Annotated in this window: 49 protein-coding genes and 1 pseudogene (1 of these 50 running past the window's edge); 21 read left to right on the forward strand and 29 right to left on the reverse strand. The window is 53.8% G+C overall.

Translation table 11 applies throughout. The annotated features are described in order from the left end of the window. Together PAT9B_RS26330 and PAT9B_RS26335 are read right to left on the reverse strand one after the other, a co-directional pair. On the reverse strand, positions 1-590 hold the 5' end (the start) of the coding sequence (locus tag PAT9B_RS26330) for a HAMP domain-containing sensor histidine kinase (protein WP_013512329.1). The gene continues 685 nt to the left of window position 1, outside the view; only the first 590 of its 1,275 coding nucleotides appear in the window; the start codon lies at positions 588-590; the stop codon falls past the left edge of the window. A gap of 4 nt (positions 591-594) precedes the next feature. Next, positions 595-1,296 (reverse strand): response regulator, encoded by a 702-nt coding sequence (locus tag PAT9B_RS26335; RefSeq protein ID WP_013512330.1) that lies wholly within the window; start codon positions 1,294-1,296, stop codon positions 595-597. 464 nt (positions 1,297-1,760) lie between these two features. Here PAT9B_RS26335 and PAT9B_RS26340 point away from each other — a divergent pair, with 464 nt between their 5' ends. Next, positions 1,761-2,228, forward strand: a complete 468-nt coding sequence (locus tag PAT9B_RS26340) for a YbaK/EbsC family protein (protein ID WP_013512331.1) — start codon at positions 1,761-1,763, stop codon at positions 2,226-2,228. A 7-nt stretch (positions 2,229-2,235) separates the two neighbouring features. Here PAT9B_RS26340 and PAT9B_RS26345 read toward each other — a convergent pair whose 3' ends face one another. After that, the gene (locus PAT9B_RS26345; protein WP_013512332.1) at positions 2,236-2,997 is read right to left on the reverse strand and encodes a hypothetical protein; all 762 of its coding nucleotides are present in this window, start codon (positions 2,995-2,997) and stop codon (positions 2,236-2,238) included. 240 nt (positions 2,998-3,237) lie between these two features. On the opposite strand from PAT9B_RS26345, the pseudogene PAT9B_RS26350 reads away from it, so the two are divergent. Next, positions 3,238-3,375 (forward strand): annotated as a pseudogene (locus tag PAT9B_RS26350) (LysR family transcriptional regulator); the annotation flags it as partial. 175 nt (positions 3,376-3,550) lie between these two features. Continuing rightward, positions 3,551-3,790, forward strand: coding sequence for a hypothetical protein (locus PAT9B_RS29525; protein ID WP_150105889.1), 240 nt, complete (start codon positions 3,551-3,553; stop codon positions 3,788-3,790). Positions 3,791-3,812: 22 nt separating this feature from the next. Here PAT9B_RS29525 and PAT9B_RS26360 read toward each other — a convergent pair whose 3' ends face one another. Both PAT9B_RS26360 and PAT9B_RS26365 read right to left on the reverse strand, forming a co-directional pair. Beyond that, positions 3,813-4,712, reverse strand: a complete 900-nt coding sequence (locus PAT9B_RS26360) for a hypothetical protein (RefSeq protein WP_041526238.1) — start codon at positions 4,710-4,712, stop codon at positions 3,813-3,815. 259 nt (positions 4,713-4,971) lie between these two features. Continuing rightward, complete coding sequence (locus PAT9B_RS26365) at positions 4,972-6,117, reverse strand: phytanoyl-CoA dioxygenase family protein (RefSeq protein ID WP_041526270.1); 1,146 nt, start codon at positions 6,115-6,117, stop codon at positions 4,972-4,974. 153 nt (positions 6,118-6,270) lie between these two features. Between PAT9B_RS26365 and PAT9B_RS26370 the strand changes: the two genes are divergently transcribed. Beyond that, on the forward strand, positions 6,271-7,287 hold the full coding sequence (locus PAT9B_RS26370) for a substrate-binding domain-containing protein (RefSeq protein ID WP_013512336.1): 1,017 nt from the start codon (positions 6,271-6,273) through the stop codon (positions 7,285-7,287). A gap of 467 nt (positions 7,288-7,754) precedes the next feature. Continuing rightward, positions 7,755-8,744 carry an inositol 2-dehydrogenase gene (iolG, locus tag PAT9B_RS26375; RefSeq protein ID WP_013512337.1) on the forward strand — a complete coding sequence of 330 codons (990 nt, stop codon included), beginning with the start codon at positions 7,755-7,757 and terminating at the stop codon, positions 8,742-8,744. A 40-nt stretch (positions 8,745-8,784) separates the two neighbouring features. On the opposite strand, the gene PAT9B_RS30505 is transcribed toward iolG, so the two are convergent. The 8 genes from PAT9B_RS30505 to PAT9B_RS26415 form a co-directional block, all read right to left on the reverse strand. After that, a complete protein-coding gene (locus PAT9B_RS30505) occupies positions 8,785-9,354 on the reverse strand; it encodes a hypothetical protein (RefSeq protein WP_013512338.1) in 570 nt (189 codons plus the stop codon). An 18-nt stretch (positions 9,355-9,372) separates the two neighbouring features. After that, positions 9,373-10,542: a Gfo/Idh/MocA family protein gene (locus tag PAT9B_RS26385; protein ID WP_013512339.1), complete on the reverse strand. Its 1,170-nt coding sequence runs from the start codon at positions 10,540-10,542 to the stop codon at positions 9,373-9,375. A gap of 10 nt (positions 10,543-10,552) precedes the next feature. Continuing rightward, positions 10,553-11,605: a sugar phosphate isomerase/epimerase gene (locus PAT9B_RS26390; RefSeq protein ID WP_013512340.1), complete on the reverse strand. Its 1,053-nt coding sequence runs from the start codon at positions 11,603-11,605 to the stop codon at positions 10,553-10,555. 69 nt (positions 11,606-11,674) lie between these two features. Next, positions 11,675-12,601 (reverse strand): substrate-binding domain-containing protein, encoded by a 927-nt coding sequence (locus tag PAT9B_RS26395; protein ID WP_013512341.1) that lies wholly within the window; start codon positions 12,599-12,601, stop codon positions 11,675-11,677. A 224-nt stretch (positions 12,602-12,825) separates the two neighbouring features. Beyond that, complete coding sequence (locus PAT9B_RS26400) at positions 12,826-13,941, reverse strand: Gfo/Idh/MocA family protein (protein WP_013512342.1); 1,116 nt, start codon at positions 13,939-13,941, stop codon at positions 12,826-12,828. A gap of 21 nt (positions 13,942-13,962) precedes the next feature. Then, a complete protein-coding gene (locus PAT9B_RS26405) occupies positions 13,963-14,955 on the reverse strand; it encodes a hydroxyacid dehydrogenase (RefSeq protein WP_013512343.1) in 993 nt (330 codons plus the stop codon). 1 nt (position 14,956) lies between these two features. After that, entirely contained in the window at positions 14,957-15,775 is an 819-nt protein-coding gene (locus PAT9B_RS26410; RefSeq protein WP_013512344.1) for an HpcH/HpaI aldolase/citrate lyase family protein, read from the reverse strand. Positions 15,776-15,784: 9 nt separating this feature from the next. Continuing rightward, positions 15,785-17,218, reverse strand: a complete 1,434-nt coding sequence (locus tag PAT9B_RS26415; RefSeq protein ID WP_013512345.1) for an NAD-dependent succinate-semialdehyde dehydrogenase — start codon at positions 17,216-17,218, stop codon at positions 15,785-15,787. 407 nt (positions 17,219-17,625) lie between these two features. Here PAT9B_RS26415 and PAT9B_RS26420 point away from each other — a divergent pair, with 407 nt between their 5' ends. From PAT9B_RS26420 to PAT9B_RS26440, 5 genes are all read left to right on the forward strand, one after another. Then, a complete protein-coding gene (locus PAT9B_RS26420; RefSeq protein WP_013512346.1) occupies positions 17,626-18,564 on the forward strand; it encodes a MurR/RpiR family transcriptional regulator in 939 nt (312 codons plus the stop codon). A gap of 153 nt (positions 18,565-18,717) precedes the next feature. Beyond that, positions 18,718-20,562 carry a 3D-(3,5/4)-trihydroxycyclohexane-1,2-dione acylhydrolase (decyclizing) gene (iolD, locus tag PAT9B_RS26425; protein ID WP_013512347.1) on the forward strand — a complete coding sequence of 615 codons (1,845 nt, stop codon included), beginning with the start codon at positions 18,718-18,720 and terminating at the stop codon, positions 20,560-20,562. 16 nt (positions 20,563-20,578) lie between these two features. Further along, complete coding sequence (gene iolE / locus PAT9B_RS26430) at positions 20,579-21,490, forward strand: myo-inosose-2 dehydratase (RefSeq protein WP_013512348.1); 912 nt, start codon at positions 20,579-20,581, stop codon at positions 21,488-21,490. After that, positions 21,490-22,299 (forward strand): SDR family oxidoreductase, encoded by an 810-nt coding sequence (locus PAT9B_RS26435; RefSeq protein ID WP_013512349.1) that lies wholly within the window; start codon positions 21,490-21,492, stop codon positions 22,297-22,299. Before iolE ends, PAT9B_RS26435 begins: the two co-directional genes overlap by 1 nt. Positions 22,300-22,374: 75 nt before the next feature. Beyond that, entirely contained in the window at positions 22,375-22,731 is a 357-nt protein-coding gene (locus PAT9B_RS26440; protein ID WP_013512350.1) for a hypothetical protein, read from the forward strand. Here PAT9B_RS26440 and PAT9B_RS26445 read toward each other — a convergent pair. The 9 genes from PAT9B_RS26445 to PAT9B_RS26485 all read right to left on the reverse strand — a co-directional run bounded on the left by PAT9B_RS26445 (position 22,704) and on the right by PAT9B_RS26485 (position 32,356). Then, entirely contained in the window at positions 22,704-23,402 is a 699-nt protein-coding gene (locus PAT9B_RS26445) for an ABC transporter permease subunit (RefSeq protein WP_013512351.1), read from the reverse strand. The two genes, PAT9B_RS26440 and PAT9B_RS26445, sit on opposite strands and share 28 nt — an antisense overlap. Continuing rightward, complete coding sequence (locus tag PAT9B_RS26450; RefSeq protein WP_013512352.1) at positions 23,399-24,142, reverse strand: ABC transporter permease subunit; 744 nt, start codon at positions 24,140-24,142, stop codon at positions 23,399-23,401. Before PAT9B_RS26450 ends, PAT9B_RS26445 begins: the two co-directional genes overlap by 4 nt. Beyond that, positions 24,139-24,954, reverse strand: coding sequence for an amino acid ABC transporter ATP-binding protein (locus PAT9B_RS26455; RefSeq protein ID WP_013512353.1), 816 nt, complete (start codon positions 24,952-24,954; stop codon positions 24,139-24,141). Before PAT9B_RS26455 ends, PAT9B_RS26450 begins: the two co-directional genes overlap by 4 nt. Before the next feature lie 6 nt (positions 24,955-24,960). After that, positions 24,961-25,788 (reverse strand): ABC transporter substrate-binding protein, encoded by an 828-nt coding sequence (locus PAT9B_RS26460; protein WP_013512354.1) that lies wholly within the window; start codon positions 25,786-25,788, stop codon positions 24,961-24,963. A 144-nt stretch (positions 25,789-25,932) separates the two neighbouring features. Next, positions 25,933-27,336, reverse strand: coding sequence for an LLM class flavin-dependent oxidoreductase (locus PAT9B_RS26465; RefSeq protein ID WP_013512355.1), 1,404 nt, complete (start codon positions 27,334-27,336; stop codon positions 25,933-25,935). Further along, positions 27,314-28,954 (reverse strand): ABC transporter ATP-binding protein, encoded by a 1,641-nt coding sequence (locus tag PAT9B_RS26470; RefSeq protein ID WP_013512356.1) that lies wholly within the window; start codon positions 28,952-28,954, stop codon positions 27,314-27,316. Before PAT9B_RS26470 ends, PAT9B_RS26465 begins: the two co-directional genes overlap by 23 nt. Further along, entirely contained in the window at positions 28,951-29,814 is an 864-nt protein-coding gene (locus tag PAT9B_RS26475; RefSeq protein WP_013512357.1) for an ABC transporter permease, read from the reverse strand. The genes PAT9B_RS26470 and PAT9B_RS26475 overlap by 4 nt, the downstream gene beginning before the upstream one ends. After that, complete coding sequence (locus tag PAT9B_RS26480) at positions 29,811-30,791, reverse strand: ABC transporter permease (RefSeq protein WP_013512358.1); 981 nt, start codon at positions 30,789-30,791, stop codon at positions 29,811-29,813. The genes PAT9B_RS26475 and PAT9B_RS26480 overlap by 4 nt, the downstream gene beginning before the upstream one ends. Then, entirely contained in the window at positions 30,788-32,356 is a 1,569-nt protein-coding gene (locus PAT9B_RS26485) for an ABC transporter substrate-binding protein (RefSeq protein WP_223300533.1), read from the reverse strand. The genes PAT9B_RS26480 and PAT9B_RS26485 overlap by 4 nt, the downstream gene beginning before the upstream one ends. A 926-nt stretch (positions 32,357-33,282) precedes the next feature. Here PAT9B_RS26485 and PAT9B_RS26490 point away from each other — a divergent pair. The 6 genes from PAT9B_RS26490 to PAT9B_RS26515 all read left to right on the forward strand — a co-directional run bounded on the left by PAT9B_RS26490 (position 33,283) and on the right by PAT9B_RS26515 (position 40,167). After that, a complete protein-coding gene (locus tag PAT9B_RS26490) occupies positions 33,283-34,890 on the forward strand; it encodes an ABC transporter substrate-binding protein (protein ID WP_369700796.1) in 1,608 nt (535 codons plus the stop codon). A 52-nt stretch (positions 34,891-34,942) separates the two neighbouring features. Further along, positions 34,943-35,902, forward strand: coding sequence for an ABC transporter permease (locus PAT9B_RS26495; protein ID WP_013512361.1), 960 nt, complete (start codon positions 34,943-34,945; stop codon positions 35,900-35,902). Next, positions 35,902-36,849, forward strand: coding sequence for an oligopeptide ABC transporter permease (opp4C, locus tag PAT9B_RS26500; protein ID WP_013512362.1), 948 nt, complete (start codon positions 35,902-35,904; stop codon positions 36,847-36,849). Before PAT9B_RS26495 ends, opp4C begins: the two co-directional genes overlap by 1 nt. Next, complete coding sequence (locus PAT9B_RS26505) at positions 36,846-37,829, forward strand: ABC transporter ATP-binding protein (protein WP_013512363.1); 984 nt, start codon at positions 36,846-36,848, stop codon at positions 37,827-37,829. The genes opp4C and PAT9B_RS26505 overlap by 4 nt, the downstream gene beginning before the upstream one ends. After that, positions 37,826-38,791: an ABC transporter ATP-binding protein gene (locus PAT9B_RS26510; protein ID WP_013512364.1), complete on the forward strand. Its 966-nt coding sequence runs from the start codon at positions 37,826-37,828 to the stop codon at positions 38,789-38,791. The genes PAT9B_RS26505 and PAT9B_RS26510 overlap by 4 nt, the downstream gene beginning before the upstream one ends. A gap of 395 nt (positions 38,792-39,186) precedes the next feature. Next, the gene (locus tag PAT9B_RS26515) at positions 39,187-40,167 is read left to right on the forward strand and encodes a VOC family protein (protein WP_013512365.1); all 981 of its coding nucleotides are present in this window, start codon (positions 39,187-39,189) and stop codon (positions 40,165-40,167) included. Between the two features lie 76 nt (positions 40,168-40,243). On the opposite strand, the gene PAT9B_RS26520 is transcribed toward PAT9B_RS26515, so the two are convergent. Genes PAT9B_RS26520 through PAT9B_RS26540 form a run of 5 tightly spaced genes read right to left on the reverse strand, consistent with a single transcriptional unit; the run spans position 40,244 to position 46,700 of the window. Further along, positions 40,244-41,623: an NtaA/DmoA family FMN-dependent monooxygenase gene (locus PAT9B_RS26520; protein WP_013512366.1), complete on the reverse strand. Its 1,380-nt coding sequence runs from the start codon at positions 41,621-41,623 to the stop codon at positions 40,244-40,246. Positions 41,624-41,642: 19 nt separating this feature from the next. Then, the gene (locus PAT9B_RS26525) at positions 41,643-43,277 is read right to left on the reverse strand and encodes an ABC transporter ATP-binding protein (protein ID WP_013512367.1); all 1,635 of its coding nucleotides are present in this window, start codon (positions 43,275-43,277) and stop codon (positions 41,643-41,645) included. Beyond that, a complete protein-coding gene (locus tag PAT9B_RS26530) occupies positions 43,277-44,146 on the reverse strand; it encodes an ABC transporter permease (RefSeq protein ID WP_013512368.1) in 870 nt (289 codons plus the stop codon). Before PAT9B_RS26530 ends, PAT9B_RS26525 begins: the two co-directional genes overlap by 1 nt. Then, positions 44,143-45,141 carry an ABC transporter permease gene (locus PAT9B_RS26535; RefSeq protein WP_013512369.1) on the reverse strand — a complete coding sequence of 333 codons (999 nt, stop codon included), beginning with the start codon at positions 45,139-45,141 and terminating at the stop codon, positions 44,143-44,145. Before PAT9B_RS26535 ends, PAT9B_RS26530 begins: the two co-directional genes overlap by 4 nt. Then, positions 45,138-46,700, reverse strand: a complete 1,563-nt coding sequence (locus PAT9B_RS26540) for an ABC transporter substrate-binding protein (protein ID WP_223300530.1) — start codon at positions 46,698-46,700, stop codon at positions 45,138-45,140. The genes PAT9B_RS26535 and PAT9B_RS26540 overlap by 4 nt, the downstream gene beginning before the upstream one ends. A 310-nt stretch (positions 46,701-47,010) precedes the next feature. On the opposite strand from PAT9B_RS26540, the gene PAT9B_RS26545 reads away from it, so the two are divergent. After that, positions 47,011-48,252 carry an acyl-CoA dehydrogenase family protein gene (locus PAT9B_RS26545; RefSeq protein ID WP_013512371.1) on the forward strand — a complete coding sequence of 414 codons (1,242 nt, stop codon included), beginning with the start codon at positions 47,011-47,013 and terminating at the stop codon, positions 48,250-48,252. 78 nt (positions 48,253-48,330) lie between these two features. Here the strand turns inward: PAT9B_RS26545 and PAT9B_RS26550 are convergent, their stop codons facing one another. Together PAT9B_RS26550 and PAT9B_RS26555 are read right to left on the reverse strand one after the other, a co-directional pair. Then, the gene (locus tag PAT9B_RS26550) at positions 48,331-48,735 is read right to left on the reverse strand and encodes a hypothetical protein (RefSeq protein WP_223300526.1); all 405 of its coding nucleotides are present in this window, start codon (positions 48,733-48,735) and stop codon (positions 48,331-48,333) included. A gap of 99 nt (positions 48,736-48,834) precedes the next feature. Further along, positions 48,835-49,989 (reverse strand): MFS transporter, encoded by a 1,155-nt coding sequence (locus tag PAT9B_RS26555; protein WP_013512373.1) that lies wholly within the window; start codon positions 49,987-49,989, stop codon positions 48,835-48,837. A 233-nt stretch (positions 49,990-50,222) separates the two neighbouring features. Between PAT9B_RS26555 and PAT9B_RS26560 the strand changes: the two genes are divergently transcribed. From PAT9B_RS26560 to PAT9B_RS26575, 4 genes are all read left to right on the forward strand, one after another. After that, on the forward strand, positions 50,223-50,975 hold the full coding sequence (locus PAT9B_RS26560; RefSeq protein WP_013512374.1) for an IclR family transcriptional regulator: 753 nt from the start codon (positions 50,223-50,225) through the stop codon (positions 50,973-50,975). Between the two features lie 79 nt (positions 50,976-51,054). Next, positions 51,055-51,744 carry a hypothetical protein gene (locus PAT9B_RS26565; protein WP_013512375.1) on the forward strand — a complete coding sequence of 230 codons (690 nt, stop codon included), beginning with the start codon at positions 51,055-51,057 and terminating at the stop codon, positions 51,742-51,744. Positions 51,745-51,981: 237 nt separating this feature from the next. After that, entirely contained in the window at positions 51,982-53,214 is a 1,233-nt protein-coding gene (locus PAT9B_RS26570) for an autotransporter strand-loop-strand O-heptosyltransferase (RefSeq protein WP_013512376.1), read from the forward strand. 60 nt (positions 53,215-53,274) lie between these two features. Further along, complete coding sequence (locus tag PAT9B_RS26575) at positions 53,275-57,504, forward strand: AIDA repeat-containing protein (protein WP_013512377.1); 4,230 nt, start codon at positions 53,275-53,277, stop codon at positions 57,502-57,504. The last annotated feature ends 167 nt before the right edge of the window (positions 57,505-57,671 follow it).

Below are 57,671 nucleotides of genomic sequence, written 5' to 3' on the forward strand. Positions count from 1 at the left end.
ACTTCATCGCTTCCCGTGACCGGTACACGTTCGGCCAGATTGCCCCTCCCCAATGCTTCAACACTTTGTTGCAGGGATTCCAGCCGTGCAGTCAGTCGGCGAATCACCGGAAAAGCCATCAGCGCTACTGCGCCAGCCAATGCCAGCAGCATAATGATAAATGTCCAGGGGCGCTCCAGCCGGTCAGTGCTGAACTGAATGACCAGCAGCCGCTTGTCCTGGAGTTGCCATACAAAACGTGTTCCATACCAGTCATCAAAGTAGCCCCCAGCCCTGACCTGTTTGGGCAAGGGGATTTCTGGCGATAAAGGCCGGCTCAACAGCCTCCCTTGCGCATCAAATAGCGCGAAGCGCGCATGGGTGCGTTGCATCCAGTCATCTATCGCGTCAGATTGTGCACTTTTCATCGCCGATGCGGGTGGCAGGTTTTGTTCCACCAGTTCGCTGAAGGTGGCAAAGGCACTGACATGGCGGTTGTTATCGTCACTCCATAACCACAAAACAATGGTGCAAAGCACCACCAGTACGATGGCGCTTAACACGGCGAAAAAAATCTGCAAATGCATGGGAAAATCGGAGATGCGTTTCATCGGGTTAGCGTCCCGGTAACGCAGAAAATACGTAACCCACTCCGCGTACTGTGATTATGCGTTTAGGTGCGCGCGGATCGTCCTCAATCAACTGGCGGATTCGCCCAATATGCACATCAATCGCCCGGTCAAAATTGTCATAGCTTTCCCCGCGCACCGTCTGCCATATTTGCTCGCGGTTCAAAACGCGTCCGGCCTGACGCGCCAGCGAAACCAGCACATCAAATTGCAAAGAAGTGAGCATACAGGGTTGTTGTCGCAGTGTGACGGTACGTGCTGCGGTATCGATCTCCAGTTCGCCCGACTGGATCACGCTGACGTCATCACGGCGAGAGCCGGGCCGCAGACGACGAAGCACCGCCCGCATACGTGCCAGCAGCTCGCGCGGCTCAAAGGGCTTCGGCAGATAATCATCAGCGCCAACCTCCAGCCCGATGATTCTGTCCGCCGGATCACCCCGCCCGGTGACCATAATAATCGCTGGATCGTTGTTAGACTCAGCCCTTATCTGGCGACACAAGGCCAGCCCATCAGCATCTCCGAGCATCAGGTCCAGTAACACGACATCGAAATTCTGCATTTTCATGCGGGACTGCGCGTCTGTGGAGCTGGCGCTATGCAGTACATCAAACTCATATTGTGCAAGGTAAGGCACGATCATCTGTGCCAAACGGATATCATCCTCGATGAGCAAAACTGTCGTCATGTCGTTAATATTCCGGTTAAAACGAAGCAAAGCCATGAACAAGAGACAGCAGAAAAGGAGATGAGTTGCAGCGTTTGGCTAACCGATTACATCTGGGTGGCATGATGAACTCGCTCAAATAATGCAGCTGAGATTGTGTTGCCGGATACTAGCCAGCAGCGCTACTGCGTTTCTGCGCCAGATAAATATGTTTCGCCGGACGGTTTTATCTGAAGTGCAGATTGCCCTGCCAAAAGTGCTCAATAACTTCATCAGGAGTCATTACATCACGATCTGCTTTGCTCAGCGATGCAGTAATCAATGGGCCCGATGAGCATTATTCTGCCGGACTTCAGGAGAAAGTCGCTTGACGGCCGTTACGCCACAGCAGGCTTACTGCTCTCACGACATAAGTGAACTTGCTGTGAAGTCTGATGTATGTATTATTTTAGCTGCTGATGGCGATGTATAACATGGAGAGCAATATGGGTATTCAACGCGTTCGCAGTTTCCTGCAAACACACGCACCAGAAATTACCGTGACTGAGTTGGAAGCACCGACCGCAACCGTGATTCAGGCAGCTGAAGCATTTGGCGTTGAACATGGACAAATCGCGAAATCGCTGTCGTTTCGCGTTAATGACCAGATCGTGTTGGTGGTGATGGCGGGCGATCGTCGCCTGGACAACCGCAAATATAAAGAATTTTTTGGTGTGAAGGCGCGGATGCTGGCAGCTGAAGAGGTGGAAATGCACACGGGCTTTGCTCCCGGTGGCGTCTGCCCATTTGGCGTGAATCCGGCTGTCAGCGTTTATTGCGATGAAAGCCTGCTCAGTTATCCTGAAGTGCTGCCTGCCGGCGGGAATGCACGCTCTGGCGTGCGCATCTCACCCGAAAAACTGGCTAGCATTACCGGGGCTAAATGGGTGAGTTTAAGTGTTGATGTGAGCTGAAGCTCGTTCAGAGCGGGGCACAGCCCTCTTTTCCTGGCGTTAATCCGCGTGCATCAGGCTGTATCCATCGCGCAATCAGCCAGTCATGTTGCAGATGCCCATCTTTGGAAAACAGGTCCGTTCCCTGCGCAAGGGGAAAATGAAAAGTGTGTTTTTCACTGTTGGCACCGGTATAGATGTTCGCAACCACATCAGTCTTCTCACCATAATAGTTAGCAAAAACCTGATTAAGAACATCAACATAATACACCTCGTGTATCCCTATTGGTGGTTGACCATATGCCATCACATGAATCTGGTCTAAAGGCAGTACATCCATCAGATTGTGAAGATTCTCCAGGCGTATAGCACGGCCAATCATAATTGAGACTGTACCGCCTGGCTTGACGGTCAGCGGATTATTAGAATTGGGGTCTTGACCAAATACGCACTGCCCCTGAGAACCCGCCTCCCCTGCGCCCGCATACTTGCTGCCCCTCACATTCACCTCGGCGCTGACCAACATCAGCGGTTCCGAACCGTAATTTCTGATAGTCATGATGAGAAACAGGTCGTCAACCGAATAGGTCACCTGGGGTGACATCCTGAAAGGCTGGAGGCGCGCATTAATGACTTTTAGTGGTTCCTGATGGGGAATATAGGAAAGCAGAGTGTTGAACGTTTCCGTGATAGCGTTAAATCCATTCGCTAATGCAACAATCAATAGAACCAGAGGGATAACAAATTTAATCCACCGTTTCTTTAATGCAGCCACAAGTTTATTAAGCATGCCAGTAAACAAGGCGTTATCGGCCTAAAAACAGTTTCAGGGGTAATTATCGTAGCATCGCATAAAATAAGTGGTTTGTAATTGGCTATCGTTGATTGCATTCAACTCAATCCGCACAAAGCCCGGTTCGATGACACCAGAGGTATATAGGTCAGGACTCAGTGCATAAAACACACGCATTGATAAAGACCATTAACCTCGGTAAAAGGTTAGGGAATACCTTTTGCACACGAGATCATCATGAAATACCCGGATCTGAACCTGCTGCTGGCGCTGGATGTACTGCTGGAGGAAGGCAGCGTTGCCGCTGCGGCGCGACGCATGAACCTGAGCGCCCCGGCCATGAGTCGCACGCTGGGACGACTGACTGCGCTGCTGGCCCGCTGGTTTTAATCCCTTTCAGGAGATGTTATGCCCACAGATTCCAACCCTTTCGTGATACTCAATGTCAGCCGCTTTCCCATGATTACGCTAAATCAACACGCGGTCGTTGCGGGTTACGCCAATCAGTGGATGCGCGAAATGTCTTTGCTGATAGAACAAGGTTCCCTTCGTGATGGTATATGACCATATGCGGGCGGAAGAGAGTAAGGCGGACCACCAGCTACGCGGCCATTGGCTTATTCAGCATCGAAAGCAGCTCAGCGCGGTGTGCCGGGGGATGATCAGCATTGAAACCGAGACGCAGCGGCTGGAAGAGTTGGTGCAGGTGCGTAAACTCTTTGGTATTCGACACGCGGTGGTGAATTCAGAGCCTTATGCGTTAGCTCTGATTCACCAATGGATAGCATAAAGCTATGGGGCGGGGATGCTCATCAACCCAGAGCAATCCCTGTCAGCGGCCCAAAGCTGGCGATACGTTGCAGCGGCTCATCTGAGTTCAGTTGGTATTGCCATAAATTACCCCCCAGGTCGGTAATCCATATCACGCCGCGAGGGTGGTCGATCGCCAACCCAATACCTTCGTCTAAACCGGTAGCAAGGATACGATGATCGCTAAACTCGCCATTTTGCACCGTGGCACAGTTTAACGTGTTCCCACCTTTCAGCTTGTCTCCCCGGTCTGTCCAGTACATCAGGTTACTGCTGGAATCGTATTCCAGATCAATGGGTTCCGGCAGGTTTTCCATGACTGGCTTTATGTCGTGACGCGTAGAGGCTGTTTCGCCGGCAGGAAGTGCGAGTGACGCTCGCATAATGCGTCCCTGCCCCGCTTTGGAAGGCCCTTTTTGCGTCCAGTAGATAAATTCATTTTCCGCATCAATCGCGATGCCAACGCAATGGCGCGTGTAGTCCCGGGAGTCCTGCGGAAAAAGCCCGGTTTGAATGAGTACGGTCACATCCGAGCCATCTTCTTTTGCGCGCAACACGCGCATCCCTTCACGATCGCACCAGTACAGATATCCCTGTTGTTCGTCGTGGAGAAGCTGCTTACCGGTCACGAAAAGTCCGTTCTCAACCAGACGCTTGCGACCAGAACCGTCCAGATTCGCGATTTCCACACTCCCGTCAGCCTGGAAAAACTCCAGGGTTGCAGGTTCTTTGTGCTCGCCCATATTGGTCCAGTAGATCTTGTTATTCTTCACATCGACGGCAATGCCATCGGGATGCGAGCGCAGGCCAGATACGACGGAAACACGTTCTCCGGTTGCCGGATTAAACTCGATGATGCTGCCATCCATAGGCTGTAATAGAAAAAGATTGCCTGTACTCATGAATCCCCCACGTAATGCGTACTGTAACTTTTGATCGCCCGGGTATCTCATGCAGTGAGAATACTCATAGCGGAACCAGGAACTGGCGGCGTGGGATCAATTCTGACACAACTTACATGCAGGCTCACTGGTCGCAACGATTTCGCGCTCGTGAAAAGCATGAATTCCGTGATGTTATCAGCCCTGAATTCGGGTGTGGGGGGATTGAAGCAGTGGCATACACGACGGGCCTGCCGGGCCAAAGCCCGGCATTGCCTGCTTATGCTTTTCTGCGGTCGCTATGTTCATCCAGTTTCTGGTTGAACTCCGCTGAACACCATCTCTGCTGAATGGCCTGGCGCACCAAATCTTGCTGGGTTTGCGGTACCATCCCGCCCAAAGGAGGATCCGTATCCAGATTGGTGGGAAACGAATAGCCACGGGCGGCAACATTGATGGCGGTATCCAGTTCTGCCTGGTTGTGCTTGCTGTCGACCAGCAGCGGATACACCAGTTTCAAAATTTTCTCATGGTTGACTTCTTCCATCGGTACGCCAAAAGCAGAGGAAACCTGCAACAGGTTCGCCGTTCGCACATGGTCGGTGGTGGTGTTGTTACCGGCAGCATGGAACAGCGCAGGATTGAAGAACAAGCCATCGCCCTTTTTCAGCGGCAACTGGACATAGTTATTGGCGAAGTAATCCACGAAATCCGGATGACGATAAGCGATGTAACCCAGCTCGTACTGATGTGACCAGGGGAGCAGTCTCGTTGGACCAGAAGCCAATGGCATATCCGAATGAGCAACAGCGCCTTGCAGGGTCAGGTACTGAGAAAGTATCTGCACAGGGATCGGAAACTCGGCGGCAAAGGCACTTTGCTGGAAGCCCAGGTGATAATCACGATGCGGCTGCTGGGCTTCGCCTCCGGGCCTGACCTGGTTAACTTGCGATGTCATGCGCCATGCCGGTCCCAGCCATGCCTGGCAAATCAGCGCCAGAGTGGGGTTTGCGTAATAATCTACGAAGGATGCGGGATCCACTTCAGCCAGCTTTTGCAGTGCATTCCAGATGCGCCCGTTATTGCCTGCCTTAGAAAAATGATCGGCCTGAATTTTCGATTTGGCTTCAGCGCTCATGATTTCTTCAAACACCTGAGATGCCCGATCAACCACCTGAACGTCTTCATAAAGACCACGAACGGTGAAAACACCCGGACCGTAAGAAAGTGCTTTATGGAGTTCACTCAGCACTGCCTTTTTGTCTCGGGTGGCAGCGTTATCCAGCGTCGTGCGATCGTAAACCAGAACATTGTCCACCACCTCACTTGCGAGCGGGAAATCCCCTGCGTCAAGTTGTTGGGCGCAAAAGGTTTTGAAATCCTCAATGGAGACCTGTTCTTCATGTGCAAAATAGGAAGACGTCATAACCACCTCATGGTGTTGATAGGTTAACAGGGCCTTATCATGCATCGTTTCCTTGAGAACACCGGAACATGATAGGGTTGATGCCTGTTAAGTTAGCAGCTACATTCCATTTACATCACATCAAAAAAACCTCACCATTACGTCATGTGACCTATGCCTAAATTTACTCAAAAACAGATCTCTGCTCAGTCTGGATTAAGTCTTGCCACCATTGATCGCGCCCTGCATAACCGCGGTAAAGTGCACCCACAAACTCTGCACAGAATTAAGCAGGCGCTTGCTGACCTGGAGCTGCAACAAAAAAGCAGCCTGGCGCAGGGCCGTACACTCTATTTTGATGTGATCATGCATACGCCTGAACGTTTCAGTGAACTTGTCAGGCAGGCGTTTAGCAGCCAGATCTCCAGCTTTGCCTCTTTCAAAATCCAGTTGCGCTTTCACTGCTATGAGAACATGACCGTTACCCAGGTCGAGAACTTGCTGAAGAAATGTTCGCTTGATTCACACGGCATCATCCTCAAAGCGATGAATTCAGAGAAGCTCATTCCCGTCATTAACCAACTGATTAAGCAACGCATTCCTCTCGTGACGCTGGTTACTGACATCAGCGGTAGCTCCCGTCTGCGTTATATTGGTATGGATAATATTAACGCCGGTAAATCAGCCGCCTTTGTGATGTCCAAATGGCTGGGGAATGAAAAAGCGACGGTGGCTGCCATCACAGGCAGTGAAGAGTTCGCCGGTGAGCAGGAGAGAATCCATGGCTTCATAGAAGGCATGAAGTTGTTTGCGCCCCAGCATGAAATTAACGTTCTTTCTGAAGGGTTCGGGATTGATCATCTCATGTACCAATCCCTGAGTCTCTTTTTGCAGCAACATCCCGGTATTGATGCGATTTATACCGTGGGAGGTGGGAATCCAGGAATACTGCGGGCGCTGGATGAAGAGAGAATCGTGCCAAAAGTTTTCATCGGCCACGATCTTGATCGCGAAAACCGGGCATTGATGCAGGCAGGAAAAATTGATGTGCTTATCGAGCACAATTTACAACTTGATGCGCAGCACGCTTTCAAGACCTTACTGGAATTTCATGGTTTTCTACCTGAAGAGGAAAACTACGCCTCCTATTCACGTATTAACATCATTATGCGCTACAACATGTATAGCTAAGGACTACCGGGTAAGTTCCGAAATGCTGGTTTTATGGCGGACATGATATTGCAATAAAACCCGCGACCACAAATTGCCCCTGCCAGTTTTCCTCTTCCAACTGTTTTTTCATTCGGGCGTGAAGCATGGAAATAAAATTGCTAAACAGCAATAACAGCAATAACAGCAATTTTAATTTCAATTTTCGTGATCTGATTCAGAATTTTGAGAGAAAAAGATCATACCTGCATGGTGAATACGGCATGTTTAATGGATCACCACTGATATTTAACTCAATTAAATCAATTCATTGAGCGCACGCCCGCCGCTATAAAACCCGCCAATTCAGGTCAAAAAAGGTGCTTGCAATTTTATTTGCAATACAACAATTATTGCAATGTTAAGTGCTAAAGCAGACGACTGAAAGAGTCTACACGACGTGACCAGACAGAGTTGAATCTCTCTGCAAAACAACAGGAACTCATACCATGAAAATTGCCGTACTTGGCGCAGGCCGCATTGGCAACGTCCACGCAATGAATGTTGCAAGCAACCCCAATGTTGAACTGGTCGCGATTGCTGATCCTTTCATCGACAACGCTATCAAACTGACGGAGAAATATGGTGGCAAGGCCGTGAAAGAGCCGATGGAGTTGATTGAGAGCAATGCGGTGGATGCCGTGATCATTGCGACACCTACCGATACGCATGTTGATCTGATGTTGAGTGCAGCCCGCAATGGTAAAGCGGTACTGTGTGAAAAACCGGTAGACCTTAACCTGGAACGTGCCGAAGTCGCCTGCGCAGAGCTTAAGCAATGCGATGTTCCCGTCATGATTGCCTTTAACCGCCGCTTTGATCCCAGCGCAGCTGAAATGCACAGCGCCATTGCGAAAGGTGAAGTGGGCGAACTGCATCAAATCATGATTTCCAGCCGTGACCCGGGCTTTGCCTCCATGGACTATCTGCGTCACTCTGGCGGCATCTTCCGGGACATGACGATTCATGATTTTGACATGGCGCGCTGGTTACTCGGTGAAGAGCCTGTGCAGGTATTTGCCTCTGCCAGCCGTATGCTGGAGCCGGCATTAGAACCGTTGAATGATTTCGATACCGTGATGGTTCAGATGATCACTAAATCGGGTAAGCAATGCCACATCAACTGTAGTCGTCAAGCCGTCTATGGACATGACCAACGCATTGAAGCTTATGGTTCTGCAGGGATGTTACTCAATGACAATCTTCGCCCATCCACTCTGCGTCGTTTCAATAAATCGGCAACCGATGCTCGCGTTCCATTAGTCCACTTCTTCCTCGAACGCTATGCGGATGCCTACCGGATGGAACTGGAAGCCTTCATTTCCGCGGTTAAGCATGCGAAGCCCGTTCCTGTTACCCCTTATGATGGATATATGGCGCTGAAGCTCGCCGACTGTGCGCAACAATCGGCTGAAACTGGTTTACCTGTGCAGCTTTAATCCATAATGAACAACGGGACTCTTTACAGAGTCCCGTTTTTTAACCGACAGGAAGCTGGTGGGGAGTGTGTAATGCAGAAAAGTGGTGCGCCAGTTTTTGCTGGTACTGAAACAGCCCCTGCTGCACCTGAAAAATCACGTCTTTTTTGAGTGTTTCCAGTAAGCGGCTTCGATGGGGTTCCAGACGATAACTCGGATCAAAAAACAACAAATACCCCTCCCACTCCAGCCCTTCCGGCAGATGTAACGCAGGCAATAATCGTACAGAGAAATTCAGGCCCGCAGCTTGCGGTGCGGTACGAAACCGCTCTGCTGACACCAGCCGACAATGTTCATAGGGCATGGCGTAATGCGGCAAATTGAAGAGAATATCTTCAGTTTGCGTTGCCATCGTCAATCCACAGACCTTGACGTATATCGGCACAGGCTTTTGATGCTGACGACGAAAATCATCATCAAGGCAAAGAACCTCAACGGACGTCACAGCGCTACGACAGCGCCATTGATTCACATAATTCTCCATCAGCGCCAGTTTTAACTGGCTTACATCGACTCCCTGATACTCAGCAAGTTGGCGAAAGCGCCCTTCAATCCGTTTAGCAGTATTCACAGGGAGTCTCCGCCAGCTTTAACGATATTTGGGTTTTATCCAGACGGTTCCCTGTTCATGACTGTCAACCACAGCATCAACAAAAGCGACACCTTTAAGACCATCATAGATTTGCGGGACGGCGGCCCCAATACCGTTGATTTCACGCTGCTCGCCACGCGAACGCAACGCCGACGCAAAGCCGCTATACAGGTTAGTGAAAGCCTCGATATACCCTTCCGGATGTCCCGGCGGTGTGCGGGTACGGGCTTTTGTCAGATCATAGAGATCATCGCGCCCACGTTTGATGACCTGTGTATGACCATTAAGCGGGGTATAAAGCAACTCATTCGGTTGCTCCTGGAACCAGCTGAGGCTACCTTTTTCGCCATAAACACGTAAGCGCAGTGAATTGGAACAGCCAATCGCCACCTGGGATGACCACAACATCCCTCTCGCTCCCCCTTCATAACGGATCATGACATGGGCGTTATCATCCAGCGCCCGACCTGCAACAAAGGTAGCCAGATCAGCAATCACGCTTTCAGCCTTCAGTCCGGTGACGTATCCGGCAAGGTGATATGCATGAGTGCCAATATCGCCAATCGATCCTCCTCGCCCGTTTTTTTGCGGATCGACACGCCAGGCCGCCTGTTGATTATTGAGCTCAACGCCTGTCGCCATCCATTCTAATGGGTATTCAACCTGGACAGTGCGCACGGCACCGATAAGCCCTTCTGCAACCCGGGTGCGAGCTTCCATGATCATCGGATAACCGGAATAGGTATACGTCACCCCGAGGAAGCCACCGGTACTTGTTACAACTTCTGCCAGTGATTCAGCATCGGCCAGTGTGGTGGTCAGCGGCTTCTCACAAATCACATCAATCCCCGCCTCAAGGAAAGCACGGGCAATCGGATAGTGCGTAAAATTAGGGGTGCAGATGGCCACGACATCGACACCTTCCTCCCGTGCCCGCTCCGCAGCCAGCATTGCCTGCCAGTTGTCATAAGATCGCTCGGCAGCAATGTAATTCTCTGCGGCAAAGGCATGTCCACGCTGCGCATCAATATCGAATGCACCTGCAACCAGTTCATACTCATTGTCCAGACGGGCAGCAAAGCGATGGATGCCGCCAATATAGGCCCCCTTACCACCACCGATCATTCCAAGCCGGATACGACGTCCTTTTAAAGATTGCTTCGTCATGGTGAGCTCCTCAGATACCCAGAATTTTTTTGTTAACTGACTGATCAACATAAGACTTACAAAAGTCATCGAAGGATTTATCCGTCACCCGTATAATGTGCTGGTTAATAAATTCAGCACCCTCGCTTGCACCATCTTCCGGGTTCTTAAAGCAGCACTCCCACTCCAGCACCGCCCAGCCATCGAAGTCATAGCCGGTCAGTTTTGAGAAAATGGCTGCGAAATCGGTCTGACCGTCACCGGGTGAGCGAAAGCGCCCTGCACGACGAGTCCAGGGTTGATAGCCACCATAAGCGCCGGTTTTACCATCGGGACGGAATTCGGCATCCTTGACGTGAAAAGCTTTAATACGTTGGTGGTAGTGATCGATATAGGTCAGATAATCAATTCCCTGAAGCAGCAAATGGCTGGGGTCATACATGATGTTGCAGCGCACATGGTTACCGGTCTTCTCCAGGAATCGTTCGAACGTCAAACCATCATGCAGGTCTTCCGTAGGATGGATTTCATAACAAACATCCACACCTTGTTCATCGAAGGCATTGAGGATGGGCGTCCAGCGTCGAGCCAGTTCATTGAAACCTTCCTCAATCAGTCCTTCCGGCCACTGCGGATAGGGGTAGATATACGGCCAGAGTAAAGTGCCGGAAAAGGTGACGTGCTTAGTGAGTCCAAAACGGCGTGACGCCCTGGCGGCCAGTAACAGTTGTTCGGTTGCCCAACGCTGACGAAGCTGAGGGTTCTGATGGACTTCTGGCGGTGCAAAACTGTCGGCGGGCAGATCAAACGCCGGATGTAATGCCACCAATTGCCCCTGAAGGTGACTGGCCAGGTCGGTTAGTGTTAAACCATACTGATCCAGTGTACCCAGAATTTCATCAACATAAGTCTGGCTCTCCGCCGCCTTGCGCAGGTCAATCAAGCGGCTATCCCAGCTGGGAATTTCAACACCTTTAAATCCTTTATGCGCCGCCCATTCCGCCATGCCAGCCAGCGTATTAAAAGGCGCACTGTCTCCGGCAAACTGCGCCAGAAAAACACCAGGACCTTTAATTGTTTTCATACCCACTCCCGATTAAAAAAGTGCACCTGTAGTTTCACAGGTGCGAAGGACACAGAAAGAAATCTGCCATTAATTAGTGATGAATTTCTGGTAGTTTTGCGGTGTAACCAACTGGAAAGGGATAAAGTTAATATCTTTAAGTGTCTCTCCTTTGGCGGCTTTCTCTGCCATATCGATCGCGCCAAAAGCCTGTGATTTAGCATCCTGAAACACTGTCACTGTTAATAAGCCTGATTTAATGGCTTGCAATCCATTTGGTCCGCCGTCTGTTCCGCCAACTAAAATATCTTTACCGATATTCAGACCATTACTTTTTATCGCCATTGCTGCACCAATCGCCATTTCATCCGCATTCGCTGATAAAATATCGATCTTCTGTCCGGTCAAAATCCAGTTATTCATCAGATTCATGCCATCTTCACGCATCCATTTTGCGGTATCTTCCATCACAACATGCATATTGGGATGTTTCGCGATGACTTCTTTTGCGCCCTGCGTTCTGAAGCGGGTGGCGTCATTGCTTAAAAGTCCTTTCATGATCGCAATATTCACATTTTTACGATCCTTGACCATATCGGCCAAATATCCCATTTGCAAACGGCCCGCTTCAATTTCATCACTGCCAATATAACTAATACCATCACCCATTTTGGAATCAGACGGCATACGGTTAAGATAAATTAACGGGACTTTTGCTTTGCGGGCGGCATCACTCATATTCTTCGTTCCCTGTGTGTCAACAGGGTTAACGATGATCACATCAACTTTTCCATTGATAAAACTTTGTACCTGGCTGAGTTGTTTATCCACCGCACCTTGCCCATCCTCAAACTGCAACGTCATATCGGGATATTGTTTGGCATGCTCAATCAGGTAGCCTCTCAGGCGTGAAAGAAATACATCATCCATTTGTGCAATACTGACACCAACCTGGATCGCAAACACTGATGGACTGAGAGAGAGTAATGTAAGACAGAGTAAGATGATTTTTTTCATGATGCCTTCCACAATAGTTATTAATGTCAGAATAAATCTGACCATGAAGGTTTATTATTACTGCCATTACGTAGGGTTTACTGCTACAACAAAGTTTGCTGATGTTTGCCATCCATTGATGACAGAACGGATAATAATTAAGCCTGTAAGTTCTCGCTCAAAAGTATGAGGAATCCTTTCCTCGTATTACCTGCTCCTGCTACTTATCCTCACCTCTACGTGAGTCAGACCGCAATCCAGCTCCGTTCGCGGCAAGAGAGTAGTGCCGCATCGACCAGTTTCTGGATCTCGAATGCTTCTTTAAAATCAGGGCCCGTTGGTTTCCCCTGTTTAATAGCCTGAATAAACTCCAGCATCTCAATTGTTTTTAGGTCATTAAAACCGAGTTGGTGACCCGCTGCTGGACAAAACAATCCATAAGGTTCATGTTCCGGACCAGCAACCAGTGTCATAAATCCATTTTTATTTTCACTGCTGCCATATTGGAAAAATTTCAACTCATTAAATCGTTCCTGATTAAATATCAAAGAACCACGAGTGCCGGTAATTTCAAAACCAAGCTGCATTTTATGACCGGATGCAACCCAGTTCGCTTCAATATGCCCACGACAACCGCGTGCGAATTTTACCGTCAGACGGGCGATATCATCGACTTCTACCGCTTTCATCACGGCAGAACCTGGCTTCTCAGGACGAAACTTAACCACCGTATCCAAGTCAGCGAAAATTTCCGTCATCGGCCCCAGCAAAAATCTGGCCATCCCCAGAATATGGCTACCCAGATCTGCAACCGCACCGGCCCCACCTGCCGGGTCCAGACGCCAGGACCAGGGTACGTTGGGGTCCGTCATAAAATCTTCAGCGTGAATGCCGCGGAAACCGGTAATTTCGCCGAGATCGCCATCGGCAATCATCTGTTTTGCCAGCTTCAACATCGGGTTCTTGATGTAATTAAATCCAACCTGAGTAATGACCCCGGCTTTCTCCGCCGCCTGATACATTTCACTGGCGATATCGCTAGTGGGGGCCAGTGGCTTTTCGCAGTGAACATGCTTACCTGCGGCAATCGCCGCCAGAGACTGCTCTGCATGGAAACGGTTGGGAGAGGTGATGGAAATAACGTCAATTGCCGGGTCATTAATCAAAGACTGCCAGTCGGTTGTCCAGCGGGCAAAGCCATACCTTTGCGCAGCATTTTCAGCCGCAGCACCATCAATATCGGCCACGCTGACCAATACCGGTTGTATCTCTCCGGCAAAGGTAGCCGCCGCTTTCCATGCCATGGCATGCGATTTCCCCATAAAACCGGTGCCAATCAGCCCAATACCTAATTTACGCATCGTTCTCTCCCTTTCTCATGTTCAGGGCAACTGACTCATCAGGTCCTGCAACGCAATCACCTGTTGATTTACCACCAGCTGGCTATCAAGCTGACCGTTGAAATAATTAACAATATTGGTCGCCGCCGCGACAGACATGCGCATCGCAGCTTCTTGCGTCAGGCCCGCAGTGTGTGGGCTGAGAATGAGGCGATCGGCTTGCAGCAGCAGAGCCGCACTGAGATCGGCGGGTTCATCTCTCAGGACATCCAGGCCAGCACCGCCCAGATGTTCACTCTGTAGCGCAGCCGCCAATGCATCCTCATCAACAATGCCGCCCCTGGCCGTGTTAATGAGAAAAGCCCCTTGTTTCATCAACGCCAGTTCCCGGTAACCAATCAGTGGCTTATCTCCAATGAGGGGTAAATGCACCGTCACGGCATCCGCGATTTTGAGTCCATCATCAATTTCACTGACGCGCTCAACCCCATGTTCGGCAAAAACGTTATCGGGCAGGTAGGGATCGTAAGCCATCACTTGCATACGAAAGCTTTTTGCCAGACGAGCCACTTCGCGGCCAATACGGCCAAAACCAAGGATGAACAAGGTGCGATGGGCAATCTCCACCGCTGAGAATGTATTGCGCTGGTTCCAACGTCCCTCGCGAATACTGCGGTCAAACCAGGTAACCCGTTTTGCCAAAGCCAGCAACATCGATAAGGCATGTTCTGCAACGGAAAGCGAATTCACATCACCAACGATGGTGAGCGGGATATTGCGCTCAGTCAGCGCCTCGACATCAACTGAGTCGTATCCCACACCATGACGGGAGACAATTTTTAACTGCTGCGCGCTGGCTATTTGTTTGGCGGTCAACGGCTGGGTGCGGATCAGTAGTGCGTCGGCATTGACGATGTGCGGCGCATAGCTTTCAACACTGACGTCAGGCACCAACGTAAAGGTGATACCCGCCGCATTGCGTAACACATCCATCCCGGCTTCATGGATCTTACCGGCTACCAGTACATGTGGCATATCAGTAGCCTCCGGGCTGTTTGGCAGGAGAGGAATGCGCCTGAGGTTCATTCAGCTCACGAAATTGCTCAATGCTGGCGGTCGCGGCAGAACGAAGCAGCTGCACATCATTAGAGACCGTGACCAAATCAAAGCCCCAGGCGGCGGCTTTCGCCGCATAGGTGGCGGTCCCGTTGTGCAAACCGACCTTCTTACCTGCACGATGCGCCACATCGAGAATGTGTTTAAGTGCTTCGACGATTTCCGGTTCCTCACGGTCAAACCCCGTGCGGTATTTCCTGCCTGTCAGCCCCAGCGTCAAATCGGCTGGCCCGATATACACACCATCAAGACCTGGAGTCGCGACAATCGCTTCGAGATTTCGCACTGCTTCTGCGGTTTCAATCATGGCAAAACACACAACCTGTTCATCCGCAAACTGGCCGTAATCTTGCCCTGCGGCAAAGCTGACCCGCGTCGGGCCGAAGCTGCGTGTACCATGAGGGGGATAGCGCACACAGGACACCAGTAACTGAGCCTGCTCGGCGGTATTAACCATCGGACAGATGATCCCCCAGGCTCCTGCATCCAGCGCCTTCATGATGATCCCCGGTTCCAGCCAGGGTACGCGCACCATAGGCGCAACACCGCTGGCACGCATCGCCTGTAACATGTGTTTTGCCTCTTCATAGCCGACAAAGCCATGCTGCAAATCAATGGTGAGAGAGTCATAACCCTGAGCGGCCATGATCTCCGCAGTAAAGGCGTTCGCGATACTCAACCAACCATTCAGGACGGTCTGATGGTCACTCCAGCGCGCTTTAATGTTGTTCAGTTTCATCCCTGCTCCTTACACCACGATTTGTGCGAGTTTGATGTTCATATAATCGTGGATGCCTTCCGCCCCCCCCTCACGTCCCATCCCGCTGGCCTTAATACCACCAAATGGCACTTCAGCGGCAGCCAGCGCGTAGCTGTTAATCCCCACCATGCCCGCCTCAAGGCGGGATACTGTTTCACGGATACGTGCAGGATCATGCGTAAAAGCATACGCAGAGAGCGCGTAGGCGGAGTTGTTCACGCGCCCCCAGAGATCTTCACTGTCTTTAAATGACGTGATAGCCGCGATGGGTCCGAAATTTTCTTCAGCAATTGCCAGCGCATCATCGGGCAGATCGGCAATCACCGTTGGCGCATAGAAATAACCGCCATGGAGTTCGATACGTTCACCGCCAGTGACGATCCGTCCTCCTTTACGGCGCGCATCAGCAACGATCTCTTCAATGGCACGTAAGCGACGGGGGTTGATCAGTGGCCCCATGTTGATGCCTTCGTCCTGACCATATCCGACCTTTAATTTGGCGGCCCGGCTGGCGAAACCGGTGACAAAAGCGTCGTAGAGACTTTCATGCACATAGAAGCGATCGCAGGTCACACAGACCTGGCCGCAATTGGCAAATTTGGTGGCAACAGAGAGGTCGAGTGCCTTTTCCACATCGGCATCGTCATAAACAATCACCGGCGCATTCCCGCCCAGCTCCATACTCAGGCGTTTAATCGTGCCGGAAGAATCACGAATCATCTGCTGCCCAAGCTGGGTTGATCCGGTCAACGACACTTTTTTCACCACCGGGGAGGCGATCAGCGGTTCATAGGTGTCGGTTGTCGGTCCGACAACCAGGTTCGCCACCCCGGCAGGCAGGCCCGCCTTGCGCAGGCATTCAAAAATCATCATTGCACAACCGGGCACTTCACTGGATGGACGCAATACCACCGTGCAACCCGCAGCCAATGCGGGTGCCAATTTACGCGCAACCAAAACCACCGGAAAATTCCACGCGGTAAAGGCAGCAACCACCCCCACCGGCTCATGCAGCACTTCACAACGGCCACCCGGTACTCGACTTTCGACAATCCGGCCATAAATACGACGAGCCTCTTCGGCGTACCAGACAAACTGGTCAACTGACAGCTCCCATTCTCGTTTCGCCTGAGCTAAGGGTTTACCGCTCTCCTGCGAAATGGTTAATGCGGCCTCAGCGGCAGCGGCAACCATTTCTCGCGCGATAGCTTGTAAGAAATCAGCACGTGCCCAAGCCTGGGTTGCACGCCAGCCAGGCAGCGCGTTTTCAGCAGCGTCAAGCGCATCGTAGGTGTCAGAAGAAGATGCAGGTGAAAATGTCCCTAGCACCTGTCCATTGCCCGGATCGATAACATTGATCGATTCCTGCCCGCTTCCCTTGCACCATTGACCATTTATGAACTGTCCAACATTCTCGTACATGGTTCGTCTTTCCTCCGGCATCTGGTTCAGGCTTATCGCGTTCCCGAACATGTGGCGACTGTGCAGACGGCAACTGATTGCAACTTAACGCCACCTGACAGCACTGATGTTTGCAATATTAGTTTTATCGCAACAAAAATTGCAACACCACAACCTTTCAACAACACAGGCGCAGAATTGGTTAATTAGTCATTACATTTCAATGGATTGAAACTTAGTAGAATTTGACATGGCGTTAACACGCCAAAAATTTAAGTGATTTTTTCGAGTGAAATCACAAAACAGGCCAAGACATTTTCACAGGGGCTGACGAATACGTTAGAAATAATTGCATGGAAGTTGAATTTGCAATTTTTATTGCTCTTGATGAAGTAGACTGGTCGCGGTGATTTGCTGAGGAACGGTAAATGGGAAAAGTACAGAAGATGCAGGCCACGTCTAAACCGCTGCCTCATTCAACTTATGAACAGGTCGTCAATGACATCACGGCGCGTTATGCGCAGTTGTCCGAACGACATAAACAGGCGGCACGCTATATCACGCAAAACCCGAATACGGTGGCGCTTGAGTCCATTAATGCTGTCGCGGCTAAATGTGGACTACACCCGTCGGTGCTGGTGCGTTTTGCACAGGCATTTGGCTATAGCGGATTTAAACAAATGCAGAGCGTGTTCCAGTCACGCCTTGCCACAGCAGCTCCGGGTTACAACGAACGCCTGAATGCCCTGGAGAATGACCTCCGGAAGAATGATGAACGTGGCAGCCTGGGGTTTTTGCAGAGTCTGGTTATTCGCGATATCGCGACCTTACAGGAGTTACTGCACAATGTGACAGCCGCCGATCTGGACCTTGCGGCGCAGCTGCTAAAGGATGCTGACACCATCTATATCATGGGTCAGCTGCGCTCGGAACCTATTGCATTATTACTGCGCTATCTGTTCACCATGCTGAACCGCAGGGTGGTATTGCTGGATGCTTCAGGTGGCCTGGCACCCCAGATGGCAAAAAATATGCGTGAAAATGATGTGCTGTTTGCCATCGCTTTCCGCCACTACGCGAAAGAAGTGATTGCCATCGCTGATGATGTTTTTGCCCGAGGACTCCCGATCGTGGCAATTACCGATGGACAGTTGTCACCTTTGGCGAAAAACGCACGCGTTCTGTTTACGGTGCCGGAAGAAGAGTACAGCTTTTCGCGATCGCTGGCGGCCCCCATGTGTCTGGCTCAGAGCATTGCCATGGCCCTGGCCTCCGCGCTGCATCCTGAAAAAGCGGAACCGACCATCGAAACCATTACAGAACGAGAAAAGCGCGAAGAAACCGCCCGCAAGCGCAGCCGGGCGTAACCGCCATGCACTTCTCATCCCTGCCCGCACGTCGGGAAGGGATTTTTAGGCTCAAAAATTGCAACATTTATTGCTATTAATCAGATGTCGCAATTTAACTTGTTAAACCAACCATGATGCTGTGTCTGAGCGTCTACTGAGAGTGAGTTAATTATGGCCAAAATTCGTTGCACCACCGCTCAGGCGATTGTTCGTTACCTGAGCAACCAATTCACGGAAGTTGACGGTGAACGTGTTCCCCTTTTCCCCGGCGTCTATGGCATTTTCGGTCATGGCAATGTCACCTGCCTGGGTGAAGCACTCGAAGCTGCACAAGATGTACTGCCAACCTGGCGTGGTCAGAATGAGCAATCGATGGCTTTTGCGGCTGTCGGTTTTGCTAAGGCCATGGTACGTCGCCAGATTATGGTGGTCACGGCATCTATTGGACCGGGTACAACGAATCTTTTGACCGCCGCGGGCGTTGCTCATACCAGCCGTTTACCCGTGTTGATGATCTGCGGTGACAGCTTTGCCCGCCGAATTCCCGATCCGGTGATGCAACAAGTAGAGCACTTCAACGATCCCACCCAAACCGTCAATGACGCTTTCAAAGCGGTATCACGCTATTGGGATCGCATAACCTGGCCGGAACAAATCATGTCTTCTCTGCCACAGGCGGTCGCCACCCTGCTTGATCCGGGTGACTGTGGGCCCGCCTTTATCGGTGTCTGTCAGGACGTACAGGAGATGGCCTATGATTATCCGGAAGAGTTCTTCTCTCCGCGACTGCATACCATGCCACGCCCCCGTCCTGACCGGCGGTTACTGGAACAGGCCGTTCAACTGCTGAAAACGGCGAAACGTCCGCTCATTATTTCGGGCGGGGGTGTGCGTTACTCCCAGGCGGAAGCAACGCTCGAAGCCTTCGCCACAGAACATGGCATCCCGGTGGTAGAAACCATCGCAGGTAAAGGTGCCTTCACCCATGACCATCCGATGCATATGGGGCCTGTTGGCATCCTCGGTTCAACCTCAGCTAATGAATTGGCGGCCAATGCTGACGTGATTATCGCTATTGGCACGCGACTGATGGACTTCGTCACCGGCTCGTGGACCCTGTTCGATCATGGTGCCCAATTTATCGCGTTAAATGCAGCCCGATTCGACGCCCACAAACATCGTTCCCTTCCTCTGATCTGTGACGCACGAGAAGGCATCGCTGAGATGCATGCTGCGCTCGGCGCATGGCAGGCTGACGCGGCCTGGCTGGAACGCGGTCGTAACGCTTTCATTAGCTGGAACACGCTGATCGCGGATAAACAGGAGCACACTGACCACGGCACAGCCCCTTCTTATGCCCAAGTAATTGGCGTCGTTAATGCCCAGGCCGCCGCCGAGGATTACATCATCAGCGCCGCAGGTGGCCTGCCGGGTGAGTTAGTTAAAGGCTGGCGGGTTAAAAATCCCGGTACTTTTGATTGTGAGTTCGGATTTTCCTGTATGGGGTATGAACTCTCCGCCGGCTGGGGGGCCGCGATGGCGGGTAACGCGCGGGATGTGTTCGTGATGATTGGGGATGGAACCTACATGATGATGAACTCCGATATCTACTCAAGTGTACTTTCCGGCCACAAATTTATTCTCCTGGTGTGTGACAACGGAGGCTATGCCGTGATTAACCGTCTGCAAAATGCCAAAGGCGGTGCATCATTTAATAACCTGCTGAAAGACTGTCGGGTACAAGAGCCTTTCCATGTTGATTTCGTGGCAAACGCGCAGTCGATGGGTGCGCTGGCAAGGAAAGTCACCCGCCTCGATGAGTTAGCAGAAGCCATTAAATGGGCCAAAGGGAATGATCGTACCACCGTGATTTCGATTGAAACGCATCCCTACACCTGGACGCCAGGGGATGCCTGGTGGGATGTCGGGGTGCCTGAAGTCAGTGCACGTGACAGCGTTAATCAGGCCCGTGCCGAGCACGTTGCAGGCCGCAAACATCAACGTGCCGGTATTTAAATAAGGAAACCTGAAAATGCTGAAAGCCAAACTGGGTATTGCGCCTATCGCCTGGTCAAATGACGACCTGCCACAACTGGGCGGAGATACGCCACTCTCCACCTGCCTCGCTGAAAGTCACCTGGCAGGTTTTCAGGGCGTCGAGACCGGCGGGAAGTTCCCGAAAACCAGTGAAGAATTGATACCCATCCTGCGTGAATTCAGGCTTGAACTGGTATCGGGATGGTACTCCGGCACACTCCTCGATAATACGGTAGAAGAGGAAATCAAAAAGTCGCTCCCTCAGATGCAGCTGTTTCGCGATTGCGGAGCCGCCTGTCTGGTGTACGGAGAGACGGCAGGAACCATTCAGAATCAGCAACATATCCCACTGGTGAATCGCCGTCGCCTGACCGATGCGCAGATGGCTGAATACGGTGAGAAGCTGTCTCGCTTCGGTGAATTTTGCATGGATTACGGTGTGCCGCTGGCTTTCCATCATCACATGGGCACCGCGATTGAGGACCAGCATGATATCGATCGCCTGATGGCCGCCACCAATGACAAAGTCGGATTGCTGTTTGATTCCGGGCATCTGGTTTTTGCGGGTATAGACCCAATGACCGTTCTGGCTAAACACGGTGAACGCATCATTCACGTCCATACCAAAGATATTCGTAAAGATGTACTGGCGACACTGGATTGGAATAAAGACAGCTTCCTGGATGCGGTACTGAAAGGGGTATACACGGTGCCGGGTGATGGCGGGATCGACTTCACCGCCATCATCAACAAATTAGCGCAAATCGGTTATCAGGGGTGGTTTGTGGTGGAAGCCGAACAAGACCCGGCAAAAGCCCCTCCCCTCAAATATGCACGTATTGGTAATGGCACCCTGCGTAAAGCGCTGAGCGATGCGGGATACTCACTTGTGGAAGGAGTTCTTTGATGAATCAATTAAAAGGTAAAGTCGCCGTCGTTACCGGTGGTACTCAAGGCTTAGGGGCCGCGATTGCGCGTCATTTCGCGCTAAACGGTGCTACCGGCGTGGTGATTTGTGGCAGAAATGAGACCAAAGGCCGTGACATCGCGGCCAGCATCAACGCCGAAGGCAAAGGCAAGGTCGAATTTGTGCACGCTGACTTATCCTCTGTTGAAGATTGTCGCACCGTCATTGCTTCCGCAGATGAGTTATTTGGCCGTGTTGACGTGCTGGTGAATGCTGGTGGCATGACGGATCGCGGCACCATTCTCGATACCGATCCCGAGCTGTTTGACCAAATGTTCGCCACCAATGTCCGTGGACCTTTCTTCCTGATGCAGGACGCCATCAAGATCATGCGCCGAGAGAAGATTGAAGGCAGCATTGTGAATATCTGCTCCATGTCCGGACTGGCGGGCCAGCCTTTTATTGCTGCTTATTGCTCATCCAAAGGCGCACTGGCAACCCTCACCCGCAACACAGCCTATGCTTTGTTACGCAACCGCATTCGTGTCAATGCGCTCAACATTGGCTGGATGGCATCCGAAGGTGAGGACCGCATCATGAAAACCTACCACGGCGCGGAAGATGGCTGGCTGGAAAAAGCCGCCGCTGAACAACCCTTTGGTCGCCTGATTCAGCCAGAAGAAGTGGCCCGTGCGGTGGCCTTCCTTGCCAGTGAAGAATCAGGGCTGATGACAGGATCAGTCATCAATTTCGATCAGTCAGTTTGGGGTGGCTACGACCAGGCCGCAGCTCCCACCAGCGCGCTTTAACGACTTCAATGGCATGGTTAGCCGACAAGTGCAGGCTGACCATGCCTGATATCCGATGTGTTCAGCGAGGATGTGATGGACATTCAACAACTCAATGAAATCATGAATTTTTATAAGCATTTCCTGGCGAAAATCCGCCTGATGATGTCAGGTTCTCAGTCTGACAGGCAAAAGGATGAACACCAAACAGAAGAACTCATTGATTGGCTGGCGCGACACAAATTTAACAAGACGTTTGGTACAAACTGCCGTCATGAAATCATGTATATGATTGATCAAGTCGCAGATGACAGCCTGGCTCAACTCGAGAAGAAAATCAGCACCTTGCAATTGAATTGTGAACTGATCACGCTGGAGCTTGAGGAAAAACATTTCCAGGAACGGGTCAGAATCAAAAGCAGACATCACTCTTTTCGGCATGAGCGAATTTGATCGTTCCAACGCCGCTGCACCAGATTCGCCAGCCCGGTGCATAACAGGTAATAGACCAGACCGGTAAACACAAACAGCGCCGCAGGGTAGACCTGTACCCGATTGTTGACCTGACCTGCCAGCGTCGTCAGCTCTGGTACATTGAGGATAAAGGCCAGCGACGTATCTTTGATCAGGTTGATGCCGATACCCGCCAGTGAAGGTCTGATGTTGCGCAGCGTCTGCGGCAACAGGATATGCCACAATAACTTTCCTGCCGAAAATCCCTGGCTCAGTGCGGCATGATGTTGCCCCGGAGGCAACGCCTGTAACCCGGCCAGCGTGCTATGCATCACCGATGCGGAGGTGAACCAGGCCAGCGCCAGCGCCACCGTTAACGCGCCGGGCATATCGCTCCCCGTCAGCGCAGGCAGCAGATACCACATCCAGAAGATGACAAAGATCAGCGGTATCCCGCGAATCAATTCAGCCCACAGAAACAACAGGGAGCGCACCACACCGCTAAACCGCCAGGCGAGACACGCCAGCGCAATCCCCCCCGGAAACGCCAGCAGGGCGGCTCCGGCTGCCATCAGCAAGGTCAGTAATACGCCGCCGGGTTCACCCTGCGCCAGATTACCCCACAATAAGTAACCCAGGTTATCGATGATCACCTGCAAACCACCGTTCATCGCACACCATCCTTGATTCGCTGTCCCGGCCCGAGCCAGCTGAATATCAATCCCAACAACAGCCCGGTAGCCAGATAGAGCACGGTACCGACCGCAAAGGCTTCCAGCGCATGGGCGTTATAGCTGTCAACCTGACGCACCTGATAGGTCAGCTCCGCAAAGCCGATGCCGCTGGCAAGGGAAGAGAGTTTCATCAGGTTCAAATACTGGCCCGCTACCGGTTGCCAGGCGTTGGCTAATCCTTGCGGCAATAAAATCCAGCGCAACGCGGCCGCCGTGGTGAATCCCTGACTCAATGCAGCTTCACGTTGCCCGTCAGGCACGGCATAAAGACCCGCACTCAACTCCTCCACCAGAAAGGCGGAAATGAAGATGCCGAGTCCCCAGGCCGAGCACAGAAATTCCGGCGTCAGCCAGCCGACGTCGCCGGGCAACAAGGCACCAGGATGGTCGGCATTGATCCAGTCGCGCCAGACACGCGGCAACAGATTCCATGCGGAGAAATACCAGAACAGGAACTGAACCAGAATCGGGGTATTACGGAAGAGTGACACCCACAGCGCCACGCCGCGTACCGCCAGACGGTTCCCGCTCAGACGCAGGAACAGCAGCAGGATAGCCAGCAGCGTCGCCAGCAATGCCCCGACCAAGCTCACCCACAAGGTGGTCAGATAGCCATTAACGATCCACTGCAACGGCTGTCCACTCAGCACTCCCTGCCAGTCCAAGTGCAGATTCATGACAGGAAGTCCTGGTGCAGCGGATCTAACACTTTTTTCATGAAGCGCTGAGCGCGTGGATGTTCCGGCTGGAGGAAGAAACGTTCAGGCGCGGCAACTTCGAGGATCTCGCCACCATCGATAAACACCACCCGGTCCGCAATTTCACGTGCAAACTGCATCTCATGCGTGACAACAATCATGGTGATGCCACTCAACGCCAGCGATTTCATCACCTGTAATACTTCGCCAATCATTTCCGGGTCCAGCGCCGATGTTGGCTCATCAAACAAAATGATTTGTGGCGAAGAAGCCAGTGCCCGGCCAATCGCCACTCGCTGCTGCTGACCACCGGATAATTGTGCCGGAAGATGCGACGCTTTATCCGCCAGTCCGACATGTGCCAGCAGCTCGCTGGCCCGCTGCACTGCCGCTGCTTTTTTCCAGCCATGTACCACCTGTAACGGCACGCTGATATTCTGTAGTGCCGTCAGATGGGCGTACAAATTAAACTGCTGAAACACAAAGCCAATGCGACTGCGCAACTGGCGCAAACCCACGCCAGACAGACCCGCTGTCGGGCGATTGTCGATGAGAATTTCACCCTCGCTGAGGTTTTCCAGTTGGTTGATCAGACGGATCAGCGTCGATTTTCCCGAGCCGGAGGGGCCGATGATGGCCACCACTTCGCCTGACTCAATATGCAGATCAACCCCGCGCAATACCTGCCGGTCACCGTAACGTTTACCGACACGGCGAAAAGTGACGCTGGCTTGTTGCAGATGTGAAAAATCCGCAGCCTGGACTGCGGATAGCGATTTCATAAACACCATAGCCGCTTACTTCGCTTCAATCCTGAAGTTACGGGGAGAAGGTGCGGGCGTACCCGGGCCAAACCAGATGTTATAGATCTGTGCCGCCTGACCATTTTTCTCCAGCGCCAGCAGTTCATCATTCACCGCTTGCAGTAATGCAGGCTGATCTTTTTTCACCCCGACGCCGATTTCCTCTTTACTGAGTAACGCTGGCAGGATTTTAAAGTTTTCCTTGTCCGGTGCGGCGGCCAGCAATCCGGCCAGGATGGTGCTGTCCTGGGTAATCGCCTGAACGTTGCCATTGCGTAACGCCGTCAACGCCAGCGGAATATCGTCATAGGCAAGCACTCTGGCCTGCGGATAGCGTTGATGCAGCGCCTGCTCTCCGGTGGTGCCCTTCACCGCGCCAATGCGCGCATGGCTGTATTTATCCAGCTGATCCGGCGATGTTGCCGGAACGAGGAACTGCTGTCCGGTAACGAAATAGGGCGTGGAGAAATCAATAACCTGCGCACGTTCCGGGGTGATGGTGATATCCGCAACAATCAGATCGGCCTTGCCAGACTGGAGCAACGGGATACGGTTGGCCGGATTCGTGGCAACCAGTTTCAACTTCACGCCCAGCGAGTTGGCCAGCGCTTTGGCGAAGTCCACATCGTAGCCCACCAGCTCATGGCTTTTGGCATCAATCGAACCGAAGGGGGGATTGGCGTCAAAGGTGGCGACCTTGATCACACCGGCGGCTTTGATATCCGCTAACTGATCGGCACTGGCTGCGGCTGAAACCAGCAGCGTAGCCAGCACGGCAATTGTTAATATATTTTTCTTATGTGTTGCTTTTAGGTTACTCATAAAAATCCTTTAAAATCAGTGCGTGTGTGTACTTCCTACGCTCCCACATCCCTGTGGAGGAAACAAAGAATAAAAAAAACTTATGAAATGTCAGAAATGAATAATCGTGGTCCCAACGGTGCCCATGCGCAGGAAGAGGTAGCGTTATGCTTTCACCTCTTCATCAGCAGGCTGATCCGCATATTGTGCGGGGTCGCGATAGCGCTGGGCGGGGTGACTGCCCGGCAAATGTGGCCCCTGTCCGAACAGTTTCTCGCGCAGGGTTTTACCCGGCGGATAAGCCGTGCGATAGGCACCACGTCGTTGCAGTTCCGGCACCAGCCAGCTAATCACATCGGCAAAGGTTTCATGCGCCACCACATAAGCGAGGTTGAAACCATCCACATCGGTCTCATTCACCCAATATTGCAGCTGATCCGCCACGGTCGCGACAGAGCCGATAAACACTTTCCCCAACCCACCGATGCTGCCAAACTCGGCCAGATCCTGCACCGACCAGTTTTCCTGTTGCGGTGCAAAGGTGTTCACCAGAGAGGCGATCCCCCCGGCGGTATCTTTCTCAATCGGCTGATGCCGCTCCACCGCTGAAAAATCCTGCCCACTCCAGCCCGAAATCAGCGCCAGCGCGCCTTCAGGCGAGATATATTGCTGGTATTCGCGCCATTTCGCCTGCGCCTTTTCATCGGTTTCATCGACGATGATAGTGATCAACGCATACACCAGCACACCTTGGGGATCGCGCCCCTCGGCGGCGACCTGTTGACGCAACGTCGAGACATAGCTTTTCAACCCTGGTAGCGTGTGCGAATTAACAAAGACACTTTCGGCATTGCGCGCCGCGAATCGGACACCCGCCCCGGACGACCCGGCCTGAAACAGCAGCGGCGTTCGTTGGGGTGAAGGCTCGCTCATATGCACCCCCGGCACCTGCCAGAATTTGCCGTGATGGCGAATCGCATGCACCTTTTGCGGATCGGCAAACACACCGCGCTCACGATCGCGCACCACTGCATCCGGCTCCCAGCTGCCTTCAAGCAGTTTATACAGCACTTCCATGTACTCTTCGGCGCGTTCGTACCGGGCGTCATGCTCCAGTAATTCGTGATTCCCCACGTTGCGTGCACCGCTATCGAGATAGGACGTCACAATATTCCAGCCAATACGGCCACCGGTCAGGTGATCGGCCGTCGACAACCGTCGGGCGAAGGTATAGGGATGTTCATAGGTGGTGGAGATCGTGATGCCAATTCCGAGATGTTGCGTCGCCATGGCAATCGGTGCAGCCAGTTGCAATGGGTCATTAACCGGGATTTGTGAGGCCTCACGCACTGCCGTATCAACATTGCCGCCGTAAACATCGTAATAGCCGATGACATCAGCGATGAAAATGCCGTCAAACAGCCCCTGCTCCAGCAATTGGGCCAGATCGGTCCAGTAGCTAATGTCTTTGTATTGCCAGGAACGGTCGCGTGGATGACGCCATAACCCGGATGACTGATGCCCTACACAGTTCATTTCAAAGGCATTAAAACGTATTTGCTTGCTCATTGATGAGTCCTGTTGTCGCGGGTGCAAAAGAAGAAGCCGCCAGGAGCTGGCGGGTAAAGGCATGTTGTGGCCGAGTGAAAATTTCCTGCACCGTACCTTGCTCGACTACCTTGCCATCGCGCATCACCAACAGGCGGTCGCACAGGTGACGAATAACGGCGAGATCATGGGAAATGAACAAATAGGCCACGCCCAGCGAGGTCTGCAACGTATTGAGTAAATCAAGAATCTGCGCCTGAACCGACGCATCAAGGGCCGAAACCGGCTCATCGCACAGAATCACATCCGGTTCGGTCGCCAGCGCACGCGCAATAGCAACGCGCTGGCGCTGCCCACCCGAGAGCTGCTTTGGCCAGTGCTCGGCGAGCGAAAGCGGCAGGCGCACCTGTTCCAGTAACATGGCGATACGCTCCGCATGGGCACTGCGTGGCAGCCCTATCACATCCAGGGCATCACTGAGGATTTGACGTACTGACCAGCGCGGGTCAAATGAACTCAGCGGGTCCTGATAAATGATGCTCAGTGCCCGCCGCCGCGCCCGTCGCTGCGCCTCTTTCAGCGGCGGCTGCGCCTGCGGGTTGACCCACGGCAGACCGGCAAAATCGACCTCGCCGCTATCCGGCTCGATCAATCCCATCACCATGCGTGCAGTAGTCGTTTTACCAGAACCCGACTCTCCAATAATGCCGAGCGTCTCGCCCCGGTAGAGCTGAAAACTCACCGTATCAACAGCGGTGATTTGATGATGCGCACGGGTGTAGGTTTTATGCAGGTTGCGCGCCTCCAGCACCGCAGCTTCTCCCGACTGGCGCTGGCTGCGATGATCCGGTTGCCGACTACCGGGTGCGGCGGCCAGCAGCTGACGGGTATAATCATGTTGCGGATGACGCAATACCTGCTGCACACCGCCCTGCTCCACCACCACTCCGTGATGCATCACAATCACCTCATCAGCCAGCTGCGATACCACATTGAGATCGTGGCTGATAATCAACAACCCGCGCCCCTGCTGGCGGATTTCCTGTAATAACCCGATGATCTGCGCCTGCACGGTGGTATCGAGTGCCGTAGTCGGCTCGTCAGCAATCAGAATCGGCGGATCGAGCGCTAACGCACTGGCGATTAATGCACGCTGGCGTAACCCACCAGACAGCTCCCCGGCTCGCTGGCGTGCACGCAGTGCCGGATGGGGAATCCCTACTTTTTCCAGCAGCGCCAGCATGCGCGCCTGACGTTGTGAGCACGTACCCCAGCGATGTGCTTGCAGCGATTCAATGATCTCGTCACCGATGGTACGCAGCGGGTCGAGCGACACCAGCGCATCCTGCAATACAAAACCGATGCTCTGACCGCGTAACACGCGCCACTCTTTCTCGCTCTGTCGGAGCAATGGGCGATCGCCAAACGTTAATTGCCGTGCCTGTACCTCACAACCCGCAGCAGACAGGCCAACCAGTGCACGGGCGGTGACGCTTTTGCCCGAACCCGATTCACCAACCAGCGCCACCACTTTGCCCGGTGCCAGGCGAAAAGAAACGTTACTCACCAGACGTTTGCGTTCACCGTGTTGATGTACGTCGATGGTTAAGCCATCCACGATCAATTGCTTATCACTCATGCTAAACGTCCCTCGCTTTTCCGTTGCAGATAGCGTCCCAGCACCGAAGTTGACAGGGTGGTTAACACAATAAATAACCCGGGGAAGAAGGTGAGCCACCACGCCTGCTCCACGAAATCACGCCCCATCGACAACAGGGTGCCCCATTCAGCAGCAGGTGGTGGTGCGCCAAGCCCGAGGAACGACAGTGCCGATGACCAGACAATCGCCTGACCGCACCCCATGGTCAGTGCCACCAGCAGCGGACGCAGCGCATTCGGCAGCAGCTGGCGGGTGATAATGCGCGCAGGCGCATGGCCTAACGCCCGCGCGGCATCGATATAACTGGCATGGCGCACCGTCAGGATCTGGCCGTAAACCATTTTGGCGTAGCCCGGCGCATTGCTGATGCCGGTGGCGATAATCAACGGGCCAATGCCGCTGCCAAGATGAGCGCTGAACAGCAGCGCCAGAATCAGGGTCGGAAAGGAAAACAGAATATCCAGTATCCAGCCGGTGATGCGCTGCCCGGTCTCACCACTGAGTCCCCCCACCAGGCCCAGCGCAATCGCCAGCACCGCAGAGAGCGCCACCGCACCGATCCCCAGTAACAACGACAGCCGGGCGCCATGTATCACCCGGCTGAACAGGTCACGACCGGACTGGTCAGTACCAAACCAGTGCTGCACACCCGGCTCCTGAAAGGCATCGCGCGGGGAAATTGCCAGCGGGTCATACTGGGTGAATAAGCCGGGAAACAGCGCGGCCAGCAGCAAAAATAGCAGGAACAGTGTGGCGAACAGCGCGCCAGGCGTGACAGGTTTTCGCCGAGGGCGGGCGCGTTGCAGGGTGTCTGTCAGCGTAACCGGGGAGCTACTCATGGACGGTTCTCCTCAATGCGGGGATCGATCACAACGTAAAGAATGTCCACCAGCAAGCTGGTGACGATATAGGCCAGGGTGATCACCAGCGTGATACCGACGGTCAGTGGCATATCCTGTTTCATCACCGCCTGATAAAGCTGGCGGCCAATGCCCTGTCGCGAAAAGATCAGTTCAATCAGTACCGCATTGCCCATCAATGCACCGACGGCCCAGGCCGAGAGGCTGACGGCAGGCAATAACGCGTGCCGCAATACATGGCGCAGACGCACCGTGATATCTCTGACGCCACGCGCGCGGGCGCTGAGCACAAAAGGCTGTTCCATACCAATGTCGAACGCCTCGCGCATCACCTGCGACATAAAACCCGCAAGCGGAATGGCCAGCGCCAGCGCAGGCAACACCAGACCCGCCAGCCCCTCATCGCTTTCCGGTGGAAACCATTGCAGACCGAAGGCGAACACCGACAGCAACACGATCCCCAGCCAGAATTGCGGCAGCGCCGCGCTCAGGGTTTCCAGCGCGGAACCGATGGAGGACAACAGCCGGTGACGGCTGGCTGTGCTAAGCACAGAAATCAGCGCCAGCAGCCAGGCGAACAGCAACGCCGCCAGCGTCAGTTGCAGCGTCGGCCCGATCTGTTCGGCAATCACCTCGGCCACCGGCTGATGCTGAGAAAAGGAAACGCCAAAATCCCCACTCAGTAGCCGCTTAAGCCAGATGAGATACTGCTCTGCCACTGGCTTATCAAGACCAAACTCTCTGATGGTGGCAGCAATGGTTTCCGGCGTCGGATTGGCCGATGGCCCCCCGAGCAGGGCGCGCACCGGATCGCCGGGGGTGAGTTTTAACGCGAAGAAGGTGACAGTGGCGGAGGCCCACAACACGATAATCCCGCCCAGCAACCGTTGTAGCAGGCGACGTGTGTGCTTCGTTAGTCCCGCCCGTCCCGGGCTTTCGTTCAGCAGGATACTCATTTGCTGACCCACGCGTCATACAGCCACGTCACCGTCAGCGAGGGTTCGAGACGGACATCATGGGCTGTTTTGTAGATGCCTAAACGGGTACTTTGTGGATAGGTGCGTAACTGGAGATAGTTATCCGCGATGATTTTCTGCGCCTGATAGTAAAGCTTGCGACGCGCCTCGCTGTCCTGAGTCTCCAGCGCCTGTTGCACCAGCGTATCGAATTGGGGATTGTTGAACCCGGTATCGTTCTGGTGATAACCGCCCGAGCCAGCGGCACCGAGAAACGCTGAGCCGAACAGGATACGCAACACATCTGGCGTATTGGTATTCCAGTAACCGAGGCTGACATCGTAGTCCCATTTGCCCTGCAAATCGGTCGATTCCGCATCGCTTACCGGTTGCAGCTGGACATCAAAGCCCACCTGGCGCGCCGTAGCCTGGACCTGTTCCCACAGGGTGCGCTCCGGCGTACTGGTCGAAGCGCCAATCGGAATATGCACCGTCAATGGTTTGCCATTGCGGGTGCGGATGGCACCTGGTGCCGATTGCGTCCAGCCTGCTGCTTCCAGCAATTGTGCCGAGCGCTTCGGATCGTAATCATCAGCATGAGCAAAGTCCGGGCTGTAGAACGGCGTTACCGGGCTGAGTGGGCCACTGGCACGGTGGAAATGGTTAAAGAAGATGCTCGCCAGCGCGCCATCAATATCTGCCGAGCGTACAAACGCCTCTCGCACTTTGACATCGTTGAACGGTTCGCGTCGGGTGTTCAGCGCGCCATAGGTGGGGTTGCCAGGCCGATCTTTTACCAGCACGGCGAGATTACTGTTCCTGCCTGCGGCAGTTTCCGACTCCGGCGGCAGCGCCTCAATCACATCCACTTTGCCACTGCGCAACGCGGCGAACCTGACCGAAGGCTCAGGGATAAAGCGCCAGATGATCTGGTCAAGATACGCCGGTCCCTGATGGTGGGCATAAGGCGGTGCCCAGTTGTAATCAGGATTGCGCTCCAGCACCACCTGGTTTTGGCGCTCCCACTTCACCACTTTAAACGGCCCTGAACCGACCGGTGCCTGACAGTTTTCATCACGCGAGCGCGCCAAGGCCGATGGGGCTTCAATCCCTAAAAATCCCTGAGCCAGTACTTCGAGGAACGCCGCATAAGGAGTGGAAAGGTGCACCACGGCGGTATAGTCATCTGGCGTGTCGGTCGAAACATATTGGCGAATATAACCACCGGCGGTGGAGGATTGCGTGGCGGGATTTGCCATATGGTCGAGATTGGCTTTTACCGCCTGCGAAGTAAATTTCTCACCATTGGTGAATTTCACATCGTCGCGTAAATGGAACGTATAGGTTTTGCCATCAGCAGACACGTCCCAGCTTTTTGCCAGCCAGGGATGGATCGCCCCTTTATCATCCATCGACACCAATGAGTCGAGAAATTGTTGCGCGACGAACACCTGCGGCATATCGCCATCGACATGCGGATCGAGGCAGGTTGGCTCGCGGTCAGTGGCGTAAATTAACGTTCCACCTTTAACTGGCGTCTCTGCCGCCGATGCTTTCGCCGCCATGCCAAGGCTACAGAGAATAAATAACGGCGTGAATAACCAGCGATGCGTCTTAATTCCTTGCTTAAACGAAACGTTTTTATTTTTTAATAAAGTCATAATTATTCTCTGATTGCGATGGTACGTTACCCGAAAATGACAAGCAGATAACTGATAGCAACCCGAAGAAATCTTGTCTAACAACAAAAGCGCAATAATTATTCCCGCTCGTTTATATCAAAAATGAGATTTCTTATTTAAATTCACCACTGGTGGTGAATAAAAAAATACCCTGGCGACGGTTATCTATTCCGGTGAGGAGACCGACGATTTCTACCAGGCACAACGGACGCAAATTCAGCTTTATCAGGTCTGCTTCAGCCGCGCATCGCGCTGGGTCGCGTGATCATTCCCGCCGATAGCGCGGATAAAGCCACTCGCCAAGGTTACCAGCGCTTTGCCGACAGCCGATATGAACGAACGCTGACTCCGCAGGGACCGTGACGCACCCTGTTTTCAAGGGATATCGTTGGCAGCGCAGAACAGATTCTCGAACGCCTGTATCAAGATCCGGTGATACCTCTGGTGACAGAATTGCGCATCGAGTTGCCTTATGAGTTTAGCTTTGCGGAATACAGCCATATTATCAGCGATTTTGCGACGTGGATTGCGCCGGAATTAGGCTGGAAAGCCACAGACACACCCCCTCCATTTAGTACCATTCTTAACCATTAATTTACTAAGGTTGTTTCATTATTTGTTATAGCTTTTGATTGTTAGACACCTGGACGATGGCAGATTAATTTTCAGTTTTTGTAAATTGATATTGCAATCATAGTGATGAGGGATCGCCATTGATCAGGTTAATAAATCAGCAAAAGACAAAATCTGCACGTTTCGCAATCGCATTCAACCTGGCCATTCTGGGTGGTGTGACGGCATTTTCAACCATGAGCTATGCCGATGAAACACTGAAGGAAGGGATTACCCCGGCAACGGATGCCAGTCAGATTCCGGCAGCAGCCAAACTAAGAAAAGACACGGTGGTGGCCGGAATATCCGAACCCCAGGGGATCTTCAACCCCTATTTCTTTGTTAATGGCTGGGACGAAAACGTCACTAACGTCATCTTTTCGCGCCTGATTGACTGGGACAGTCATGGCAATCTGGTGCCGGGCCTGGCAGAGAGTTGGACCGTCAGCCCGGATAACAAGGTGTATACCATCAAGTTACGGCCGAACCTGACCTTTAGCGACGGCTCACCGCTGACCGCCGAAGACGTTGCCTTCACGCTAACCGTGCTTTACGACCCCAAATACGATGGCGATACCGATATCACCCTCGCGCATATTGCCGGCGGTGCCGAGTATAAAGCCGGTACCGCAGACAGCGTCAGTGGCCTGAAAGTGATCGACCCGCTCACGTTACAGGTCACCACCACCGAGCCCGGCGCAACCACGCTGGCTAAAATCGGCGGGCCGGTGCTGTCGAAAGCGTATTACGGTAAAGGTTATCAGCGCGGCAATCTTGATTACCTGCGGACCCTGCATGGTAAGCCGCTGGGCAACGGGCCTTACGTGTATGACAAATATATCCCTGGCCAGGAAATCCGTTTCCATGCCAACAGCCACTTCTATCGTGGCACGCCGCCGACTGCACGCTTTATTTATCGCGTCACCAATCCATCAACCAACTTCCAGCTCTTCCAAACCGGTGAGACAGACTATGACGCCTTCACCTCGCGCCCGGATGATATCGAGCAACTGAAACTGTTGGGCTTTGCCAATATCAATCTCTACGGTTCCAGCGATTACAGTAAGGTCGAGTTCAACGTGCGCCGCCCGGCATTGCAGGACGTGAAGGTGCGCCAGGCCCTGATTTATGGCCTGGATCGCCAGAAGTTGATCGATGTGGTGTATCAGGGGTACGGCAAGGTGGCGATTGAACCCATCGCGCCCATCTCCTGGGCGTATAATCCTGATGGCGTAAACCCATATAAATACGACCCGGCTCAGGCCAAAAAACTCCTTGATGAAGCAGGCTGGAAGCCAGGCCCGGACGGCATCCGGGTGAAAGACGGCAAACGTCTTGAACTGACACTGCTGGTCAGCAAGAAAGTATTGAATGATGCCTTAATCCCCATCGCCAAAGAGAACTGGCAGCAAATTGGCGTGGTACTTAAGCCCCAGGTGGTGGATTTCAATGCCTTGATGGCACAGCGTAAGGCTGGGAATTATGATCTGGCCTCCTTCAGCACCAGCACGTTAAACGACCCACACGATGGCGTATGGGACTACTACAGCACTGAGGCAAAGGAATCGGGCTATAACAATCCGCAAGTCGATAAGCTGATTAATGAAGGCAATGCAGTGCTGGATGTGGCGCAACGCAAACCGATTTACCATCAGTTGTACCAAGTGCTGGCTGACGACCCGCCCGTGATTCTGCTCGGCTATCGCCAGATCTTATCGGCGAGTAGCGCCCGCGTCAGCGGCTTCAAACCGGATATCTATAACGGTCTCACCGGCAGCCTGCCGGACGTAAAAGTCATTAAGTGATGCAGCCCACTGCCCAGCCGTCGGATTAACCGGCGGCTGGCATGAGAGAGCCATGAGAAATTTTATCCTCAGAAGATTGCTGCAAACCTTGCCGATGCTGCTGTTTGCCTCCTTCATTATTTTTATGCTGTTTGCCGCCACCCCTGGCGACTTTATTGACGGCAATGTGACACTCACCGCCGCCCGTGCCGCCGAACTGAAAGCCATTTACGGCCTCGATCAGCCGTTACTGACCCGTTATCTGCACTGGCTGGGTCAACTGCTGCAAGGCGATTTGGGTTTTTCCCTGCAATATCAGATTCCTGTCAGTCAGTTGCTGAATCAATACATCTGGAACTCATTCCTGCTTGCCATCATTGCGCTGGTTTTTTACTGGGGCATTGGCCTGGCGGTGGGTATCGCTTCGGCACTAAAACCGAATTCGCTGTTTGATCATCTGGTCAGTGTCATGGTGTTTGCCGCCATGTCGTTCCCCACCTTCTTTCTCTGCCTGCTGCTGATCAAGTGGTTTGCGGTTGATCTGCATTGGCTCCCGGTCGGCGGGATGACCAATACCGGCAGCGATGACACCGGCTGGGGGTTAGTGGTTCAGGTGGCGGCTCACCTGGTGTTACCGGTGATGGCGCTGGTGATGCTCCAGGCTGGCAGCCTGACGCGTTATTTTCGTGCCAGCATGCTCGATGTGGTGAAGATGGATTTTATCCGCACGGCGCGTGCCAAAGGACTGCGCGAACGGACAGTGATTCTGAAACACGCGCTGCGCAATGCGCTGTTGCCGATTATTACCCTGCTCGGTTTTGAACTACCGGGGCTGTTCTCCGGGGCCATCATCACCGAGAAGGTGTTTAACTGGCCGGGCGCGGGGCATATCCATATCGATTCGCTGGCCGCCCGCGATTACCCGGTGCTGATGGGGTTCACCCTGTTCCTGGCGGTATTAACTATCCTCGGTAACCTGATTGCCGACGTGCTCTACGCGTGGGCTGACCCGCGCATTCGCGTGAGGTCATAATGCTCAGTTCGCTTTTTTCCACGCAACGCCGTCTGCGGAAAGCAGCAATACCGGCGCTGGCCCAGGTGACGCCTTCTCCATGGCGACAGGCCTGGCAAGCATTGCGCCGTAACCGGCTGGCGATGTTTTGCCTGTTTTTACTGTTGGTGATGGCAGCCTGGTGCGTACTCGGTCCTATTTGGTCACCGTGGCAGGATGACGCTACCGATGCGCTGATGATCAATAAGCCCCCCGGCACCCTGCACTGGCTGGGAACCGATTTCCTCGGTCGCGACGTCTATACCCGGTTACTGCTCGCGGGCCGTATTTCATTGATTATTGGTCTGCTTACGATGGTGTTGTCCGTAGCGCTCGGCTATCTGCTGGGTGCGGTATCCGGTTACGCCGGTGGCCTGACTGACAAACTGATCATGCGCCTGGCGGATGTGGTGATGACCATCCCGAGCCTGCCGCTGCTGATTGTGGCGGGTGCCATGCTCGCCGAGCTCGATTTCTCGCCAGACTCACGCATCTATATGGTTATCGTCATGTTAAGTCTGCTGGAGTGGCCTAAGCTGGCGCGCCTGGTACGCGGGCAAATTCTTTCTCTGCGCGAACGCGACTTTATGCTGGCAACACAGGTGCTGGGGCTGTCACCACGGCGGCGTCTTTTCGGTCATTTATTACCGAACACCGTCCCGATTCTGGTGGTGATGGCGACGATGGCGGTGGCGAACGCCATTCTGAGCGAGTCAGCACTGAGCTACCTTGGACTCGGCGTCGTGCCACCGACGCCCTCGTGGGGCAATATGATGGATGCCGCCAACAGTTTAATCGACTTTCAACGCCGCCCGTGGCTATGGATGCCGCCCGGTATCGCTATTTTTATCACCGTTGTTGCCATTAATGTGTTGGGTGATGGACTGCGTGATGCCCTCGATCCCCGCATGAAACGGAGCCTGAAATGAGTGAACCGTTAATCACTTTTGACCGGTTATCCGTCTCTTTTGCGGCCGAACAGGGGCGGGTTCGGGCGGTGCAGGATGTCTCATTTACCATCAACCCCGGTCAGACCATCGGTATTGTCGGTGAGTCGGGTTGCGGCAAAAGCGTGACAGCAATGTCACTGATGGGACTGCTACCGCCACAGGCCGCACGTATCGACGGTGGTGAAATCCGTTTTCAGGGGCAGGACCTGCTGCGACTGAAAGCGGCAAAAATGGCTGATCTTCGTGGCAACCAACTGGCGATGATTTTTCAGGAACCGATGACGGCCCTGAACCCGGTCCTCACCATTGGCGAACAGCTTTGCGAACCACTGATTCGCCATCGCGGTGAGTCACCGAAAAACGCCTGGCAGCACGCCACGCAACTGATTAGCCATGTCGGTCTCGCGCGGGCAGAGAGCCTGATGAGTAGCTATCCGCATCAGCTTTCCGGCGGCATGTTGCAGCGAATTATGATCGCGATGGCGCTCAGTTGCCGGCCTAAATTGCTGATTGCCGACGAACCCACCACGGCGTTGGATGTCACCGTACAGGCACAGATTCTGCGTCTGCTGCGCGATGAGGCGCGCGCCAATAAGATGGCACTGATGCTGATTACTCATGACCTCGGTGTCATTGCCCAGATGGCGGAAAAGGTGGTGGTGATGTATGCCGGACGCATTGTTGAGCAGGGTCCGGTCGCCGAAGTATTGCGCAATCCGCTGCACCCTTACACCAAAGGCCTTATCGCCTCCCGCCCGGTGCCGGGCGAGCGACGTCGCCGCCTCTATTCGATCCCCGGCCAGGTGCCGGACCTTGCTGACTTGCCACCCTGGTGTGCCTTTGCCGACCGTTGTGCCAATGCCCGTGAAAGCTGCCATGCGGCTATCCCGCCGTTACGTGGGCAGCAGCAGCAGCAAGCCGCCTGTTTTTACCCTGAATCCCTGGAATCCTTAGTATGAGCAGCGAATTTGTGATTGAAGTCGAAGGGTTGAAAAAACACTTCCCGATCCGTAATGGCCTTTTTGGTCAGGAAACCGGGCAGCTTCGGGCGGTAGATGGCGTCAGTTTTCGCATCCGTCGTGGCTCCATCTTTGGCCTTGTTGGAGAATCAGGCAGTGGCAAAACCACTGTCGGCCGCACCATTCTCGGGCTGTATGACAAAACCGCAGGCAGCATCAAATATCTTGGCAAAGAGTTGCAGGCGCTGACAGCGCAGGAGATGCGCACCTTACGGCCAAAAATTCAATTGGTCTTTCAGGACCCTTACAGCTCGCTCAATCCACGCATCCGCGTCGGCGATGCCATTGGCGAGGCGATGCTGGAACATAAACTCTGTAGCCGGGCGGAACTGCATGAAAAAGTCATTGAGGTAATGAAGATTTGCGGGCTGGCTCCCCAGCATTACAACCGTTTTCCCCATGAATTCTCCGGGGGACAGCGCCAGCGAATTGGTATTGCCCGCGCACTGATTCTCAACCCGGATTTCATTGTTGCCGATGAGCCAATCTCCGCCCTGGATGTCTCCATCCAGGCGCAGATTATCAATCTGTTCTCCGATCTGCGTGATGATCATGGCGTTACTTTCCTGTTTATTTCGCATGATCTTGGCGTAGTAGAGCATCTGTGCGATGACGTAGCAGTGATGTACCTGGGTCAGTTGGTGGAAACCGCCAGCCGTGATGCGTTGTTCCGTCAACCGTTACACCCCTACACGCAGGCGCTACTGGCTGCCGTCCCGACGCTCGATCCATTGAGCGAACCGGTCGCGGCCGTGCAAGGCGAGATCCCTGACCCTGCACGCCCGCCATCTGGTTGCCGATTTTCGACCCGTTGTCCACGGGCAGAAGCGAAGTGCCATCAGGTTGCACCGACACTACGTGAAGTGTCCCCCGACCACCGGGTCGCATGTCATCAGGTTTGATTAACAGCGCCAACAGATGATGTTGTTATTCGGTTTGATTCCCCCTACGCCCCGCACGTTTATCGTGAGGGGATAGCAGGCTTGTCGGGCTATTTCGCACCTGCCTTCCGCTATAATTCCAACCCTCATTTCAACGTCTATATTGATTAAAATACAGACCGACTAAAAAGTGGCTCATCTTATTATTTGTGCGATTGAAGGCATTAATCTCAATATCCGTTTTTTCCTGCCCATTCCTCCGCTGTCGCCCATTACAAGGTGATACACCCGTCACAATATAAATGAAACTCATACCTTCAGAAGCTAAAACCACCTGATTTATCCGGTCAGGAAAAGATACTCTGAGCGGGAAATAAATAAACCTCTACGATTCGATTACATTTTGGGAGCCGCAAATGACAAACCACATAGCCGAGCCATGTCATGATATTGCACATCTGGCACATGTTGAGATGTTCTCAAATAAATTCGAAGAGAGCCTTGATTTCTTTGTCAATGTCTATGGTCTCACCCTCTCAGCTCAGGACGAAAACCATGCCTGGCTTAGAGCATGGGATGACTACGAATTCCATACGCTGAAACTGACTCGTCACCACACGACTGGTGTGGGCCATATCGCCTATCGCGCCAGCTCTGAAGCGGCGTTGATGCGACGCGTCGCGGCTATCGAAGCCAGTAAATATGATGTGATCGGCTGGGTGGATGGTGAACCCGGACATGGGCGCGCTTTTCGCTTCTCAGATCCCTTCGGTCATGTGTTTGAAATCTATTACGACACGGTGCGCTATCAGGCAGTTGGGGATGAGCGCCCTTCATTAAAAAACCTGGCACAGCGCTATCATGCTCGCGGCGCTTGTCCGCGTCGTCTGGATCATCTCAACCTGCTGGCTGCTGATGTCCGTGAGTTTAAAAACTTTATGGAAACCTGCCTCGGCTCCCGCGTGACCGAAATGATTCAACTGGATAATGGCCGCATTGGTGGTTGCTGGTTCACCATTAATAACAAAACTTACGACCTGGCCTGTACCGAGGAACACGCTGGAGGCAATGGCCGCCTGCATCATGTGACTTATGCGACCGATACCCGGGAAGATATTTTACGCGCCGCAGATATTTTCCTCGAAAATGGGGTACATATCGAAACCGGACCGCATAAGCACGCCATTCAGGGAACATTCTTCTTGTATGTCTGGGAGCCTGCGGGCAACCGTGTTGAACTGGCCAATTCAGGGGCACGGCTTATTCTGGCACCTGACTGGCAGACCGTGGTCTGGACGGAAACCGAGCGTAAAAAAGGACAGGCATGGGGCCTGAAGACCATCGAAACCTTCCATACCCACGGCACACCGCCCACGCCGAAACAACTGGAAGAGTGATGCATGTAACATCAGTATGGCAGGATGCTAAATACGTCCTGCTTTTCTGCATCAAACGTTGGTCTCTTTATCCATTTCAATCAAGAGACAATTTCCGCTGTGGATGCGAGTCAGGTAATTTGCTCCCCTTGCGGAAAATCTTCTCGCGCAATGTCCCTGATTGATATGCCGTTTGCGCCAGGCCACGTTTTTGCAGCACCGGAACCACATGTTCCACCCACTCGTCCCACCATCCCAGAGTTGTCACTGGCACAACGTTGAAGCCATCCACTCCCGCATCGGCAAACTGTTGTACTTTATCGGCGATTTGCTCCGGTGTACCGGCGAAACGGCCTGGCAACAAGGCGTGTTTGATCAGATATTCACGCCATGTCAGCACCCTGCCCTGACCATAATCAGCATCCACGGCGATGCGGAATTTTGAGCGCATATGCTGGCTGAACTCTTCACGGCGGCTTAGTTCCGTCAACGGCGTGTCCGGGTCAATATTCGCCAGGTCAATACCCGAGCCACCGCTGTAAAAACCCTGCAATGCATTGATGTCGATATTATCGAACAGATATTGCTGCTTGCGTTTCGCTTCTTCTTCCGTCGAACCAATCACCGTCGAGAGCATCACCAGCTTTTTCAAATCTTCAGGCTGGCGTCCGTAATCCACCACATCCTGATTGAGACGAGCAATATCCTTGCGCGCAGTCTCAGGGGTTTGCGATGGCAGGAACGTCACTTCGGCATTGCGCGCCGCAAAATGACGCCCGGCTTCCGAATTGCCTGCCTGGAAGAAGACCGGACTGCGCTGCGGCGAGGGTTCAACGATATGAGGGCCTTCAACACGGTACCGCTTACCAACATGGTTGATTTTGTGAATTTTATCGGCGTCGAAGAAGCGATTGGTCGCCGGATCGTGCAGCACGGCACCGTCCTCCCACGACAACTCCCAAAGCTTATAAACGACATCGAGATACTCCTGCGCCCAGATATAGCGCTCATCATGCGGCACGATCTCGTCGTAACCATAATTACGGAAACCGTTTGATAAGTAGGACGTGACGATATTCCAGCCGATCCGCCCGCGCGTGAATTCGTCCAGCGAGGAGATTTGCCGCGCAAAAGAAAAGGGATGCGCCTGAATAACGTTGCTGGTGACCACCAATCCTAAATGCTCGGTTGCCAGCCCCAAGGCTGAGAGAATGGTTATGGGATCGGGTTCCGGGAATTGCGTCCCGGCGCGAATAGTGGTTTTGCCATCGCCATACTCAATGTCGTACACCCCCACCACATCGGCAATGAACAGCGTGTCGAATAAGCCTTTTTCCAGCGTTTTGACAGTCCTGACATACGCATCCAGCTGATTGTAACCGTACTGCACCTGGCCCTCGGGCGTGCGCCAGTAGCCGTGGCTGTGGTGATTAGGGGTCAGATGGAGAAACCCGTTATAAATCAGTTCACGAGACATAGTTGCTCCGTTAGCCCTTTCAGGCCGGTTCAGCCACACCCAGGCGGGGCAGCGAGGCAAGTAATTTGCGGGTATAAGGATGGTGTGGCCGATAGAAAATCGCATCGGCCGTGCCCTGTTCCACCGCCAGACCGTTTTGCATCACCAACACCCGATCGCTCATATGGTGGATGACGCCAAGGTCATGCGAGATAAACAGATAGCTGACGCCCAGTTGCGTCTGGAGATCCGTCAGCAGATCGAGGATTTGCGCCTGGATGGTGACGTCCAGCGCCGATACCGCCTCATCCAGCACGATGATTTGTGGGTGCGTTGCGATGGCACGGGCAATCGCCACACGCTGACGCTGCCCGCCTGACATGCGTGCTGGCCACTGACGCAGATGTTCAGCACCAAGGCCAACTGACTCAAGCAGACTGATGGCGCGCTCACGCGGTGTTTGTGTCGCGGGATGACGATCCAGTGCGATGGCGTCCAGCAGGATGTCTTCGACCCGCCAGCGTGGATCGAAAGAGGACAGCGGGTCCTGGTAAACCACCGCGATCTGCCGACGAATCTCGCGCTGTTCAGCCGCAGAAGCCTGACTCCAGGGTTGGCCGCGAAAACGCACCTCGCCGCTATCCGGTGATTCCAGCGCCAGCGCAATGCGCGACAGCGTGGTTTTGCCCGACCCCGACTCCCCAACGATGCCCAGCGTCTCACCGCGTTTGAGGGTAAACGAGACATCCGCAAGCGCCGTATGTCCGCGAAAGCGTTTAACGATATGACGGGCTTCCAGCAGCACCTCATCATCTGGCGCATTTGAGCGGACAGGTTCTGCGCTGGGTGCTGAAGTGGCAGCGGAAAGTCGTTGCCCTTTGGTGTGCTCGCTCGGAATCGCATCGATCAAACCCTGGGTATAGGCATGACGCGGCCGTTGCAGCACATCCTGCGTCGCCCCAGCCTCCACAATACTGCCGCCCTGCATCACCAGAATATGGTCAGCAATCTTCGCGACCACCGCCAGATCGTGGCTGATAAGAATGATACTGGTGCCGCGATCCAGCATCTGCCGCAGTACCTCCAGCACCTGCGCCTGCACGGTGACATCTAACGCCGTGGTTGGCTCATCGGCTATCAGCACGTCGGGATGCAGCGCAATCGCAGAGGCGATCAGCGCACGCTGACGTAACCCGCCAGATAACTCGTCAGGACGCTGAGTGGCGCGATGCGCGGCGTGTGGCACACCCACTTCCTCCAGCAAGGCGAGGACCTTTTCCTGACGGCTGGAGGGGGTGCCCCAGCGGTGCAGTGCCAGCGCTTCAGCGATCTCTTTACCCACGGGACGCAGGGGATCGAGGGAAACCAGCGCATCCTGCAAAATAAATCCGACTTTCCGGCCACGTATCTTTCGCCACCAGCGATCGCTACGACCCAGCAGATCTTCCTGTTGCAGTGTAAGCGTCTCGGCCTCTACCCGGAGCTGCTCACCCGCCAATCCGACCAACGAACGTGCCGTGACACTTTTACCGGATCCCGATTCACCCACCAGCGCCAGACATTGCCCGCGTTGCAGGTCAAAACTGACGTTTTTCACGATATGACGCGGTTCCGCATGGTCACTGGTTGCCCAAACGTTTAGTCCGCGCACCTCGATTACCTTGTTATCGCTCATCAGCGCTTCTCCCCTGCGGCACGCTGCTGGATATAGCGGCCGATTTGCGTGAATGACAGCGCCACCAGCACAATGGCGATGCCCGGCAGCACTTCAAGCCACCAGGCGACCGTGACGTTAATTTTCCCGGCTTCCAGCAGCGCGCCCCATTCAGGCGAGGGAGGAACCACACCCAGGCCCAAAAATGACAACCCCGATGCCCAGACCACGGATTGCCCAATCCCCAACGCCACCAGTGAAAACAGCGGGCGGAAAACATTCGGCGCGATATGTTGTAGGAACACCTGATGCCAGCCATGACCCAGCGCACGAGCCGCCTCGACATAGCCGGATTGCCGCACCTGCAACGCCTGCGCCCGCACCAGTCGTGCATAGCCAGGGGCAGTGCCGATGCCGACCGAGATGAGTAAACTGCTGGCGGAAGGTCCCAGCAATGCGACAAACAGCAGTGCCAGTAGCAAAGTGGGGAAAGCCAGCAGAATTTCCAGTAGCCGGTTGACCGGTTCGGCCAGCCAGCGCGGACCTAATGCGGCACTGAAGCCCAGCACTATCGCGCCAAACATCGCAATGACCATGGCACCCAGGCCAATCAGCAGCGATAGCCGGGTTCCCCAGATAATCCGGCTGTAGAGATCGCGGCCAATATCATCCGTACCCAGCCAGTGAGTCAGCGACGGCGGCTGCAATGCCCGCAGGAGATCGGTGCTGAAGGGGTCATGCGTCGCCAGCCATGCCGGTGCGATGGCGGCAACGATAAAGAACAGCGCCACCATGCCTGCCAGCAACACGGAAAACGGTATTCTTCGGGTTACGGCTCTGGCCGGTGCTGTGGTTTTCAGCCCGACGTAATCAGAAAGATGAGTTGTCATGACCGACCTCGCAGGCGGGGATCGATGATCAGGGAGATAAGATCGACCACCAGGTTGATGACGATATAGAGGAAGCTGATGAGGATCACGATCCCCGACACCAGCGCAAAATCTTTATTGCTGACCGCGTTGACCAGCACATTACCCAGCCCCGGACGGGCAAACACCGCCTCCACCAGCACCGCCCCGGACAGCAGGTTGCCAATTGCCCAGCCGCTCAGGGTGATGGCCGGGATCAATGCATGACGCAGCACATGGCGTAAACGCACCCCGGCCAGACTCATCCCACGCGCGCGTGCTGATAGAACAAACGGTTGTTGCAACCGGCTTTCAAATTCCCCACGAATGGCATGCCCGATAAATCCGGCCAGCGGAATCGCCAGCGTGAAAGCTGGCAGTACCGTTCCCCACAGACTGGCACCCCCCACTACCGGAAACCAGCGTAGATCGATGGCGAATACAATCAGCAGCAGGATGCCAATCCAGTACGGCGGCAGCCCGGCCATGATGGTCTCCACCGCTGCACCCAAGGCCCCCAGACGGCGATGCCGCCCGGCGGTCAGTAGCGTCCACGGAATCGCGATCAGCCATGCCAGCAGCAACGCCGCAATGGCCAATGTGAAGGTTGGGAGCAGTTGTTCAGCAATGATGTGTGACACCGGGCGTTGCAACTCAAAAGAGAAGCCCAGATCGGCATGCAGCAGCCGGGATAAATAATGCAGATACTGCTCAGCAATCGGCTTATCAAAACCGTATTGCGCGTTGATCGGGGCTAATTCCGCTGGCGTTCGCTCAATCACCTGCCCGGAGGTAATGTTGAGCAAAATGGTGGCGCGATCGCCAGGCAGCACCGCCAGTACCAGGAAGGTGACGGTGATGGTGCCCCACAGCACGAACACGGCTGCGCCAAGGCGCAGCGCTATCCTGCGCAGTAACCGCGCGCTGCCACCCACCTGCTGCGCTTCGTGCTCGGGTGCGGAGATAATGTCACTCATGGCTTCTCCTTCACAAAGTAAGCATCGTTAAAATTCAGCAATCCATTACCCTGGTCCTGCCACAATCCGCGGATGTTATTGGCAATCGCGACGTTGTAGGTGAAGTTGTAGCCACCAATCGCAATCGCCTGATCGTCAAACCACTGTTGCAGCACCGCAAATTTCTGTTGTCTGAGCTGTGGATCTGGCTCGCGCTGGGCGTCGAGAATCTGCGCTTCGATGCGGGGATTATTGAAAAACGTGGTGTTATTACCGTTGAACGCACCGTTAAGCGTAGGGTTGTAGACAATGTCGAGAATGTTGGGCGACGGCCACACCCAGTAACCAAAGCTGATCTCTTTATCCGCTGGCCGCGAGCGAGCGCCAGCAAAGCCTTCGGTTTGTGTCAGCGGAATCAAATCCAGTTTGATGCCCACGTGCTTGACCTGATCCTGCACCGCCTGCAACATCAGCGCTCCTTCCTGGTCAATGATCGCCTGAATAAAGGGCAGCCGGGCTTCCAGCGTGGTGCCTTCTTTGGTGCGATAGCCTTCAGCATCGCGGCCTGTCCAACCGGCCTCGTCCAGCAGCTGATTCGCTTTGGCGATGTTCTGGCTGTAGCGGTCGTCAACATTCAGATAAAGCGGCGTGCTTTTACTGAGCGAACCATTCCCTTCATACGGCACCGCGCCTTTGAACACGGTTTTGACGATCTGTTTGCGGTCCAGCGCATAAGCAAATGCCTGGCGCACACGCTGATCGGTAAAAGGGCCACGCTGCACGTTAAAGGAAAACGCCTGCGGCCGTCCGGTAGCGACATAAGAGAGGGTCTGATATTGCCGTTGTAGCGCCTGCCATTGCGCCGAGGGCGGTTGGTAGATGATGTCAGCACCGCCGCTGACTAACGCCCCCCAGCGCGTGGTGGCATCTGGCACAAATTTCCACTCCAGATGTTTGATCCACGGCGGTCCGTTATGGTGCGCATTTGGCGGTGCCCAGCGATAATCATCGTTACGCACAAAGCTGATGCCCTCGCCCCTGACCCAACGCACCACTTTCCACGGCCCGGTGCCGACCGGACGCAAACATTTCTGTTCGCTGCTGTTATGTGCCAGTGAATCAGGAGACTGAAAACCATAATGTCCATTCGCCAGAACATTATATATTTCCGGATTCGGCTCAGATAAATGCAGCGCGACGGTATAGTCATCGATTTTGCTGAAGCCGGTCATATAGGTAAAACCATGCCAGCCAATTCCTTTTTGCCATGCCGGATAATTCGCAATCACCGCATCAGCATTAAAGGTGTCGCCATCAGTAAATTTCACGTCGTGCCGTAAATAGAAAGTTATGGTTTTCCGGTCGGCAGATTCTTTCCAACTGGTCGCCAGCCACGGGCGTATTTTCCCGTTGTCGTAACTCACCAGATAATCAAAAACCTGCCGCGATAAATAAGCCTGCTGGACCCAGCCACCCCATAAACAGGGCGGTTCCTGTTCATGCAGGTAGATCAACGTGCCATCACTGTACGCGGGCTGCTGTACCTGCGAAGCACTGGCAGGATTTAGTGCCGTAACCAAGGATATGGCCACCGCAGTGGACAGGAGCGATTGCCGAAAATAATCTTTCATCATCGGGTTTTAGTTTTCTCTTATATTAGCAGGTGTTTTCTCGACAGATTTTGAATAGAACACAGCATGACCATGTGACAAATATCAATATCAGCAGTGGATATGAAAAAAGTTATTTTTTGTTCCGCATAGCGGAAGCCAGGTAACTCATCCTCTTTTGACGATTACTTAGCAGAAAAAAACATTAATGCGGGGACAGGGGATAATGCCATAGTGCCTTTTATTGTGATCGAACATATTATTGCGGGAGACAAATCCAATGTCGCAAACCGATTCTGGCTGGGGTGCTGCCCCTACAGCAAATTACGAACAACTGGCGCAGCAGTTTCGCCCACTGTTTGCCGACATCCGTGCCGGCGCAATTGAACGCGAATTGCAGCGGCAGTTGCCGTTCGAACAGATTGCATGGTTGAAGCAAAGCGGATTCACCGCGCTGCGGGTACCGAAGAGCGCCGGCGGCCAGGGTGCCACCCTGCCAGAACTTTTTAACCTGCTGATTGAGTTGGGTGAAGCGGATTCCAACCTGGTGCAGTCCATACGCGGCCATCTTGGCTTTGTGGAAAATGTCCTCAGCAGCGGCAACAACACCTGGCGCGATACCTGGCTGTCACGTCTGGGGCGCGGTGAAATTGTCGGCCCTGCCTGGAGTGAAACTGGCGAAGCCCGTCAGTCCACCTTTTCTACCCGCATTCAACGTAGCGGCAACCAGTGGCAGCTGAATGGCAAAAAATTCTATACCACCGGCTCCCTCTATTCGGACTGGATCGACGTCGGCCTGACAGATGAAAACAACCAAGGTGTCTCCGTCACCGTGTCACGTACCGCTCCCGGCGTGATGGTACTGGATGACTGGGACGGTTTTGGTCAGACGCTGACGGCGAGCGGGACGGCAATCTTTGACAACGTCGTGATTCAGGATGACGACATCAACGAAGAAGCCCACTTCAAATATTCGCCCGCGTTCTTTCAACTGGTCCATCTGGCGACCATTGCCGGGCTGGGACGAGCGCAAAGTAGCGAAGTTGCCGCGCTGGTGGCAGCTCGAAAGCGCACTTACAGTAACGGCAATGCGTCGCGTGCGGCGCAGGATGCGCAGATCCTTCAGGTCGTCGGACGTCTGCGCGGCGCAGCCTATAGCAGTGGTGCCATTGTGCTGCATGCTGCCCATGCGCTGGAACGTGCGTTTGTGGCACAACAAAGCGGCGATCAGGAGCAGGCTAATCATGCGGTTGCGATCGCCGAACTGGAGGTTTCTCAGTCGCTTAACGTCGTTACTGACCTGCTGCTGAATGCCAGCTCCATCCTGTTTGATGCGCTGGGGGCGTCCGCCACGTTAAAACCGCTGGGATTGGATCGCTTCTGGCGGAATGTCCGTACTTTGTCTTCGCACAATCCACGCGTCTACAAAGACCGGATCGTCGGTGATTTTGCGGTGAACGGCACATTGCCACCCGAACAATGGCGTATTGGTGTGGCCGATATCGATAGCGACATAAAATAATCTTTAACCGGCATTGCACCGCTGGCGATCACCCCAAGTGCAATGCCGTATGCAAAAACGTCACGATAAGAAAAAGAATTAAATATGATTAGCGCAACCTGGCAACCGGGTATCAATTAACAAATCACCCTCAACCTTAATTCCCGTCATACCGACCATTAATGCCCAGTTCAATTGGGTGACCTCGACATTGGTCAGACCTACGGCACAGCGGTCCTGCGCAATCGCACTTGAAATCGCCTCACCCACCTTTGGTACGCCTAGCGGAAACATAATCACTGGATAGCGATCATAACCCGTCACCCTTTTCCCTTTGATGAGTTTTTGATTATCCATCGCAAATTTTTTTGTGCTGGCAACGGTGAGATCACCAATATTTAAAGAGCAAGCAGTAAGCAACGAAACGATACAGGAAATAAATATAATCTTCTTCATCTTAAACCAGAGCGAAAAAGTTAAAAAATAAGCATAAATTTCTTTCAATCTACCTGAAAGCGCATTTACGCCTTCTTTTCCTATAACCTACACAGCAATGGTTTTATTTGCCGTTTCCAGCGGATGCCTATAATTGCTAAGCCTGCATTAACCCTCTGTGACGCTATAAAAGGATTGCCGCCAGCACATAAGCACCACGATCACCAGCACACCAGTTAATGCCGTACCAAGAAACACGCCAGCGAGGCTACCAGGGATGAACTCCATAAAAGATGAGATAAACTGACCAGAGAAAATAGCCATTGAAAGCCGTGCCAGATTTTTCCCGCGACGACGTTCGTGACTTCTTTCCACGGTCATGTGATTGACCAGCGGCACAGAAAGACCAAAGCCGCAACCCATGAACGCACCACCGATGACCAGAACCGGTATGCTGACGGCCAAAGCGAAAACCAACTGGCCCAACACATAACAAATAAAAGCAAGATAGAGGGTATAAAGCTCGTGCAATTTTGCCACGACCTTTGGCATCGCGGCGGCGGCGAACACCGCAACCAGGGAGATAAACGACAGGAAATAGCCCGTCTCGGCTGCACCAATATCCATCTGATGGAAGTATTGTGGAATGATGATAATAGCGGTGAAAAAACAGACCATGGAGAATAATGCGGCAAAATAAATCGGGGTAAGCGCTCTGCGACTCAGATCATCCGTTACGTGAATATCCAATCTTTCCGACACTTCCTGGCGCAATACGGGTTCTGGCACGAAAAGGAACATCATGCCCAGAAATAACCATGACACCAAATACAGCAGGAATGGCCATTGCCATCCCAAAGTAGCCAGTAGCCCACCGATAAAAAGAAAAATGACCCCGCCCAGCTCAATGGACATACCCTGTGTGGCAATCATTTTGAGACGAGCCTGCCCGCTAAAAAACGTAGAGATAAGACTTGTTCCGGCTGACATGACTACTGCCGTCACCCCACCCAGTAGTAGGCGGTCGATAAGCACTGGCACCATCCCGTGCAGAAACACGCCTCCGGCACCCAAGGCACCATACAGGGCCAGACCACCGCATAACGCTTTGTACGCTCCGACCCGATCGATAAACCAACCGGCCAGGGGACCAAAAATCACCACGCCAAGAGAGGGAACTGTGACCAGCCAGCTTGCTGCCGCTGGTGTCCCAAGATTTTCTGCGATTTCTGTCAGGCCAGGCACGATGACGCAGCCGACCATAATCGTCAGACAGGCAACCGCAAGCAGTGTCACTGTGCCCGCTTTGCTGATTGTTTGCATTGCTCCTCCCTCATGACCATTTAATGGATATGATGTCCAATATGTGGACAGATATCTTTCAGCATTTTTCGCCATAAGTCAAAAATGTTGGCTATCAAATGCTCAGGCATTAGCTATCCAATTGATTAAACGTCATTAATATGGTTAGGTTGAACGCTCTAATCAGGTCGACGCGTTGACAGAAATTCATTAGCAAATGGCGTTACATCACAACGATTTTTAAGGCGGGAGTTATGGCTGGCGATTCGGAGCAAAGCGGTTCACAGGTAATAGCACGTGCAGCGATCATCCTGCGCACGCTTGAAACTCAACCCAAAGGCCTGACCATTACTGAGCTTGCCAGGCAGACGGGCCTTGCACGCGCCACTGTTCATCGTCTGGTGGCCTCGCTGGAACAACAGCAATTGTTGATGGCAAACGGTGGTGAGATCCGCCTGGGGCCTGCGCTCGCCAGACTGGCAGCGGCGGCACATACCGATGTGATCGCCCTGGCCCGCCCGGCTATGGAAACGCTGGGTCGCCGCACACGTGAAACGGTAGATTTGAGTGTTTATCGTGGAAGCCACGCAGTGTCAGTCAGCCAGTATGTTTCTGATCAGGAACTTCGGGTGGTATCCGCCGTGGGAACAGCGTTTCCCAGCCACTGTACCGCGCATGGCAAAGCCCTGCTCGCACAAATTGATGATCAGACCATTGCCAGCGTTTTCGGCGAGCAGATTGAAGTACGCACCCAGTATTCACACGGTAATTTAGCGGCATTGTTAGCCGATGTTGCCCAGATTCGTGAACGTGGTTATGCAGTGGATACTGAGGAACATGCCCTTGGCGTATGCGGCCTGGGCGTCAGTATCAATGCGCATCTGAATGAACATTATGCTATTTCGCTGGCCATACCGGCGCTACGCTTTGAGGATAACTTCACCCTACTGTTAAGTGCGTTAAAGCAATGCAAATCAGAAATTGAAGCTCTGGTACGAGCCAATTAATTCCGCCTTTCGATGACTTTCTCAGGTCTCTGGTTGATGACATCGGTGACTTTGCTTGAATGACAACGGAGCCGTGACCATGAAATTAACAGATGAAATTGGACAGCTCTATGAACAAACATCTGCTGCCACTCTGAGAAAATGGGCTAACCAACCTCACCACGCAAGATCTCTAACACCTCCCGCCTGGCATCCAACAAAATTAGCCATCGTCACCGGCATGACGCCGCCCATGCCCCCAGCGCTAAAACAACTGCGACAACAACTTGCAGCCATGGCGGATGGCGATCAAAAGGCAGATGTGGTTCCGGCAGCATCATTTCATATCACTTTTATGGCGATTACCGACTCAATCTATGATGGCGCGGTTTTACCTGAACACAGTGATGAGGTGATCCATTTATTCCACTCACTGAGACTTCATCACCTACGGTTAAGCGCATTACGCTTAGTGGCCCTGCCCAACCAGTTGCTGATTGCAGGCATTGCCGACGAGAGCTGTGTGGCTGAACGCAAGAAATTTGCTGATGGTTTGCTTGCCAGTTCATGGTCAGCCTCGGTGAAAAACCGCTACGGCAATATCACCCTGCCGCCGCCTTTCTGGCACAGCACGCTGCTGCGCTATCGGGCCGAGACATTGCCTGAATGTTACCGCCAGTTTTTTATCCAGCATCGCCAGCTATTGATACCCGAAGTCACCGGCAAGCTGCGTTTGGTGATGTCGAATTACAACTGGACTGAGGTGCATGACTTTGCTGATTGCACTTAAAGCAGGAGGGAAATCATGTAATTAACACCGGGCTTCCGGCTTTGTGTAACCAGGCTGTAACTATTTTTTCTCAACTCATCTACTGAAAATCCTAATCCCTCCGATAACTCCTCCATGTCGTTTTTAAATTAAAAAATGATCATTTTTGAGGTCATTCGGGAGTGCGTGTGAGGGGATATATTTACCGCTTAATGTGGCGGGTTCGCTTGTTAACAATAAAACAGAGCGGAGCCAGCCATGACTGAAATTATCCCGGTGGTGAGCCTGGCGGCATCTGCATCTGACAATGCCGCAGAGTCAGTCCCTTATCCCTTCGTCCTTCCTCCCGATCGTCCTTCAATCAAGGGACCCGCGGGCATTTTCTACGACTTCAATGATGGCGTGCGGATCCTGCTGCCCGCAGGGCGCTGGCGTGTTGCCATACTGGACAACGACTCAGACAACATCCTGTTTCATTGTGAGTCCGGGGCGGGCTGGGTCACGTCGGCAAAGAAGTATTTTGTCTGTTTCCGCATCCAGGTCTGGCGTGGTGATGAAAAGGTTCCCTTGCTGGATGAAACCCTGTCATTGAAAGGCCGGGACGTACTGATTTCTTTCCCCACCGGCACGCTCGGCGACCTGCTCGGCTGGTTTCACTACGCAGAGCGTTTCCGCGTGCGACACCAGTGCCAACTGGAATGCGTAATGGCACCGAACATCATTGCCCTGCTGGAAGGCCAGTACCCGGATATACGCTTCTCCAGCCCGGACGCCGTCGTGCAGCGTTCCCCGTATGCCACATATCGGGTTGGCTTGTTCTTTGGCGGCAACGATACCCACCAGCCGATTGACTTCCGCCAGACCGGTTTCCACCGCATCGCCGGACATATTCTCGGCGTGGACCCTCGCGAGGCGCCCCCGCGCCTCAACCTGAGCGCGCCGCGCACCATCACCGAGCCTTATGTCTGCATCGCTGTCCAGTCCACCTCTCAGGCCAAGTTCTGGAACAACGGGCACGGCTGGGCGGAGGTGGTGGCGCACCTGAAATCTCTGGGCTACCGGGTACTGTGCATTGACCGTGAGGCCCGCACCGGTCGCGGCTTCGTCTGGAATCACATCCCCTTTGGCGCCGAAGACTTTACCGGCAACCTTCCCCTGCAAGATCGGGTGGACCTGCTCCGTCACGCCAGTTTCTTTATCGGCCTGGCCAGTGGACTGTCCTGGCTTGCCTGGGCAGCACAGATACCGGTGGTGCTTATCAGCGGATTCAGCCTGCCGGGTGCCGAATTTTATACACCCTGGCGGGTGTTCAGCAGTCACGGTTGCAGCGGCTGTTGGGACAGCCTGCAGGAGACCTTCGACCATCGGGACTTCTTTTGGTGTCCCCGTCACAAGGGAACCGACCGACAATTCGAGTGCACCCGCCTGATTACCGGAAAACAGGTCTGTCGCGTAACTGACCAGCTCCATGCGCAACTGCATGGGCATTAAAAAACTACACACAAGGTGACCTGTTCACCTGCATACAATAAAACAAAGAGAGACTGGGAAATGAATAAGGCTTACAGGATTGTCTGGAGCGCTGCGCGTCAGGCGTGGGTAGTGGCATCAGAGCGCGCCGGCAGCGGTGGACGTCCACCGTTGGCGGTAAAGAAGGCGGCAGGCGCAATCCTGCTGCTGGGGGCTGGTATCGCATCACAGCCAGTCTGGGCGACATATTACATGGGCACCGTTGTTTCAGGAGCCGGCGTCTCGCAAACGCTTAACAATGGTGATGACGCAGAAAATGTTACTGTGACCAGCAATGCCCGGCAGTACATCAGTGCCGGTGCTGAAGCAACGTTAACGACAGTGACCAACAGTGGCAATCAGGTGATTTACTCCGGGGGCTTAGCGTATTCGACGACGTTAAGTGACAGCGGATCTTATCAGTACGTCAACAGTGGTGCCGAGGCATGGTTCACAACGGTCAACAATGAGGCAACACAATATGTCTCAGCGGGTGGTTACGTTTACTGGACCATCCTGAGTAGTGGCGGCACTCTCGAACTGACGCCGAATGCCTCGGCTTATGATATTACCGTGAATTCCGGCGGGCGAGCGCATATTGCTGGTGGTTCAGCCGGTTGGATAACGCTGAATTCAGGTGGTGCCTTAACGGTAACAGCTGGCGGTGTCGCCACGGCTATCTCTCAGCTGGCTGGTGGGGCATTGACGGCGGATACCAGTACCACGCTTGACGGCAACAATAGCCTCGGCGCATTTTCTGTCAGCGGCGGGCAGGCCAATAACCTGCTGCTGGAGAATAACGGCATATTCAGTGTGCTGTCCGGTGGTAACGCGACGAATACCACCGTTGGCTCCGCAGGGTTGGCTGTCGTTATGAGCGGCGGCACGGCTGACGGCACCACCGTGAATAGCGGTGGCAGACAGATCATTTACAGTGGTGGCTCCGCTACCGCTTCAATACTCAATGGCGGACTGGAAACGGTAGAGGGGACGGCAACGGGCACCACCATTAACCAGTATGGTGAGCAAGACGTCAACACGGGTGGTCTGGCCATTGGCACTACCATCAATTCAACGGGTACTCAGTATGTCTACGGCACGGCCACTTCCGCCATCGTGAATTCCGGCGGTGTGCAGTATGTGCAGAGCGATGGCAGTACCAGCGCCACCACCGTGAACAGCGGTGGCTACCTGACGATCTACGGCGGAGGCTCCTCCACCTCTTCAATACTTAATGGTGGACGGGAGACGGTAGAAGGAACGGCCACGGGGACCACTATTAACGAAAATGGCGAGCAAGACGTCATTATCGGGGGCCTTGCCACCAGCACTGTCGTCAATTCTGCGGGTACTCAGGAAGTCTATGGCAGCGCCACGGCTACCACCGTGAATTCTGGCGGTGTGCAGTTCGTAGAAAGCGGTGGCAACGCCAGCGCAACGACCGTCGAGGGCGGAAACCAGTTCGTCGTCAGCGGCGGTACAGCAACTGGCACGGTGGTGAATGCGGGCGGCCAGCTGAATACCTACGGCAGTGTGACCTCCGCCACCCTTAATGCTGACGGTAGAATGTTCCTCTACGGTACAGGATCGACAGTTTCGACGCAGATCAATTCGGGTGGCAGCGAGTATGTCAATTCAGGTACATCAAGCACTTCCGCCACGGTGAATGCAGGTGGCTACCAGACGGTATACGCCGGAGGATCAGCCGTCGCTGCTACCGTGTCAGGTGGTACTCAGCAGGTCTTCGGTGAGGCCACGTCAACCACGCTGAATTCCGGCGGCGCGCAGTATGTTTACAGCGGCGGTACGGCGACCGATACGCTGATCGGCAGTGGTGCCGCGCAGGGCATCTCCGGGACGGCCAACTCAACCACGGTCGCGGCTGGCGGTGCACAATACGTTTACAACAGCGGCAGTGCGAACTGGACCACCGTGACCAATAACGGTTACATGAACGTCATGAGCGGCGGCGCTGCGTCGGGTACCAAAGTGAACTCCGGAGGCACGCTGTCTGCCAATGATGGTGCTGTCGTCACCGATTTGACGCTGGCATCCGGCGCAGTGCTGAATACCACCACCAGTGCAACCTTGGCCGGTACCAACGCGCTCGGTGCCTTTTCCATCAGCGGCGGGCAAGCGCAGAATGTGCTGCTTGAGAACAACGGCTTCCTGAACGTGGAAACCGGAGGCACGGCAACCGGAACGGTCATTAATCAGGGCGGCTGGGAATACATTAACGGCAGTGCCACCGGCACCACCGTGAATTCAGGCGGATTGCAGTCGGTGACATTCGGTGGCACCACCACTGATACCGTGGTGAACTCAGGCGGTGAGCAAGATGTCGCGGGCACCGCCATCTCAACCACCGTCAACTCCGGTGGTACGCTGACCGTGTTTAACGGCGGCCTCGCCTCCAGTTCTGTCATCAACAACGGCGGCCAGCTAACGGTTAACAGTGGTGGTACCGCTACTGACACAACGGTGGCGTCGGGTGGCCTGCTGAACATTGCTGACGGCGGCATTCTGACGCTCGCAAACAACGGCTTCGTGAACGACGGCGTTACTACCTATGACACCAGCACCGATGTCGCGCTGAACACCACCATCTCCGGCAGCGGGCAACTGACCAAGAACGGTTCCGGGGCACTCACGTTGGGTGGCACCTTTAGCCAGTCGCAGGTTAACCTGAATGACGGTTCGTTGATCATGGACGGCCTGCAGGCCACCACCAACATTGTGGCACAGTCCGGTACGTCCCTGTCGCTGGTCAACAGCACCACCCTGACCGGTATCATCGACCCGACTGACGTGAGTATTGACCAGAGCAGTAGCTGGAACATCACCGGCGACTCACTGGTAGATACCCTGACTAACGCCGGCAGCATCACCTTCGTTCCGTCGCAAGGGGCATTTACCCCTTATACCCTGACCGTGACCAATCTGGTCGGCAATGGCGGCACCATCACGATGTATACCGTGGCGGGTGACAGCAGTTCACCGACCGATAAACTGGTGATCGACGGCGGGCAGGCGACGGGCAGTACCGGACTGCTGGTGCTGAACCGCGGCGGGCTGGGTGCCCAGACCACCGGCAACGGCATCGCATTGATTGAGGCGATTAACGGAGCGACGACAGATGTGGGCGCGTTCACCCTCAATCAACCGTTGGTGGCCGGTGCGTACTCTTACACCCTCTACCGCAATGCCGATCAGAGCTGGTATCTGACTTCCCAGCTGACGCAAACCCCTGACACAGATACCGGCACCACGGATCCTGATGACAGCGGTTCCACACCGTCCACTGGCGTGACTGAACAGGCGAACTACCGCGACGGTATGTGGAGCTACGCGGCACTGCCGTCGCTGTCGCTCGACTTCGATCGCCTGGTGGCAGGTTCGGCTGACACGCGTTTCCATTATGCACCGGACAGCCGGATGTGGGGACGTCTGGCAGCAGGCCAGTCCCACCATGCTGACAGTGGAACCCTGACCGGCGGCAGCGTGCCGCAAAGCAACAGCGCGTATACCTTCCTGCAACTGGGTGGTGATCTCTGGCAACTTGACGGCGCAAATGCCGACTGGCGGGCAGGTGTCTATGCGGCCTCCGGTCTGATGCGTAGTGACGTCTGGCGCGACCATGGCCGCAATGCAGCGGGTACGGACCGCGACACAGCCTATACCGGCGGTGCCTACCTGTCGGGCCGCAGTCACGCGGGCTTGCATCTTGACGGCCTGGTACAGGCAACGCACCACAGCATCTCGACCGATTCGAACGACGGCACACGCCTGTCAACCAACGGTACCGGCTGGCTGGCAACGGCGGAAATCGGGCAGGCCTTCAGCGTGGGATCAGGTCTGTCACTGGAACCGCAGTTGCAGTACACGGTACAAGGCCTGAGTCTGGATGATGGGCAGGATGGCGCGGCCTCACTCAACTGGTCCGATACTCACCGTCAGTCGGTGCGCGCCGGACTGAAGGTGGGTACGTCGGAGGATACCAAGGCGAAGTTAAGCTGGTGGGTAACCCCATCGTTAACGCAAAGCTACGGTGGTCATAGCGGGGTAACGGCATCAGTACCGGGCGTGGCGGATTCAGAAGCGTCATTCCGCAGCAACCTGTCAGGCACTGGCGTCGGGATCAACGGTGGTGTGGATGCACATATCCGTCAGAACGTGACGTTGGGTGTGCAGGCAGGCTGGTCTGATGCACTGCACGGCGGAGAATCCGGCGGCTACTACGGTCAGGTCAGACTGGGTGTGTCGTTCCGGTAATCAGACGGCGGTGCCGCGGTGCCGCAATACTGATAGTTTAAAGAGCGATTGATCGGTCCTTAATAACGGCTTCCATATCAGGAAGCCGTTTTCTTATGTCGTTAGCCCTGCCGATTTTCTGTTTGATTCAAAACCTATTTTTTAACCAATGCATCACAAACGATGGG

The organism is Pantoea sp. At-9b (assembly GCF_000175935.2).
Lineage (GTDB): Bacteria > Pseudomonadota > Gammaproteobacteria > Enterobacterales > Enterobacteriaceae > Pantoea.

Coding starts and splice junctions, on each gene's coding strand:
- iolD (WP_013512347.1), top strand. CDS start 18,718: ATGGCCAAAATTCGTTGCACCACCGCTCAGGCGATTGTTCGTTACCTG.
- PAT9B_RS26405 (WP_013512343.1), bottom strand. CDS start 14,955: ATGCCACATGTACTGGTAGCCGGTAAGATCCATGAAGCCGGGATGGAT.
- PAT9B_RS26420 (WP_013512346.1), top strand. CDS start 17,626: ATGGGAAAAGTACAGAAGATGCAGGCCACGTCTAAACCGCTGCCTCAT.
- PAT9B_RS26515 (WP_013512365.1), top strand. CDS start 39,187: ATGACAAACCACATAGCCGAGCCATGTCATGATATTGCACATCTGGCA.
- PAT9B_RS26485 (WP_223300533.1), bottom strand. CDS start 32,356: ATGGCGGCGAAAGCATCGGCGGCAGAGACGCCAGTTAAAGGTGGAACG.
- PAT9B_RS26395 (WP_013512341.1), bottom strand. CDS start 12,601: ATGAAAAAAATCATCTTACTCTGTCTTACATTACTCTCTCTCAGTCCA.
- PAT9B_RS26575 (WP_013512377.1), top strand. CDS start 53,275: ATGAATAAGGCTTACAGGATTGTCTGGAGCGCTGCGCGTCAGGCGTGG.
- PAT9B_RS26400 (WP_013512342.1), bottom strand. CDS start 13,941: ATGCGTAAATTAGGTATTGGGCTGATTGGCACCGGTTTTATGGGGAAA.
- PAT9B_RS26390 (WP_013512340.1), bottom strand. CDS start 11,605: ATGAAAACAATTAAAGGTCCTGGTGTTTTTCTGGCGCAGTTTGCCGGA.
- PAT9B_RS26360 (WP_041526238.1), bottom strand. CDS start 4,712: ATGAGTACAGGCAATCTTTTTCTATTACAGCCTATGGATGGCAGCATC.
- iolE (WP_013512348.1), top strand. CDS start 20,579: ATGCTGAAAGCCAAACTGGGTATTGCGCCTATCGCCTGGTCAAATGAC.
- PAT9B_RS26505 (WP_013512363.1), top strand. CDS start 36,846: ATGAGTGAACCGTTAATCACTTTTGACCGGTTATCCGTCTCTTTTGCG.
- PAT9B_RS26470 (WP_013512356.1), bottom strand. CDS start 28,954: ATGAGTGATAAGCAATTGATCGTGGATGGCTTAACCATCGACGTACAT.
- PAT9B_RS26565 (WP_013512375.1), top strand. CDS start 51,055: ATGAAATTAACAGATGAAATTGGACAGCTCTATGAACAAACATCTGCT.
- iolG (WP_013512337.1), top strand. CDS start 7,755: ATGAAAATTGCCGTACTTGGCGCAGGCCGCATTGGCAACGTCCACGCA.
- PAT9B_RS26570 (WP_013512376.1), top strand. CDS start 51,982: ATGACTGAAATTATCCCGGTGGTGAGCCTGGCGGCATCTGCATCTGAC.
- PAT9B_RS26545 (WP_013512371.1), top strand. CDS start 47,011: ATGTCGCAAACCGATTCTGGCTGGGGTGCTGCCCCTACAGCAAATTAC.
- PAT9B_RS26535 (WP_013512369.1), bottom strand. CDS start 45,141: ATGAGTGACATTATCTCCGCACCCGAGCACGAAGCGCAGCAGGTGGGT.
- opp4C (WP_013512362.1), top strand. CDS start 35,902: ATGCTCAGTTCGCTTTTTTCCACGCAACGCCGTCTGCGGAAAGCAGCA.
- PAT9B_RS26455 (WP_013512353.1), bottom strand. CDS start 24,954: ATGGTGTTTATGAAATCGCTATCCGCAGTCCAGGCTGCGGATTTTTCA.
- PAT9B_RS26525 (WP_013512367.1), bottom strand. CDS start 43,277: ATGAGCGATAACAAGGTAATCGAGGTGCGCGGACTAAACGTTTGGGCA.
- PAT9B_RS26465 (WP_013512355.1), bottom strand. CDS start 27,336: ATGAGCAAGCAAATACGTTTTAATGCCTTTGAAATGAACTGTGTAGGG.
- PAT9B_RS26460 (WP_013512354.1), bottom strand. CDS start 25,788: ATGAGTAACCTAAAAGCAACACATAAGAAAAATATATTAACAATTGCC.
- PAT9B_RS26440 (WP_013512350.1), top strand. CDS start 22,375: ATGGACATTCAACAACTCAATGAAATCATGAATTTTTATAAGCATTTC.
- PAT9B_RS26385 (WP_013512339.1), bottom strand. CDS start 10,542: ATGACGAAGCAATCTTTAAAAGGACGTCGTATCCGGCTTGGAATGATC.
- PAT9B_RS26560 (WP_013512374.1), top strand. CDS start 50,223: ATGGCTGGCGATTCGGAGCAAAGCGGTTCACAGGTAATAGCACGTGCA.
- PAT9B_RS26345 (WP_013512332.1), bottom strand. CDS start 2,997: ATGCTTAATAAACTTGTGGCTGCATTAAAGAAACGGTGGATTAAATTT.
- PAT9B_RS26480 (WP_013512358.1), bottom strand. CDS start 30,791: ATGAGTATCCTGCTGAACGAAAGCCCGGGACGGGCGGGACTAACGAAG.
- PAT9B_RS26475 (WP_013512357.1), bottom strand. CDS start 29,814: ATGAGTAGCTCCCCGGTTACGCTGACAGACACCCTGCAACGCGCCCGC.
- PAT9B_RS26555 (WP_013512373.1), bottom strand. CDS start 49,989: ATGCAAACAATCAGCAAAGCGGGCACAGTGACACTGCTTGCGGTTGCC.
- PAT9B_RS26510 (WP_013512364.1), top strand. CDS start 37,826: ATGAGCAGCGAATTTGTGATTGAAGTCGAAGGGTTGAAAAAACACTTC.
- PAT9B_RS26450 (WP_013512352.1), bottom strand. CDS start 24,142: ATGAATCTGCACTTGGACTGGCAGGGAGTGCTGAGTGGACAGCCGTTG.
- PAT9B_RS26335 (WP_013512330.1), bottom strand. CDS start 1,296: ATGACGACAGTTTTGCTCATCGAGGATGATATCCGTTTGGCACAGATG.
- PAT9B_RS26530 (WP_013512368.1), bottom strand. CDS start 44,146: ATGACAACTCATCTTTCTGATTACGTCGGGCTGAAAACCACAGCACCG.
- PAT9B_RS26435 (WP_013512349.1), top strand. CDS start 21,490: ATGAATCAATTAAAAGGTAAAGTCGCCGTCGTTACCGGTGGTACTCAA.
- PAT9B_RS26340 (WP_013512331.1), top strand. CDS start 1,761: ATGGGTATTCAACGCGTTCGCAGTTTCCTGCAAACACACGCACCAGAA.
- PAT9B_RS26520 (WP_013512366.1), bottom strand. CDS start 41,623: ATGTCTCGTGAACTGATTTATAACGGGTTTCTCCATCTGACCCCTAAT.
- PAT9B_RS26445 (WP_013512351.1), bottom strand. CDS start 23,402: ATGAACGGTGGTTTGCAGGTGATCATCGATAACCTGGGTTACTTATTG.
- PAT9B_RS26370 (WP_013512336.1), top strand. CDS start 6,271: ATGCCTAAATTTACTCAAAAACAGATCTCTGCTCAGTCTGGATTAAGT.
- PAT9B_RS26495 (WP_013512361.1), top strand. CDS start 34,943: ATGAGAAATTTTATCCTCAGAAGATTGCTGCAAACCTTGCCGATGCTG.
- PAT9B_RS26415 (WP_013512345.1), bottom strand. CDS start 17,218: ATGTACGAGAATGTTGGACAGTTCATAAATGGTCAATGGTGCAAGGGA.
- PAT9B_RS26410 (WP_013512344.1), bottom strand. CDS start 15,775: ATGAAACTGAACAACATTAAAGCGCGCTGGAGTGACCATCAGACCGTC.
- PAT9B_RS26490 (WP_369700796.1), top strand. CDS start 33,283: ATGAGCTATGCCGATGAAACACTGAAGGAAGGGATTACCCCGGCAACG.
- PAT9B_RS26365 (WP_041526270.1), bottom strand. CDS start 6,117: ATGACGTCTTCCTATTTTGCACATGAAGAACAGGTCTCCATTGAGGAT.